We start from the raw sequence: 53,478 nt of genomic DNA on the forward strand, positions 1-53,478 counted from the left end.
CCTGAGACGGACAACGACTGCATCACGTATCAGGACTACAAGCTCACCGGCACGACGCCGGACGCCTGCCCGTCCGGCGTCGTGCCGGTGAGCTTGTAGTCCTGATACGTGATGCAGTCGTTGTCCGTCTCAGGCGTCGGCGCCTGACCGCTGATCATCGAGATGTAGTTGTCGAGGCTCACGTGCCCCGTGCCGTAGTACTGCTGCACCATCGCACCCTGCGAGGCGAGCGTCTGCGAAAGATACGGTGCCTTGCTGTTGGCGCCGAAGGTGGTCGTGTAGTTTTCGTTTTCGAGCGTGATGACGAAAACGTGTCTGATCTGCTGCTGTCCGGTCAGTTTCACCGACGAGGACGACGAGCCGCATGCTGCGACGATCAGACCGAGTAGGGCCGCGCAAACGACCATGAGAATTGCACGCAACCCGCTGCGTTGTGACATGAAAAGCCCCTATGTATTGGCGTTTTTAATGGGGCCGAACTCTATGCAGCGCGTATGACGTCGCCGTGAATGACGCCACATTCCGACAATATATCGGTCATCCCACACGGCATATAAGACCATCCGCAGCGGACAACCTCGCGCCGTTATTCGGTATAGCGGCGATGCAGGGCAGCTGCCACTTCCGACATGCGAGTACGCAACTCGGGCGGCGCCAGTACTTCCGCCTCGGTACCGAAACGCAGTAATTCCGCGCAAGCCTGCCGCACCGAACCGACTGGCAACACCACCGTGCGCCAGCCGTCCACGGGATCCGGCTCGCCGATGCGCGCCGCCGAGCGCGCGAACGGCGACGTGAAGGCCTCGAGCATCTGCATGCCCCACGGCGAGAGACGCAGCGTCGCTTCGTTCGCGTGCATCTCCTCGGACAGACGCTGCGTGCTGTCCTCCCAGTACGCGGCAAGGTCGAATGCAGGTGGCCGTTCAAACGTTTCGTCGAGCAGGCTCAATTCGAGAATGCGCGAAATGCGGTAGATGCGAACGTCGGGGCACACGCGCCCGACTACGTACCAAGCCCCGCTTTTCAGCACGATGCCGAGCGGCTCGATGCGGCGAAACTTCTCCGCCTTCCAGCTCTGATAGCGAATCTGCAGCGGATGCTGCTCCCACACGGCTCGGGCGATCAGCGGCAGATGCTCAGGCTGATCCGCTTCGGAAAACCACGCCGGCGCGTCCAGATGGAAACGCGAGCGCATACGCTCCGCGGTCGCGCGCAACTCGACCGGCAGCGCGGCCAGCAACTTGGTCTGCGCACCGGCCATGACCGCGCCTAAACCGAGCGCCTGCATCGGCCCTGGCAGGCCGCCGAGAAACAGCGCTTCCGCCTCCTGTGAGGACAGCCCATTCAGCCGCGTGCGATAGCCGTCGAGCAGACGATAGCCGCCGTCCGCACCGCGCTCGCTATGAACCGGGACGCCGGCGGCGCTCAAGGCGTCGATGTCGCGATAAATGGTACGCAACGACACCGCGCATTCGTCGGCCAGCAGCTGCGCGGTCACCCGGCCGCGTGCCTGCAGCGTCATCAGGATGGAAAGAAGGCGGCTCGCTCTCATGCCGACAAGTGTAGTCATACCTGACACAAACTGACAGGTATGCAGGCATAGGATGAACGTGTCTCCGGCGCGCTGCTCACCGCCGCCGGTTCTCTTCCACCATGCTCTTTCCGGAAGGTTTCAGCCATGTCGACAGACCGCACGATCACGCTGTTCCACTCGCCCCAATGCCGCTCCGTCAGTGTCCTCACGTTGCTCGAAGAACTCGGCGCGCCGTATGAGTTGAAAGTGCTGAACATGAAGGCGGGCGAGCAGCGCAAGGCCCCCTATCTCGCCATCAATCCGCTTGGCAAGGTGCCGGCGATTCTTCATGGCGATGCGCTGGTGACCGAACAGGTCGCCATCTTCATCTATCTCGCGGACCTGTTTCCCGAGGCGCGCCTCGCTCCTGCGCTCGGCGACGCGTCGCGTGGGCCGTATCTGCGGTGGCTGGTGTACTACGCGGCGTGTTACGAGCCGGCGCTGGTCGACAAGGCGATGAAGCGCGATCCGGCGCCGCCCTCCACTTCACCCTACGGCGACTTCGATTCAATGATCGGGACGTTGACGAGCCAGTTGCAGCCCGCGCCTTACCTGCTCGGAGCGACGATGTCGGCGGCGGACGTGTTGTGGGGCATCGCCCTGCATTGGGGGATGATGTTCAAGCTGGTGCCCGAGACCCCTATCCTGTGCCAGTACGCCGAACGCATTTGCTCGCGGCCGAGCTTCGTGAATGTGAGCGAGCGCGACGTCGCGCTGGCGGCGGAGCACGCAGCGGCGCTCAAAGGCGCTTGACGATTCCGACGGCCGCCGGTTGCATCGCCGTCAGGGTCGCCGGCCGAATCCACGCAGATTTGAGACAATGGACGCCGCCCGCGCATGTCTTCGCAGGACGCGATCAGGCGTAGGCTTTCCCTTTCGTGCCGCTGGCGACTTATTGAACAAGAGATGCTTCAGGTATGAGCAAGACCGTATTTATTCCGAGCGTCCCCGCGACGTCGGAAGACGATTTTGAAATTTCGGCCGGCTCGAAACTCGCCGGCTACCGGCGTTTCTTCGGGCTGTTGAAAGTGGTTCGCACCACCGACGGCCGCGTGCTGTTTCCGTTCGACGGCGCACCGGAACTCGGGCCGTATGCGACCAAGCTGGAAGCAATCGCGGCCGCGCAGGTGTATGGCGAACATATTGTCACCAGCGACCTCGCGCGGCCTGCATAGCAGAATTAGATGCGTTTACAGAACCCGGGTTTCAGGCCACATCGACAAAACACGATGTGCAATCAACACCTTACGGAAAGCGTAAACGCTTCTGGACACATGCAAGTCGCCCGAATTCGCACGAGAATGATGTCAAGCTGATTTCTCCCGGCACCAGAGTTAGAAGCGTTTGCGCGCCGTCCCGCTTGGCTTCGGCGCTTTTCTGTACAACGTCGGGCAGTCACGGACCATCTCTCTCAACTGCGCAGCGGTACGTGGCAATTTTCTCGAGGTCGGGAACACCGATAGCGGGCGCGTGTGAACAAGCCACTCGTCGAATTTCGCACAGAAGTCGTCCAAGCCGTCGTTCGTCGGTGCGTGCTGACGCCGCGACGGCTGCAAAGCATCAAGGATGGCCATCGCGCGATTCACCGATATATGCAGAGCGGCAACGACTGGACCAATCTGCATGTCCATTCGCTCGCTGAACGTATCCGGGTCAAGTTCATCGTCCCAAACCGTGACGGTAATCCGGTCATTCATCAAGTTATCGTCGAGGTCGTCCCAGTCTCCGTAGCCGCACAACTGGGCGAAGACGTTTCTAGCGCGAATCCTTGACAATCGTCGTGCGCCCGCAATCATCCTGAGCCGTAGTGCCATCTCGTGGGCGTAGCGTTTTGATGGGGGAAAGAAAACAGCGTCCCAACCGTTCATAATTTGCTCCTAAAAGAGCCGGCAATACCCGTGCGGGCGAGCCGGCCCATGACCTTTCCTCGCGAGTGCTAGTGGAGATGAGTCTCACCGACGCCCCGGCTACGCGCTAGCTTCTTTTCACGAATTCTTGCCGCGTATGCTTGGTCAGCCGCAGTTGACTTCGATGTTTCCGTAGGCATGGGCGCGACAAGCTGCTTGGTGTCAATGCCAGCAGCAGCGGCCTCCTTATCGCCCCATTTGCGGTCAAACTGTGCCGTGGCCCGCGCCTTGGCGTCAGATATCGAGGTCCCCTCGAGCTCAATAACGTCGCCGTTTGCCTGCAAGACCTGCTCGCGCGCTGTAATCAGTTCATCTTGCTCAACCGTCACGCGGTCACGGCTCGCTCGCCTTCTACTATCGGCCGTAGGTTTCAGCATGGAGGTAGCTTCTAGCGTCATGTCGAGCTCTGCCCAAGACATTTGGCGGATACGCATCGCATCCGCCTCAATTAACTTCAGGAGGCCTTCCTCCCGATTGGGCATCTTCCAGATAAGGCAGTGAGGACTTCCTTCCAAACGCTTGACGGAAACGATAAGTGGACGACGCTGCTCTTTTGGAATCTTCACGTGGTTGTTCCAGAGTGTCACCAGGTCCGCTGACGTATACCGAACCTTGCGCTTGAAATAGACCAATCCTCGGCGGACCTTATATTTCTTCCAAGGCACGAACCTGGCGAGTACGTCCCTTTCCGTCCATTCCCTCCGTGCGTCACCTCGCCGCTTCAACTGCGATGCCTCAAAGTTTTGCGCCGGTGTGCCTTCCCAACCCTCTTTCATAGCGGCGTAGCCACGCAGATACGACCTGTCCGCGGTAAGGTTGTGGTGCTGCATGGCCTTGTAAATTAGCGTTTCGAGCTGCCGTATCGATACACCGCGCGCTCTTCTGGCGCGTCTGCGCTCTTCCTGTTGGACCTTGTCATGCTTCCGGTTATGGCCGCTGGCTTCCTCCTCGCAGAACTGCACCATCAGCGAGTTCAAGTTCTCTCCTACCGGTTTGTAATCTCCTCGTCCTGGTGGCGCCAGTTCGTACGAGAGCCTCATCTCCCCGCAGGCGACCTGAACGTTTTCCTTCGCTGGTCCCGCGCCATTGTCGACAAACACTCCATCGATGTTTCCGTGTACGAGCCCATCACTCGACTCAAGCCCCAACTCCTTTGCCCGCTCAGCCTTGCTTAAAAAACATGAGGCGATGCATCTGCGATAAGCAACCGCGCTCTCACCTCTCAACACAATTTCCGCGGCTAGTACTGCATGAGTATTGCGGGACACCGCAAATATCACCTTCACTTGAGTGGTCTTCCACTTGTTCCTGACTTTCACTCTGATGAAAATTTTTGGGGTGAAGCCGTCAACGTCGACAATCTCAATTTTTCCTTGAGTGTAGTCAGTGGCCGTACCCACTCGAGCACCGTAATATTGTTCATGAATCACTGTCCGATTTCGAACTGCCACCAGGTCATGCTCTACTATCAAGCGCCTCGAGTGGTAACGGAAAGTGTCAACCGTCGGAATCTCGCGCTCGTCAACGTCCGCGTAGTGCTCAAGACAAAGCTTGGCGTAAGTCCTCCCTAGGCTGAAGCGCTTGTTGGCCCAGTAGCGTGTCAGCACATCGACGAACTTCTTCTCGTCATCGAGATTCGTTGGCGGACGCCTGTATTTGACGGGCTTCCCAGTGACTTCGCTTCGTCTTTTGGCTCGTTCCTCCTCATCAGATAGTCGGCCCGGTTTGATTTTCAACGTCCCCACCCGCGTCCTTATGCGCCCACCTTTCTCGTTGTGTTGCGCCAACATGGCGCCGTTTGCACCTCCGAAATGGCAAAACTGATGGAAGAGCTTCCTTATGTGCGACTCCCAACCGTGCGGTTTACCGAGCGAATCCCGGACAAAGCGCTGCGCTTCGAGTCGCGCCTGAGTGTTCACGACCACATCGTCGTTGAACATCATGTCCTCTTCCTGGCCCTTTCCCCCAACGTCCAGGGAGCAAAATGCTTGCACGATTCGCCGGCGCCGTGCGTGGCCGTTAAGCCCCTTCTTTAGTTCTTTTGGGAGTTCAGTGAGCGGCTTCGTCATGTATTCGGGCACTACGGATTCGTCCGCGCGCCTGATGTCCTTCAAGGGCGAGTCAGGCGCGTCGGCGGACCACACATACCACTCTCCCGGCCCCATCGGGGCGCCATTGGGGACGAGCTTAAGCACATGAAGCTGTCTGTCGACCGCATTCCAGCAAATTGCCCGATAACGCACATTCTCGCCATCGCGAAACCGCTTCAGCATCGCAAATCGAAACAGACCTTTGGGCCACTCTTCCTGCGGTTGCTGAAGTCGTACTATCGTCGCAGCGTCCGCCGCACGCGGCTTCAACCTAGATACCGGCGTGAGCTTTTCAGCTTTGGACTGGCTCATGCTCCTGACCTCGCTTTAGCGGTGGCCCTCGTACGCCAGCCGCTACGAACGAGATGCAGCCTCAAGTCCGTATCTAGCTCGTAGTTGTGGTCAAGCTGGAGGAAGCCATATGCAACCGAGGCTGCGAACCTGTGATACGCCTCGTCGAGACCAATGCACATTGTGCGCGAGACACGTTCCATGACCGCGTCCAGGCTACCTCGGCTGCTGCTACGAATGACAATTGGCGCAAACTCTTGCGCGGCAACGTAGAGGGACGGAAGGTTTTGCTCGCGCGCGAAAATGAGGACGAGCCTCAGGTTTCCAAATTCCGTCATCGATATTGCATCACCTCGAATGAGCTCCCAGGTCCATCCTCTTTCTGCCATCGCAGCACGTTCACGCTCCTCGCGGCTGAGTTGCTCGTCTGTTGGCAGATAGCTGCCATGCTTTATGGAGATGGCGTGATACTTCAGCTTAAAGTCTGGCGGCTGGACATACGTGACGATGACATCGATTGTCATCAGGTCCGAACGGCGCATGCGTTCACCTTTCGCCTCAGCGCGCCAATACGCTTGGCGGTTGTAGATGCCGTACTGCTCGCGAAAGTCCCAGACGGCGGGATGCAGTGCGAGCTTCACCATCACACGAAACTCGGACATCGACAGCGCCTGGTGCAGTCGGTCCAGCTTGAAACCTGGAATAATCGCGCGCGTGCTTATCAGTGGCGTACGCGCCTTGAGCAGTGGTGTGTATGCGTCTCCGTGTGGCCATCCAAACGGGTCGTGCGCCGGCAGGACGATTTGGGACGGCGACACGAAAGGCGGCGCCAAATCAAAGATATGAAATCCTTCCTTCGCTTTGACCGGCACTTCGGGAACGACGCCATCGTCGTACTCGAAGTCAGGATGTCGCCAACGTTGAGCCGCGACGTCGAAAGGTGAGATGTAAGTATGTGAGTGGCGACCGCGCTCACCCGGGCGGCCAGTTTGACGCAAGACCATTTGAATTTCCTTAGCTGTTCGCGACGTCGGAAGTCGACTTGGTTGGCGACCGATGAAAGTGTTGTATGGACCGGGCCCTTGCTGGCCTCTCATACGACGCAATTCGTTCTCTCCACTCCGCAGCGGTCTCCGCATTTCGCTTCAGGGCCTCAGGCACACCCACCAGCTTCTCAGCCATACCCTTTCCACTCAGCGCCTTCGGGCGGACGAATCCCCGCTGTAGTACGCGCTGGTCGATGCGCCCGGGATACCGAGTCCCACGCAAAAATTCCGCCCGCGTATCGATGTACTCGACAAGCATCTCAGCGAGCGCCCGATTTCGAACACCATTCTTAAGAACCATCGGCACGTCGTAGCCGGCTGCCGCAAGCGAGTCCTCTGTCAAGACGTCATTAGCCGTGGTCGGCAGAAGTCGCATCAGTTGGACGTGGCTCAACTCGGGACGCTCGCGCCGAAGTTCGTCGTACTGGGAAGCGTAGCGACTGAACAAGCTCTTGAAGTTCCGGTTGATGTAGCTCTGGTGATACTTCGTCCAGTCCTTCCGCGGTGCCGTTTTGACAGGATTGCATTGCTCTTCAATGGTTACCAGATTAGGTTTGTTCATAAAGATTTTCTCCACGTGGTCCCAGCTGGCGTTCAGGGCCCTGAGCATGCTGATTGCTTCAATTGGGTGACGAAGAAACTGTCGACCCTTCAGGATGTTCCCAAACGCTTGACTACGTTCAATTGCGATTCCAGTGCGCTCGACAACCGGTCGAAGCGAATGTTGCGCGAAGTACTCCTTAGTGGTATTCCAGAAAAACCTACCGCCACGTATGAGTCCATGCCTCATTGCCGCCTCCGCAATTGCCTGAGCGACGCTGGCATGGTTGAGATGAGGGAGGTAGTCCGGCTCTAGCAGCTTCGATGCGATTCGAGCGACCTCCATTTCTGTTTCGGCCTGTCTGTCTGAGAGTGATGTGGCCTCGGCAATGGGCTTGAGGCCACAACCGCAGTGATAGCCGGCGTGCAGGACCCGCTCGGGATGCTTCTCGTAGTCCATACATAGTTCGCACGCTTCATACAGCGGGAGACCGTGAAGTCCGCAAAACAAGTTTCCCGGCAGCAGATGGTCTCGGCGCCAAAATGGGCGACCGCAGCAACCAATATCCTCTTCGAGACACCGCACGCATCGCAGCAGCCGGTGCCGGGCCCAGCCCGACCGTGGTCCTGCCATTCCCTGTTTGGCTTGTAAGCCACTGACCGGGTCATCGAGGAAATGCGCCTCGACACAGCGGAAATCTTCTGGCGGGATGAAGCGCGAGGCGAGAGGGGAAAGAGTGTTGTTGGTAAGAACATCATCGACAGACCCGACAGTAGTCTCAAGGATTTCTATCACCGGACGCATGCGACTCGGGAGCATCCATGCGCGATTCGGAGAGAGGTTGTGCTTCGCCACTGTTCGGAGGCGTCGAAGGTACAGCGTGAGCATCTCCCCCTTTGAGATAGAAAGACCCAAGCCGGGCCGATGTAGTCGCCTTAATTTCATGTGTTGTCAGCGAGACCTTGAAGCCAAATTTTGAAACAGTTGCAATGCGCAACCTTGCAGCGCGAGACACTGTTGCGATGTCCAGCGGCTTGCCATCACGAGCGAGTTGTTCAACGGCAATGCCTACGCGTCGGCTAACGAAGAGCTCTTTCAAGCCTGGAAGTTGCGCCTGGCGACCCACCGCTGGCGGCATCGTGGGCAGTCGATTGAAGAGATACTCATTCATGCCGTACGCGAGACGGGTTTGGTATGCCGACGGGAGTGGCTCCCGACCACCGTGATGTTCGCGGAGGTCGACGTCATCGTGGTTGATGGCGACGTTAATGAATGCCGGAATCTCGTGGAATCGCCGTCCGCCTGCCGGCGTACCGGTTGGGTGTTGGTGCTCTTGCAGCCACGGGCGGTCATTCCGGTACAGCCAACTCCAAACGTCGGATAGAGAGTGCCGCATCTGTGTTCGTGTCATCTCCTGGTGCGAGATGCTCTGTTCGAGCCACCTTGCGCGTTTCGATGTTCGCAAGGCCGCATCGACGTCTACCGGCGTCGACCGAGAGGGATACCGCTGATGCAACGAACATGCGGCATCGATGTCGCGAGCAGCGTAATGGAGCAGGACCAGAAACGGTGCGGGCGCCGCCCGGTCGGCCCTTCGCACCGCTCTGATGCAGCAATCGAAAAAGCTCGTATCGTGCACGAAATGACAGAGACGTTCGTCCTCAAAACCGGCGGAGAACAGCTTGCGATACGAGTCGTGCAGTTCCGCCATTCGCAGTTTCCCGTGCTCGGTGACGTAACCCTTCTCATAAAGGATGCTATGAATGCGAGGCCAGAGAGGCTCATGCGGAGCATCGTCGCTGATGGAGCAGGCGAGCTGTGCATATCGAAGTGAATTTTTAGCGCGAGCCTTGTCTCCCTCGCTTGACAGAAGCATTTCCAGCCTGCTGCATTCAAGGTCGCAAACGAGCCTGCAAGCGTGCCGCGGACATCTGGTCACGTACGGGATGCAGTGCACGCAATAGGAGACTCTGCGCCCGGCTGTCACGGTCGCCTGGAGAGCGCACTCTGGGCACTGCAGCCCGTATCGGTTGCCGGATTCGAGCCCCGGCAACATGCGTGGAAACATAGTCCGACTCGTCGTGTGATACGCAATACAGCGCGTCGCTTTCTCCGCCATGTCTGCGGACATCCCGCACGTCGCGAAAGAAAGCAGACTGTACTTTGACAGTACATGCAGTGCATCACCATATGCCAGGCGGGTTGCTTCGCAGAGGCCGGCCGACCTGCACGGCAGGGTGCTGTAAAGGAGTAAGTCGCCTCGAAGTGCACATCGGAACATGCTTCTGACAGCCTCGTCGCCGGTAGTTCTGGCCACCATATCCGCGATGCTTGTGAGCGACTCTCCGGGTTCTGCGGGGATGTAGGTCGGCCCGTTCACGACGCCTCCCCAATCAGCGGCAGCAAAAGAGAGCCAGAATAGCTCTCGTTGACCGCCGGAATTGCCGCGATGGACGTATCAAGTGGAAGCCAGTCAGCGTAACGCAGAGCGCCATCCCGTGCGGTCGGACGATTCGCCCGGACGTGCGCGACTGCTCGGAGTGGGGCACGCTCGAGTTTCAGCGCCTGTTCCGCGAAGGAGGACAGCAGTTCCGGGGTGAGCTCTTCGCCGGCAGTCAGCTCACGGCGTTCATAAATGTGTCGGACGAGTTTGGTGGCAACCTCGGTGTGACCACGCGAGTGCTTCCACAGCTCTTTGTGCAGCCAGTCAGGCATGACGTGGTTGAAGACGAATCGGAGATAGTTGTCCCATAGATACTCCGTCCACAGCCCCCATTGGGCCTCCTCAAGTTCGAGCGCTGCGATACTGACGCCTCCCTTGCTGTAGAGCGGTGAGGCTGTGGCTCCAAGTTCGACGAGACGAGAGGCCGCTCCCGTGGACCCAAGGCAGACAAGCGGCACGCCTGAGAGCTTCGCAAATTGAGAAAGCTCGCCGAGGAGGACCGAGGCGCCACTTTGCTCGAGTGCTTTCGCAGTGATGTCCGGAACGAGTATCACGCCAATGTTGTGCTGGATGCATAGGGCACACATCGCGAATGCGCACTCATCTGGGAGTCGGTGAAACGGACCGGTCGTTTCATTTGCATAGCCCGTTTGCGCCGCACTGTCGATTGCGTGCAGCAGAGTTTTCACGAAGCGCTTCGGAGAGCCATTTGGCGGAAACCGGACCGTGAGCGACTTGACCTTGTTGACTTCGATTGGACCTCTGTGCGGAGTGTTCACGTAGAACCACTTGCTCTGCGTGCCAACATAGTCTTCGATAGCTTTCACCAGTGTGTCCTGGCCCATCTCGGCGGGCATGAACACGAAAATGCCTCGAGCTCCACCATTGCGGACGGATATAGCTTTTGTAGGGATGGCGTGCCCGTGACAGTCCTCGGTCTCAGCTAGGACTGCTGACGCGTTAAACATCAGGCGCTGGTACTCAAAATCCGCCGGATTACGCTCAAACGTGCTGAAAAACATCGCCTCAACGATTGCTCGAATCAGATGCGCTTGAACTGAAGTGGGGAAGTTGGCAACACCGTCGGACTCCATGCGGCCATTGCCAAGCCGGGTAGGCTCCACGGTTAGCCTGTCCATCGCATCGTCGAAACCATTCCAAACCGGCAGGTAGTCCAGGCAAGGGTTGTTTGGAACTGGAGATGGCTGAAGCACCTCAATTACGCCATCAGCGCCGCTCTCTGTGGTCGTCATCACGCGGACTCCCGATTCGGGAACACGGCCCCGCGCAAATGTCGAGATGCAATTCGCGGCCGGAAGAAGCCGATTCCTTCGCCGGCTGCCGCGAACCAACGCAGACCCGGGGCAAATGCGCTTCCGCGCTGGCGCGAAGGAAATCGAACTGCGTTTCGTCCGCCGATAGACGCATCAGCGCGCCTGAGACACGATTTTCCGCTGCTATGAAGGTTGGCAGGCGCCACATCGGGCGTTGAGTCTAACTTACTGAAATACAACACTTTTTTGCCTCTCGCGAAGACGCATTTGGGACGAGTAGGCCCCTGCCTTCCGGGCGAAGGCATAGGCGCGAGTTGACGCCGGCTCGCGCTCGTGAGAGACTGCAGTTGTCTGAACTGCGGTGTGTCCCTTTCGAGGGTGCGCCACGACAAAAGGGGACGGTTGCCGCTGTCCCTTTTTTCGTTTACCGGTCGTCTTTAGTCGATTGAATCCGTCGACCAAGCGGTGGGTCATCGGTTTCTTACATTTCTTACTCCTCGCGCGGTTCCGCGCTGGTTCGATTCACCGCGATGATTGCCGTCATCGCGATGCCTTACATCAAGTGCCTCAGGTAGGTGTTCGATGACTACCGTGCCAACCCGTTTTCCCGATACGCTCGCTCATCAGAGTTACACGCCCTGCTGAGACAAAATTCGTTGGCCCCTGCCTTGGCGCCGCGCCGCTTAGAGGTTCGCGATGCGGTCCGAGTCGGGCACAACTGCAGTATGCTCATCTGGACATCGGGCTCAACAAACTTTAGCCTCGAACGTTTTAGATAACTTTAGAAGCGGCCTCCCTTCCGTATCTTTTCTTCCGCGGCATGTCTCTAGGACCCATGTGATTCAAAGTGGAGGGGATAATTTCACGCTGAGCGGTTCGTTGCAAGAGGTCATGTTTGATTCTCAATGCCGTTCGTGGCAGTGTCGAGGCGTTTTCCCTTTCTGAACAAAGAATTGGCAGTCTCAAAAAAATTCAAATCTTTTTTGAGTCAGCGGGACTTAACGCGTTTCCGACGCAGAGAAAGTTTGGATGCACAATTCCCGCCGACCGTCAATAACCCCTCCAGATTTCTAAAAAAAGGCCGGTATTTCTTAAAATTTATAATTTTTATAAATTACTTACAAATCATATGGTTATGATGTTAGATATCCTCATCATATACACAGTGTATGTGCTGGTGAACACAATGCTGACACCTAAAGTCGAGTACGAAAGGCTTATTTCATCGGGCTTCCGTGCGCACGCCCCGAAAAATCTAAAATAAATTTACTGCGCAATCGCGGCCAAATCGCACCAGCACGTTCGGGCTATCACTTTATATAATCTCGTATGCATCTTCATACGGGCCGCTATAACGGCTGAATGCAAGTCGGCTATAAAATGAAGCCCAATCCTGGTCACACGCCCCTCCGCTTTAAATGAGCGACTACACGCGTGTTCCAGTGCCAGCCACGTTGGCGCAAAATCTCCGCCCTCCGCGTAACGACACGGATTGCTATCGGAGGTCCGGTGCATTACGGTAGGCGAGGCGCACGCACCGTTAAGTTGCGCAAAGAACCCCGCGGTTTGCAAACGTTTATTTGAGTTGCCTGATATGCACCCTGCAGGCCGGCAAATGAGATAGTCGTCGGATGCACCGTGGGCGCCGTCAGCGAAATCAACCGGACGATATCGCTGGCGTCACCCGGCGTGAGGCAAAGGGGCGACGGTGAAAGCTGGTGGTCGCCTGCCCATCCATCTAGAATCGACTGCTGGCCGTCAGTTCTGCGTACCCCCGGTGCGGTGGGTACTCGCATGTGCTGTTTTTTTATCTTGCCAAAGTGAGATTTATCTCTCACTTGCAGTCTAGGACAAACGCGGTAGAAAACAAGGAAATCTGACGTGAGCGAGGTCGATTCGGTTTGGCAAAGTCTCGCATCTAGAGTTATCCGCGTTGCGCTCGCGCGCAAGGATAAGACCTATGCCGAGCTCATCGAGGAGCTTGCCGAAAGCGGTTCGCCGGAGTCGGTACGTGCGCTGACGAACCGAATTTCACGCGGCACAATGAGGCTGAGCCTCCTTCTCCAGGTAATCTCCGTAACGGGAGCTACTGCGCCAGCCCTCTGGCAGGCTGCCATCCACGCAAGCGGTGATTGGGACGACAGGGCGAGCGCCGTGGTCGCAGCAGAGCTCGCACGTCAGCCATGGGTGACGCCGGCCGAGTTAACTCGGCGTCTAGGACAGATGGGCACGGACATCTCCCAGCGCACGCTCACCGGTCACCTAACTTCCGGCTCCGTCGCACTCTCCCTATTTCTTCAATGCATAGCCGCGCTCGGTAGCAGTAGCCTCGAACACTACCTGGACTTCGCCGATTTGCATGCGGCCGCGAATTTCGACCGCGAACCTCTGGAAGGCAACGAGAGCGCCTGACCCCAAGAAGATGGACTGCGCGCCGTTCTACAAGTGAACTGAGCGCTGCCGCCCCATTTCGCGGAGCTTGTGTTCTCTCGCAAACGACCTAGAATGAAAATGAGATATTTATCTCACTTTTGAAGCGTCGCCAAACGAAAATCAGACATGACTCTTTCCTCCCCTTGAGCCTTACCTTAGTAGGCTCGCACCGCCTGCATGCTTTAGAAAAGCGCGACCCAGCGCCCTTAAATGGCCTGCGAGGTTTGTGGACAGTACCGGCCCAACCACCGATTCGCGCCCACGTCAGATTGCGGAGTCGAGTATGCCCATATGGATGGCAGCTTCGGTGAGTGAGCAACCGGTCATCGAACTACTACAGTGGCGAATTTTCGAGATTGTTCCAGATGGCGAGCGCCACTTTGTCGGGAGGAACGCCCAGAGCTACAACGGCCGCGTCAGTTCTTCCATTCAACTCCTCGACGCTGACAGGCGACAAGGCATCACGTTGTCTGGACGGGTGTATGTGTTGATTGGACCTCCGGGGTTCGCCAGCGTCTGTCAATACGTCTGGGACCAATGGTGCGAACGCAACCAAGTCTCGAGTTACCACGACGTTACGGACGAGCTATCCGAGGAAAATTGGCAATGACAACCTCTGACGAAAGAACGCGGGCTGTCGTCGACACTCGGCAGTTGCTTCAGACGCTAGCCGCTGGGGAGGAGATTGCCATGGCCAATCTGGTGAGCGCTGTCACCATCGGCTTGCTCCTGCACTACCCCCTCGACGTCGACCTAGCCAAATCCGCCGCCGCTTTGCCGGGAATCTGGGGTACACCTAAGAGCAAGCGGACATGAATCAGGACTCGCCGCGAGAAACGGGCAACGCCCTTGGCGACGGGACGCGCACTCCGAATTCCCTGACGGCTGCCTCGGCCGTGCTCTACACGGACCTCGACCACACCTTGCATCGCAGCGACGCGTACCGAACGAAGCACGGAATCATACCAGGGTCGCCTGACACCCCATTCTTCGAGTTCGCCAACGTGCTTGAGCAACTTCTCGCTCCGTTCAAAGAAGTCGTTATCGTGCTGAGCACATCGTGGGTGCAGGAGCTGGGATTCGAGGAGACACGGTCCCGCTTCCCGACTGCCTCGCTACGGGCCCGAATCGTTGACTCAACCTATCACCCGGGAGACGAGCTCGCGCCTGTATGGGGCTACATCACAAGGGGCGCCCAAGTCCTTCGGCACGTGAGGCATCACAGGCTCACCCGCTGGCTTGCAGTCGACGACGACCGGCAAGGCTTTGACGGCTACGAGTCTCACCTGATTCACTGCCAACGAAGCGTCGGCCTCGGGGACAAAGACGTGCAGGAACTGTTTGCTCGCCGTCTCGAGCTAATGTTCGGCACTCCGGATTCGCTCTCTTCCGACGTCTCTCCGAAACCGGAGTGCCCGAGGTGAAGGCCAAACGACCGAGAGTGCGGAACGCATTCAGTCACGGGACAACTCGCGTTCTTTCCTATGCGCTTAGCGGGGTCGCGAAAGAGTTGGCGCGTCTGCTGAGACTACATCAGACGCGGCGCCGGCGTGCGCTCACCCGGCGCGGTGAGCACGGAATGTCGAAACAGCTGGTCTTTCGCCTTCTGTGCCGCGCGTTTCACAACGCGATGCTTAGCCCCCGTAGTGACAAGGTGTGCGCGGCAAAACAACGGAGCGCGCTGCTATATGTGCTGGCCGCTGCTGACGTGCCATCGACGCTACATGTGCCGGGCGTACCAACGGAACTGCGCCGCGCGCGCAAACGGAGGAGGCGATGACGACAATTGAGCATCTCAATGAGTTGGCCTCCGATGCCCCAACGCTCTATCTCAGCTACGGGGGTGTATTGAACATCGGACACGGACTGATGGACGACAGCGGCGTTGTGACTTTGGACTCAGGCCGGATGCTGTTCGAGTTCGCGCCCTATCTTGTGGAGGTCCTCGCACCTTGGCCTCAAGTTCAGATAATCGTCACCACCTCTTGGCTGCAAAGCTTAGGCGCAGGTAAGACCATCGCGCTGCTACCAGACCAGTTGCGTCACAGACTGGTCGCGACGACGCTCCACACGCCGCCTCGTCTAAGCGAAATCAGCAATGGCTCTGCCAAAGCCATGACCGTCATTCGCCATGCCGTGAAGCATGGCCTGACAACTTGGCTAGCGCTTGATGACGAGGCTTGGGGCGTGCCATCGGACTTTGAGCAGCATTTTTTGCACACAGACCCGGAAACGGCACTCGGCGCACCAGAAGCACGCAAACAACTTCGGGAATGGCTTGCTGTCAATGGCAGCATGCAGTGATGCCGGAGAGACGTACGAGTCTCCTTGCTGGCCGGAAGCCGACGCACGATGGATGCGAAATCATGAACAAAAGTGAGAGTTGGCGTATGGCTGCAAGTCGCGAATATCTGCGTGATGCAAAGCATGGCGAACTGTCACCGGCGACGCGCCTCAAATGCGCCTGGGAAAGCCTTTATTATTGTTGCTGCGAAGTCGCCGAGAGACGAGGTGGGAGCATTGATGGCCTTGACCATCCTGATGCAGATGTCGTCGAGCATCTGCTGGTGGCCCTCTCTGCGTCCGCGGACGAGCGACTTCAGGTCGACGCGTTTTTTCGCTGGACTTCGAACATGGAGACATGGACGCTTGCCCCATGTTCTCCCGCGGAGGCGTACGACCTCGCCGAAGCTCTTCATCTACGAACCGCCGCATTTCTATCGGCAGCGTAATGTTTCAAGGTCCTCTCCAGATTGCGTCGGACTTCCCTTCAAGAAACAGAGGCAGCCATGAAAGTGCGAGATTTGCTGCGAAACCTGGAGGCGGCCGACGTGGATGCCGTCGTTCTATATCTCGCGCCATACGCCGATGAAAGCGAGGCCGATGAGATTGTTCAGGTCAGGGTCTCGAACGAACTCTGGACCTGCGAGCGCCACCGCTCCAAGGATGGTCGGATTGACAAGATTTATCACCCCGTGGTCGGCGGACTATCGCTTGCCTGGAACGAAACGACGGACCAGCATCGGCCCGAGCGCGCGGTCATCTTGTCTTCAACCCTAGGAGCTCAGTATGGCTAGCGGCGGCTGGGATATCGCGATGCGCCGCATCGACCAGCAGTACGACCTCCCTCAATTTTTAGCCTCATCGCTTGTGCGCAAAATCGCAGCCAATGGCTTCCGGTTGCCGCCGACGGACCGCGTCACGTTCCAAAAACTACCGGATGAGGTGATTGAGCGCATAGAGCAAATTGTCCGCGACGCCTACATCGAAGCCGGCGGAGATGTTGGCGGCGAAGTATTGAGCGAGCATCTCCGGCAGCAGTCATTAACTGCGCGGCGTGAAATGATTGCAAATGGAGAACTGCTGGCACCGAGTGACTTTAGGAAGCGCATCGGCGTGACTGAAAAGCGACTCGCGCTCCTTCTCGAAGATGGCAGCGTGTTCACCGTCGAGGTCGACGAAGCCTCATACATTCCTGCTCTGCTTGCAGCCCCGGCACATAATCGAAGGCGCCTGCATGCAATTTGCCGAATCATCGTTCCTGCTCCGCCATTGAGCCGACTTGATTTCCTCTCGTCGCAGCGAGGTAGTTTGGGTGGGCGCCGTCCCCTCGATATGCTCGACAGCGACGTTGATTTCAAAGCGGTCAAAAGGATAGCTGCGGCGTGGGCAGCAGAGTGGTCGCGCACCGTCGTTAAGTTGTATGCGGGTGACCACCAACTCGAACCGAGCGATGTTGAACCGCTGTACACAGCGACAACGGAAATTGACCCTAGGAAACCGCTGTGGACACGAGCATCCGAAGCGCTTCACTTGCACGGACACGAATGGCCGCTAGACCCACATCGAGTGATTCCGATATTTACCCTATTCGTTTCGCGACAAGCGGTTGGGGATTCCACGCCAACACCGGAAGCTTGCGTGCAAGTTCTTGTCGTCGGTGAGCGCATTCGAATCCGAATAGTCGCTGCCGCGGGCACTGTGCTCGGCTCGCAAATAATAACGGCCGGCAAGTACAAGACGTTTGTTGACATAGCGAAGCAAGTCGTCGCTTATCTGCTCAAGCACTGACCATCGGCTGTGAGCCTGAGAAAATGATAGACCCCAACCCACCGATAGCAATCAGAGTAACCGTAAATGACAAGGACTTCACCGTCTCGTTGAGGGACGGACGCATATTTCGGATTCCATTGCGATGGTTTCCCCGATTGCTAGCAGCGACGCCCGACCAGCGAAACGATGTTCGGGTCTCCGCGTCCGGCGCAGAGCTGCATTGGGACCAACTTCACGAGGACATCCGCGTCAGCGGACTAATGCGTGACTACGAACCGCTTCTTCTTGACGAGACGTTGAGTTCACAGGTTCCCAACGACTTTCCTTGGGACACGACACCCGCATCACTCGCCGGCGCACAGCCCAAGCTCGCCGGGCGGAAAATTGCAGGACGTTTTGTGGTCGGTCTCACGGCGCCAGAACGCTATCAGCGATGGGATGTATGCGAGGACCTCGCGCAGCAGTTGATGCCAAAGGCACTCAAAGACGCGGCGAAGTTTCCCCAAAATTCGCGTGATGTGACGCTGCGGCGCATCAGACGGGCCATTGAAGGCAAAGGGTGGACGAGTGTTGTGGAGACGGATTGGCTGATAGAACGGCTTCGCGTCCTGCTTGAGCGGTAGCATGCGACTGCACGAAGGCCCACATGTGCGTCGACCTGCTGCAAGTGTGGCGCGAAAACTAGTTGCTGCCGGCGGTGCCTACCCTGCGCAGCGACAACCGGCTGCGCACGTCGCTTTTGTCCGTGCGGCGAGAAAATCACGCAGAAGTGACTATCGTGACCATTGAAGAAGCAGCGAAATTTCTCTTCGTCAGCCGGGCGCACATTCGCCATCTTCTTGAGCGTGGAGAATTGGTCGGGGTCAAACGAGAGTATTCGGGCGGTCACGTCGATGTCGATACGACTTCGATTCAAGCGTATCGGGAAAAGCGCAGGGCAGCTCAGCGAGCCTATATGGATTCGCAGACCGAAGACAACGACCCGCCTGGGCTTTAGTACCCTCCATGAGCCCGCGATGGCCGTTCTGATAGAACCGCAACCATAGCTGACTACCCGCGTTTCAGCGCAAGCGTGTGGGACCTCGTAGCTCAAGGGGGGCGCCACGGCGTTGAGGACATCAGCGCGACGGGGTTGTTGCGCAATGCGGAGTATCACGTCGTTCCTGAACGGCTGAAATCAGTAGAACGTGCCGTCAAATTCGACCTCGATGACCTGTAGCTACCCAACTTCAGCCTCCGTGTCCGTATCAATCGACGAGAAGCCAGGTGTCCCATTTCCGGGCGTCTCCGAGAGCAAGTTCGATGTTTTGTCACGGAAGCGCTGCTTGACCCGCTGGGGCGAACGAAGGCAGTATCAGAGACGCGGTGCCATACCGGCGAACTGGCAGTGGACATGTGCCTGCCGGAACCCAACTCCATCGGTGAGGAGACGTCCATGATAGAGGTGACGAATACGTACGACCTGCAGCCAGGCGTGAATCTGGAGTCTTACGCCGAATGGGCTAGGAAGGCGGCGGAAGCTATTGTGCTGCAGCCAGGTCTGGTCGAACTTCGCGCAAATCGGAATATGCTCGGCGCCCCGCAGATTCGAACGACCACCTGCTGGAGGTCTACAATCGACTGGGCGACGTTCGCAGACGGGCCATGGCGCGCGCTGGAGCAGGAATTACGGACCTTCGCGACGAATCTGAAGGTTGAGATGTGGGGACCGTCGCAGCTCCTGCCAATACCACTTCGTCCGGACCCAACCGGCGGTGCCGGTGCATGAGCAAACCCACGCGCGTCGTCAGCATCGAAACCGGTCGCGACAGTCCTTCCGAACGAGCTATTTTTCTGGTCGTCAGGCTCACCTGACCCAGATGCTCGCGTGCTGTGGTCGCGAATTGCAGTCGGGCAGACACCGACTGTTTTCGTCAGAGGCGCGGTAACCATCATGCGCCACGGGACTGTGCGACGTGCGAATTGCACACTGCTTATGGTTCTCATCGCTCCTCAGTCGCCGCCATGGCAGAGAAGATGGCGTCGAACTCAGAACCAAAACATTGGACGTACTTCAGTCCGCGCCAGCGCCGCGACGATATAGCCTGATGCGTTCCTGTTTGACGACGAGCTGCGAGATTGTGCTATCTGACAATCGCATTGCACCAGATGCCAGAATCGCGCGCAGAATCGACTAAATCGAATCCATCGCGAGCTCGGCAATAAGCCCTTTCAGTCCTGCACTGCACCTGGCGAGCTGTGCCAATTCGACATACTCGTTTTCGGCCGCAATCAACCGCGGTTGACCCGGTCCCCAAGAGAGGCTTAAGTGCTCTTCGCTGGAGGCGTCAGAACTGTCCAATCTTGTGCCTCCAGTGTTGTTTCCTGATAACGCGAGTGTCTTGCTCAACGCGTCGAACGCGTTGGCCCCTTGATGACAGGGACCTTTGATAGCGACGGAACCAATGTCGTTCGAGACCGAGCAAACCCCGGCGCCAGCTTGACGAACAACGGTACTCAAATCCATGCTACGAGCACGAGGCGGTGAAGTTATCTCGTCAAGCGCTGAAGTGGGTGCAGGCACTGCGACCAGCTGAGTTTCCAGGCGCGCAAATGCGCGAAGCGCCGCGGCTTTTGACGCCGCATCAATGCCCAACTGGCCTCCGGTGGAGACATGGAACGGACGGGTATTGGGACCCGTCTGCCTCCATTTGTGGCCCACTACGACTTGCATGTTCGTTGGACGGCCCGATATTGAAGCAACAGGACGCACGTCATCGATGAATTCCGAAACGGCATTGTCAATTGCAGATGCCCGACCGTTGGTTGTTCGCGGGCTGTAGCAGAGTGCAATGTGTATCGGACAGGACAGCGTCGCGGAAGCCATCACCGGCACTAACCCCAATAGCAAACCGACGAACCCTTTCATGCTGCAGGCTCCTCTGCCATAGAGACGACCGTTCCGAATCACCGGGCGGAACGGATTCGAGTCCCAAGTTTGCCCCGCTACCGAGGCAACGTCGCAGTTGGCGGCAAACACGATGCCACCTAGGATGTCGCCGGACGCGTCGGGAACACTTGCAAATAGCGTCCCAGAACCGGTCATCGGTCTTGCGACAGTCGTAACACGCACTCGTCTCATGGACAGGTATTCTTTGACGACACTGACGAGCGCCAGGTTACCGCTACATGCGGTCGTATCGATTCGGATTAGTTTCTCGACCCAATCTAACGAGTCAACCTCGGCTCGCACCGGGGACAAGGCAATGTCGGTCATTTGATTCGTTATCTGATGGCATTGCTTGTGGCCGGCAGCATTCTCCAGCCGCCAGCACACGCAATCAAGTTGTTCGTCATGACGCAGTCGCTGCTCACGAGTCGCGACTGCGCCATGAAGCTTATGGGGACTAGTGCTGCACGCCGACGCTGTCTCGCTTGCCGTCTGCATACGTGTACAACGTGAGCGTTGCGTCCTTCACATCGCCCTTCGAATCGAAACGAGTTTCGCCGATGACACCCTTGTAGTCGGTCTTCTTGAGAAAGGACAAATACTTGGCCGGGTCGGAAGAGTTCGCCCGCTTCATCGCGTCGACCAGAATCATTACCGCGTCGTAGGCATACGGCGCGTAGATGACTACTTCCTGGCCATTTTTCTGTTTGAAGCGTTCTTTAAACTTGTCCATCCCCGCCTGATATTCGGAAGTGATGCCGCCGGCTTCCGCGCAGACAACTTGTCTGCTTTGCAACGAAGTACCTGCGAGCGCTGGAAGTTCTCCCGTGCAAATGCCGTCACCCCCATGAACTTCGATGCCATGTTCAGTTGCTGCATCTGCTTGAGCATCGGGCCGCCTTGCGCGTCCATGCCACCATAGAACACAACATCGGGTGCGGTTCCCTTGACCGCCGTCAGGACGCCACGAAAATCGGTTGCCTTGTCGGTCGTAAATTGACGGGTCGAGAGCTTCGCACCTGCAGCTGTAGCGGCCGCAAGAAACTCGTCCGCGATACCTTGACCGCATGCGCATTACGTGGCTTCCCTGCTGGTCATCTGTGTCGGGCTCGAGCTACACCACGGCTAAAGTCCTCGCAGATTTGAACGCCTCTCTTAGTTCCGCAGCCGATACCATCGCTATCTGCCGTTCGAAGGTAGAAATGAGACTGCACATCGCCGGGATGTCCCGGTCTTCGATTAGCCAGCGGCCGGCATCGAGCCCCGACCGAACGGCCCGTTTCATTGCGTCCTCGGCCGCTCCTGCCCTCCGTTGTGTCAGGTCACCGTGTCCCCGCCGCGCGAGGATGCCGGCAACGACCGTGACTTCAAATAACGTTTTTGCGGTCGACGCTGTGCCGCGGGAAGAGTACGTGGCTTGCAGCGCAAGGTGGCAGCGGACGGCGAGGAAAGTGACGGCTTCTGCCGACAACCTTCCGGAACACACTTTCATGCAGGGAAGTCCTCATACTGCTTAACGATTGGGCGCGACCGCAATCGTCTCGACATGTCGGCTTTTCGTCGACGACGAACGTCCGGTCAGGCCCTACTCAATGTGCACCCCATGTCGGCAAGCGTTTTTCTAGGAATGCATTAATACCTTCTGACGCGTCGTCTTCCATCATGTTTTGCGCCATGACTTCGCCAGCGAACGCGTACGCCTCGGTAAGAGGCATCTCGAGCTGACGATAGAACATGTACTTCCCATGGCGAATTGCGGCCGGACTTTTCGAGACAATCTCGCACACTTTGCCGGCTATCACCGAATCGAGAGACTCGTCAGGAACGACCGCGTTCACGAGACCGGACTCGGCTGCAACTGACGCATCCACGAATCGACCGGTGACTAGCATCTCGAACGCCCTCTTTCTCGACACATTGCGTGACAGTGCGACTGCCGGCGTTGAGCAGAACAGGCCCACGTTGATACCCGAAACCGCAAACCTCGCTGACTGTGCGGCGAAGGCCAAATCGCAACTCGCGACAAGCTGGCAGCCAGCGGCTGTCGCCAATCCGTGAACGCGAGCGATAACCGGCACATCAAGACTTTGAATCGATTGCATGACGCCGCAGCACTTTGTGAAGAGTGCGCGATAGTAGTCCAGCGACGGCTTGCTTCGCATCTCCCTAAGGTCGTGTCCGGCACAAAACGCCTTTCCCGCAGCGCCCAGAATTACGCAACGCACGCTCGTATCTGTCCGCACATGGTTCAAGGCATTCGCCAGCGCGCCGAGCAGTTCTTCTGACAGTGCGTTGAACTGATTGGGTCGGTTTAGTGTGATGGTCACCACGTCGGCCTGCCGTTCCACGAGAACCATTGCGCCACCTGAGTTTTCATCGCTCTCCACGACTGCCTCCGATATTGAAGTGCGTCACGCCGAAATCAGGTTGAGGTCCATTCGATGAACCGTCACGGTCGCCGTAATCGAATTCGCGATAAAACAGCGCTTGTGAGCTGCGTTGTGGAGCCTTTCCAGTGCGACTGCATCCGGCTTCTTATCGCCTCCAAACCTTACCTCAGGGCAGAGGTCGATGGTGTTGACCGCCATCCCGCCATTCGCATCTTTACCGAGCCGACCAATCGGGTGGTCCTCATAGGATTCGATGAGATAACCCTGCGCGTCGGCAATGGCGAGAAAAAATAGCATGTGGCAACTTGCCAGTGATGCAACCAGCAATTGTTCAGGGTCCGCTGCGTTTGCATCACCCATGTAATCGACGGACGCCGACACGGTGACGTGCTGATTGCCGCCGAGCACTGCAGAGTGATTGCGCGAGTATGAATCTGCTTTTTCCGGGTGCGCCGCGCGCTGCCACCGTAACGCCGTCTTGTGCTCAGACATTCTGCACCTCAATGGTTGATTTCGTCTCGCGCCGAGCTTGCTTCGTCACGAGAATGAGGAAATGCTACTGAGAATGAGCTGGACGGTAAAACGATGAATACTAGCCCGCAGGCATAGACAGGCTTAATCAAGAGCCTCGGGAACAGAGCTTGCCTCGGCGCGAGCAAGGCAACGAAATCGTTGGTAGGTCATCTTCATCAGTTAACCAAGCCGTTTGCTTGCACTAGTTTCACGCGACTGGCGCCTTCAGCAGCGGGCGCATTCCCAATAACCCTAGAATCGGTCCGGGCACCAGGAGCCACGCTACATGGACGCCCCAGGAACTGACCAGCGGGGCTGTCAGGCTGATGGAAACGACCGTCATCGCGAAGCCGATAGCGTTCTGGATGGCAAGCGCACCGCCGACCAGTTCGGGCGGACACGCCTGGGAGGAGATTGCGGAAAATTGTGGAGAATCCGCAATGACGGTTGCGCCCCAAACCAGGAGCAGCGCAAATAGCCACATTGCGTCCAGTTTTCCGGCTGTTAGAGCGAACACCACGCAGCACAGGCCGGAGGTAAGCAAACTGATTGCGGCGACCCGCGCACTGTCGAGTAATCGGCTCGCCATGCCACCGCCAATACAACCGAGCGCTCCGATTCCGATGATGACGAATGCGATGAGAGAAGGTGCGCTCACACCAAGCCGGTCGGCCAGATGAGTTTGTGCAATAAGTGCAGGCACGAGTGCCCAGAAGGCATACAACTCCCACATGTGACCGAAATACCCGAATGTCCCTGCGCGAAATGCCCTGAGTTTGAAAACCCGCAGAATGCTAGTCTGGACTTCCTGATTGCGACTAGGCGCCGAAAGATAGGGTCCATCACCCAGCCATGAAATCAATGCGGCAGCTAGAAAAGCAAGCACCGACGCTGCGGTCATCACTGCTGTCCATGGCAACGCACGGCTCGCGAGATGAAGCGCTTGAGGCAAGGCGGTGCCGAGCGTGAGCATCGCAACCAGTAGCGACAATGCGGCCCCGCGTTGCTGCGGAGCCCAGCTCACAACCAGTTTCATGCCGACGGGATAGATACCGGCCAGACAGATACCCACGCAGTAACGGAGCATGATTGCCGTCAACAGTCCAGTGGACAGATAGGCGAAAGCCAGATTGAAAAGCGCGCCGAGTATCGCGCTCACTACGAACAGCCGGCTTGCCTTGAACCGGTCGGCGAGCCCTCCTAAGGCTAGCGTTAGCGTTCCAGTGATGAATCCCAGTTGCACGGCGCTGGTTAACCATCCGATTTCGGTCGCACCGATACCCCACGCCCGCTTCAGGTCGTCGGCTGCCGCATTCGCGCTAAACCAGAGCGACGTTCCGAAAAGCTGGGCCAGGGCGACGATGAGTACAGGCGACACACGGCGGCGTGCATCCTCGGATTTGAGGGGAATTGAAGAACTCATACGAAGACCAAGGAAGAATTAGAGCTTGCAAAGCCAGGAGCGACGGCGGTCCGCCGTCGCTCCTCTCGTCAGTTTCGGTGCAGCCCGTCTTTAAATGTTTCGCGAGCGAAGGCCGTCGCGACAATACTGATGACACCGAGTCCTATGACGTAGAGAGAGATACCCCACGTCTTTCCATCATTCACTGCCAGCAGATATGTAGCAATCATCGGCGCGAGACCACCAGATAGCACGGCGCCAATTGCGTACCCAATGTTGGCGCCGCTTAGCCGGACCTTGGTGCCAAAGAGTTCCGAGAAGTACACGGCCTGTGGGCCGTACATGGAATCGTGAAGGATGTTGAGGCCGATGATGATTGCGATGGTAATCAGATAAACATTGCGGGTCTCGACCATCATGAAGAACGGAATGATAAAAATGGTCGAGAGGATGGTTCCCGTCAGATACACCTTTTTCCGTCCAATCAGGTCGGAAAGATACGACCACAACGGAATCGTGGCAATGCCGATGCAGGAGGAAATCAGGATGGCATTTAGGCCGACAGACCGTTCGACCTTCAACGAGCCCACGATGAAACTCAGCATGAACACGCTATAGAGGTAGAACACTGCGTTCTGCAGCATCTTCATGCCGATAGTGATGAGCAGCGTTTTCCGGTGCGCCTTCACCACTTCCAGCGCCGGTGCGCTGACGGCTTCCTGTTTGCGTTTAATCTCCTCAAACACCGGAGATTCATGGACATTCATCCGGATGAACATGCCGATAGCAATCATGGCTGTGCTTGCCAGGAAGGGAATTCGCCAGCCCCACGCCAGAAGTGTGGCTTCATCCAGGCTCGACGAGACCAGAGCGAAAACGCCAGTCGATAGAAGCAACCCTAGCGGCGTGCCAATCTGCGGAAAGCTGCCAAATAGGCCACGTCGGTTCTCCGGTGCATGCTCGACGGCCATCACTACGGCTGACCCCCATTCGCCGCCGACAGCAAAGCCCTGGATGATGCGCAGCAGGCATAGCAGGATTGGGGCGAGGAGGCCGGCCGTCGCGAAAGTTGGCAGCACCCCGATAGCGACCGTGCTGCCGCCCATCATGAGAAGCGACACAACCAACATTGATTTTCTCCCGATTCGGTCACCATAATGGCCGAACACTGCGGCACCAATCGGTCGGGCAGCAAAGCCGACGGCATATGTTGCGAATGCTGCGATAGTGCCAATCAGCGGGCTGACACTTGGGAAGAAAAGTTTAGGAAAGAGCAGTGCTGCGCAGACGCCATAGATGTAATAGTCGTACCATTCAACCGCAGTGCCGATGAGGCTTGCAAGCGCCACGCGTCGGTGACTTGCGCCAGCCTTCTTCGTTGATTCCATGCCATAAGTTCTTGCGACTTCAGTCATGATTGTCTCCTGCATGCTTCATGTTTTAGGCGCGAGCGTGGGCCGGCCAGTGGCTCGGGGCAACAGGACCAAATCAACGCGTCGCTGAACTGCCTACATCGTCATGCGATTGCCGCGAGGAAGCGGCCGCAAACGCAGGTCTAACTGACGTTTAAAGGCATGGTGTAAGTGGTCGCCTTGCCAGAAAGGCAGACGTCCCCTTTTTCGTTGATTACCTCAACGTCCATGGTGCAGATAGGTTTGTCCTCGCGAACAGTCGTGATAGTGACTTTCGCGGTGACCGTTTCGCCGATATAGACGCCTTTTGAGAACTTCAGGTCCATGCCCAGGAATACTGTGCCTGGACCTGGCAGGTCTTCAGCAAGTAGAGCGTTCAGCATTCCCGAGGTCACTCCGCCTTGCACAATCAGTCCGCCGAAGGCAGACGCCCGTGCGAGCTTTTCGTCGTAATGCAGTGGGTTCCGGTCGCCAGTGATTTCGGTGTACAGCTCGACATCCCGGGTGCTCATGGTTTTGACACGCGTGGCACTCGCACCGTTTGCTGGCATGCCGCGAACCGTTCCTTCCCATCCGTTCTTGCTCATGAGTTTCACTCCTTCAGGTATCTCGGTTATTGAACGTTTTCAATCAGCACGGCGAGACCTTGGCCGCCCCCGCCACAGAGAGCAGCGATTCCGCGCCTTGCGTGCCGCCGCTGCATTTCGAGAGCCAGCGTCAAAAGCAGTCGGAATCCAGTTGCGCCCAAGGGGTGTCCCAACGCAATCGCTCCGCCATTGACGTTCACGACATCGTGGGCAAGGCTCAGTGCACGAGTGGAGGCGATGGCGACGCTCGCGAACGCTTCGTTGATTTCATAGAGGTCGATGTCACTCGCACGAAGCTTCTGTTTTTCGAGCAGGCCGCGGATGGCGTCGGAAGGCTTCAGGTGCAGGGATGGGTCCGGGCCGGCCACCCAATGCCAGTCGACAATCCTAGCAAGCGGGCGTTGGCCCCGTTTATCCAGCATCTGGTCATCGACAATCAGGCCTGCGCTCCCGCCGTCCGCACGCTGCGAGGCATTTCCCGCAGTGATAGACCCGGTTTCTGAGAACGCCGGACGTAGTTCTGACAAAGCGTGCAAGTTGACACCGGGGCGGATGCAACCATCTTTGCTGACGGGACCTTCGACTGTCTCGAACGTGAACATCTCATCGCGCTCGGTGTTTTCTGATGCGGCTGAAGCGCGTGCCTGTGACGAATATGCCCACGCGTCTTGTGCTTCCCGGTCGATTCCGAGTTGCTTGTTGACGTCATCTGACAGTGCGCCCATAGAAGCGCCTGCAAATGCGCAAGTGAGACCGTCGTGCATGACGGCACTAACGCCATGAGCGAGGTCCGTAACTCCCGGCTGCATGATGCGTGCGGCGCACGACATGGAATCGAACCCGCCGACGAGATAGTGCGCCCCCTCGCGCAGGCGTATCCGGCGCGTCGCATCGCAAACCGCTTCGAGGCTTGCCAGGCAGACGTTGTTGAGAGTCAGCGCCGGTGTAGTCGGCGCCGCGCCTCCACGCAGCGCCGCAATACGAGCCGGATTCTGGCCAAGCCCTGCCTGAACGACGATGCCGAGCAGCGCGGCGTCTGGAGTTGTCGCCCATGGGTTGCGCCTCAACAACTCCTGAACCGTCTTTTCGCCCAGGTCTAGCGTCGTCTGGTTATTGAGTGCTCCATTGAATTTCCCAATGGGCGTACGGATTCCATCAAGCAGGTACGCGTTTCTAGTGTTGTTTGTGTTCATCTCTACCTCACTTCCTGGTTAGGGCGCGGAACATCGGCAACACGAACTCTCCGACCTTTACGTATGCCGCCTTGACAGGTTGTCCGACCGTCAGCAGTTCGCGAGGCGTGTCGATGACGGTGCTAAGCATCGTCGGCCCTTCATCGAGACGGATGAGGGCAACGGTGTATGGTGTGACGGCTTCCCATGCAGGATGGCCGGGGCGGTGGATGTCCGTGAAAGATTTGACTTTCCCGAGGCCAGAGGCCTCTTTCCATGAGAGGCTGCGACTCCAGCAGTGAGGGCAATGGCTACGCGGATAAAAGACCCAGTGGCTACAGTCGTCGCAGTGCTGGAGCATGAACTGCTCCTTTGCTGTGCCATCCCAGAACGGTTGGGTGTACCGGTTGGGAATGGGGCCCGGCACTTTCAGTTGTTCCAGTGCTTGATTCATTCGTCCGCTCCGAGAACAAGCGCTACTGCCTCACTGATGGTGGCGCCGTTGCCAGTGATGAGGGATAGCCTGGCATTCTCAATCTGCCGGCCAATCGCTTCGTGCCGCAATTGGCGTACGGCTTCCACGATGTGCGTCATTCCGCCGGCGAGGTCAGGTTGCCCGAAGCCAAGCTGGCCGCCATGTGTGTTCAGTGGAAAGTCGCCACGGTGACTGAGGTTGCGCTCAGAGAGCCAGTTACCAAACTGGCCGGGTTCGCACAGCCCTGCGTCCTCGATGGTCATCGCGACCATCACGGTGTAGCAGTCGTAGAAAGAAAGCAGGCTCATCTGGTCAACTGTGACGCCAGCCTGAGCCATTGCTTGCGCCATCGCGAATTTCAGCGGGCCCGACGTGAGCGAGGGCGCCTGGCTGATTGCTCGATGCGTGAGCTTCTCACCCGCACCGAGGAGATGAACGGGCGCGTGCTTGAGTGTGCGCGCGCGTTCGGGGCTGACGACGACAACGGCCTCGCCGCCGGCGACGGGCATGACAATCTCGTACAGATGCAGCGGGCTGGTGATGATGGGTGAGGCCAGCACGTCTTCTACGGTCGCCGGCTTTCCGTAAAAGATTGCATTCGGATTCAGCTGGGCGTTTTGGCGAGCCCATGCCGCGATGCTCGCAAACTGCTCCGGCGTGCTGCCGTACTCAGCCATGTGTCGCTGCATAGGCAGCGCATAGGAAATGTTGGCCCCCGATGCACCGAACGGCACGTCAAATTCACGAATAGGATTGCGATTCGGCGACCGCGGCAACTGCTCCTCACGATGGTTTGCCAGTACGCACACGACCGCGTCGCACATCCCCATCTGAATCGCAGCTGCAGCGCGCCAGACCATACCCGCGCCGCTGGCGCCGCCCAGGTCGACCACGTTTGACATGCGCGGCGCGATGCCCAAGTATTCAGTGACCGTAGCGGGAACGTGCTGCGGTGTCTCTCCAACTTGCGGGCCAACGAGCAGACCGTCGATGTCGTCCTTCTCCAGCCCGGCGTCTTCGACGGCGAGCCGCACGGTTTCGGCGATAAGCTCAAGGGTGGTTGCACCAAACGTACGCCGTTCCGGCTTCAGTTCGCCGATACCGGCTATGGCAGCAAGAGAGCGACGATTCACAGCGTCCCCCGTTGCATCAGGTCGGCGTACTGTGCGAGCGACTCCGGATTGATGATTGAGCCTAGGTTTTTAACGGCTTGCCCAGTTGCTGTGGCTTTCGCGGCGCCTTCCACGCGTTTGTGATTCAGCGTATAGGGAATCGAACTTACCTGGAAAACGTGGCGTGGCACATGGCGGGGCGAGGCACGTTTCCGGATTTCGTCACGCAACCCTGCAGCGAATTCGGACGTCAGTTCATTGCCGTCCTTCGCTACGACGCACAGGACGATTTCTTCGTCGCCACCCACTGGGACGCCAAACACGATGGCATCTTCGACTGATGGTTGTGACTCAACAACCCGATAAATTTCAGCAGTTCCGATGCGCACACCGCCCGGCTTGAGCGTGGTGTCGCTGCGGCCGTAAATGACGACGGCGTTGTCAACGGTCTGCTCGGCAAGGTCACCGTGTGTCCAGATACCGGGGCGAGCCTCGAAGTACGCCGCGCGATAGCGAGCGTCCCCGTTATCGCCCCAGAACGTGAGAGGGGCGCTCGGGAACGGCTCGGTGCAGACCAGGTCGCCCTTGCGACCGATGACTGAGGCGCCGCGCTCGTCGAGCACATCAACGGCCAAACCAAGACCTTTGCACGGAATCTCTCCGCGGCGAATCGCGTGAAGCGGCGAGCCCATTACGAAGCAACCAATGATTTCAGTTCCTCCTGAGATGGAGGCAAAAATCATGTCCTGCTTGACCGACTGATAGAGCCAGTCGAACTGCTCGGGTTGCACTGGTGCACCTGCGGAGAGGACGCTCCGCAGTGCACGGAGGTCGTGCTGGCGACCGGGCAGGTAGCCACTTTCCTGGAGGGTGGCAAGGTACCGGGGGCTGGTGCCGAAGTGGGTCACGCCGGCGGCTTCCGCCATCCGCCAGAGCATGCCAAGGTCCAGGCCGTCCGCGGTTTTGACAATCGGTGCGCCGTCATAAAGCACCACTGCGGCGTGGCTCGCAAGGCCAGAGATGACCCAGTGGTACATCATCCAGGCTGTGTTGGTGTACCAGCTCATGACATCGCCAGGTCTGACGTCACAGTGCAGCATGTGCTCCTTGCGATGTTCGAGCAGCACGCCTCCGGCTGTATGCACGATTCCCTTCGGCAGCCCTGTGGTGCCTGACGTGAACATCACATAAAGCGGATGCCTGAACGACAGTTGTTCGAATTGAAGCGCGCGCGGCTCAGCGGAATTGAACTCACTCCATGACATGCACGGCGTGGTGCCAGTGGCAATGGAGCCAGCGTCCCCAACCAGAACGACATGTTGCAGGCCATGCAGACCGCGCAAAACTTCGGCGAGATTCTCCCCGAGGTGAAAGCGTCGACCGTTGTACTGATACTCGCTTACCGCGAAAAGGACCTTGGGGTTCACCTGGCCGATGCGGTCGATGATGCCTGGAGCGCCGAAGTCCGGCGAACATGACGACCAGATTGCACCAATTGATGCGCACGCGAGAAGCACTACAAGAGCATCTGCATTGTTGGGCAGGATGCCGCCAACGGTGTCTCCTGCTGTCACTCCGAGCTTGCGCAGGCCCTGCTGTGCGCGCGAGACCTGCGCGCGAAGCTCACCCATGGTCACTCGGCGGAGGTCGCCCCGCTCGTTCGCCTCAATGACCGCGAGACGACCGTCATCGCCGCAAAGAAGGTTTTCGGCGAAATTCAGCGTGCCGTTCGGATACCAGCGCGCTCCGAACATTGCCTCGCCGCTGCTGCGTTCGAGTGTGACGTCACCGCGGCTGCCGATGACCTGGGTGAAGTCCCACAATTCGTTCCAAAAAGCCTCCGACTGGCTCGTTGACCACCGGTGAAGTGCATCGTAGTCGGAAGGCTCGAAGCCACATCGCGCGGCAAAACGCGCAAGGCTGGAATCTTTGAATTCGCGCGTCCCCGGCTGCCAGAGTGGTGACGGGGCGGTTGATTGAGTGAGCATTTGTCTCCTTCGTTTCCTCAGGTGGAATATGGGCAACTAAAACGTGCGCTTATTTTTGGTATGTGTATTGACTGGTCGGTACAAAATAGAATTTAGACCAAGTCACACTACACGTCGAGGCTAGTTTCTTGTTCTGTGCGGGCTTCGCTAAGCAGGAGCCGAGTTGGGAACTCAGCCTGAAACCTTGTCGCGTTACGAGATAATGTATAGTTGGACCGAATGGTACAATCCAGGGATGTCCCGGGGGTGCATAATTTTTGCCATCCGATACCCGACTAGGCCCGTCTTAACTGCGCTATAACGCCGGCGCGGTGGCGCGCCGACGTTGACTGGTCGGTCCAGTCGGTGCAAGAATGTGTTGAACAGTCGAAATTACGGAGCAGTCTTGGACAGCGTCAAACGAAGTGACGAATCGCAACGCACGCGGATACTGCGTATTGCCGCGCAGCTCTTTGCTCAGCGCGGGTATCACGGCGTTGGAATGACGGACCTGCAGGACGCGGTTCAACTGGGTCGCGGCGCGCTGTATCACCACATCAAGAGCAAAGAGGACCTCCTTTACGACATTTCCAAGGAATACATCCTTGACCTTGTGAATGTCGCGCAGGACCTCTCCCGAATCAGCGAACCTGGTGAGCGGCTTCGTCAGATGGGGCGCCACCTTGTTATGAAAATCGCATCGCACCAAGCTGAGCTGACCGTTTGCTTTCGCGAAGTGCAGTCGCTCACGGACGCGCGCCACAGCGAAGTGCTCGACCTGCACTCCCGGTATGAGAAGCTTTGGCGGGAAGTCTTGGTGGAAGGCGCGGAGCAGGGGCTCTTTCGACCATATGACCCGATTGTCCTTAAAGGGATGCTGGGAATGTATTTCTACAGCTACCTATGGATGCGCCCGGAAGGTCCGTTGGGGCCCGAGATGATTGCTGAGCGTTTCAACGAGCTTGCTCTGCGGATGGTCGTGATTGGCGCACCTGCCAGCATCAATGTGCCACCGCTGCCTTCCGTGACGGTCTGAACGCAGCAGTTGCGGACCGTTACGATGCGCCATTTCAAATAGGAAAGCTGGGGGAGCGCTTAATCTCTTTCAGCGAAAAGCCGGTATATATTTCCTTTACGTTCCCAAGCTCGCGAATTTGCCGGATTCCGATGCGGTGGAAGCTCTCCATGTCGGGGACGATTATCTGGAGCAGGTAGTCGTACTTGCCAGAAATGTTGTGACAGCAAAGGACGTTGGGCATTGCAGTCACCGAGGCTTCAAACGCCTGCATGGCCTTCTCTGAGTGGTTGTCGAGCATGACATTCACAAAGGCGAAGATTCCGAGGCCGAGCGCCTGCGGGTCCAAGGCCGCGTTATAGCTTCGGACAACAGTCGCTTCGAGGCGTTTAAGTCGTTTCCAGCATGCGGGCTGCGACAGGCCGATGCGGGTCGCTATCTCGGCATTTGTCAGGCGTCCATCCTCCTGAATCAGTCGCAAAATCTTCCGGTCCGTCCCGTCAATCTCCAAGAGCTGGGAGCCCATGTACTTTCTCCGTTATAACTTGTGATGCGGACACTTCCAGCGACCGCCATCGACGCATGAAGCGTATGAATGCCGACGAGCGAATACCGTGTCGACGACAGCAGCGCACGGGTCCCAGCGTACGAACTATCCGGTCAAAACGTGCAGCCGCCGCTGCCGCACGTTACACCCTGCTCACCTTCAATGGTTTCGGGAGCTGAATCAACTGCCCGGTCCAACGCCTCCATGAATTTTTCGACAGGTTGCGCACCCGACACATAGAAGTTGGAGTTAAAGACGAATAGCGGGACACCGGATGCAATTTGATTGGCAGTACGCTCGTCCCTCGCTACGTCGTCTGCCACGAAGTTGCAGGTCTCGACGACGTCGCGGGAAATCCCTGCCTTGATGGCAATGTCTTTCAGTACTGCCCGGTCGAATATGTCTTGACCGTTGGTGATGCTTGCCTCCATCAATTTCTCGATGAGCAATTGCTTCTCACTCTCCGACCGGAGGCTCTTCACGAGCGCATGCGCGTCAGTCGTATCACCGAAACGCATGGTCGGAAAATTGTAGGTCAAACCTTCGAGTGCACCGTTATGTGCAACGGCATTCATCATCTGCCGACCTGAGGCTTCGTTGCCAAACTTCTGCGTCAGTGCTTGCGCAAAGTCCATTGGAAGTATGCCCTTGGCGATTCGGTAGGCCTTGTTGACAACTTGGATTTCGACACCGACAGATTGCGCCGCAATCGCTTTCTCGAGCCGGCGCTTCGCAATCCAGCACCACGGACATACGAAGTCCGACCAGACCTCAATTTTCACCTTTTTCATGGAAGCTCTCTTTTGCATAAACCTGAGCGACGCATGTCCCATGCTCACGACATGGACATGCGCACTAAGCTAACTACGTTCAACGGCAGGGACTGTTCACAGAAGGGCGGTTGCCTGCTTGTCGATAACTGGAAGAAGTCAACGACGCGATGTCGGTCCACAGGATAATTGCCGGCCGCGCCCGGCCGGCAATTGAATTGGATTAAGCGCCTTCAACAACCAGCGTCGGCACCATGCGAATAGCCGAAGCGAAGTTCGAGAAGTTCGGCGACGTCTTCATCACGAGTCGGTGCAGTTCTTCGACCTTCTCCTTCGGAGCCGACGTGCGAAGGGTGACCGTGTAGCGGACTTCTTCGTAACCAGGCTTGACGTTTTCGTCCAGACCGAGAAACCCGCGCAGGTCCAATTGGCCTTCCGTCTGGATTTCCAGCTTGTCGACCTTGATGCCCATCGCTGCAGCATTGGCGATGTAGCCCACGGACATGCAGGCGTTCAACGCAGCCATCAGCACTTCTTGCGGGTTCGGCGCCGAATTCTTGCCGAGAAGCTCACCAGGTTCGTCCGCGGCGATTTCGAAATGACGTTGATGCTTCTCGCCACCGATGCTGTATTCCGATGCCGTCGCTACAGTGCGCGTCTGACCTTCCCAGTTCGTTTTCACATTGAACTGGACGATGCCCTTCTTCGGGTCCTTCTGCACTGCGCCCGCGAACTCGTGCAGGGCAGCGACGTCAATACCATTCAGATTTGTGCTCATGATTGTCGAAAGAATAGAGGTTGAATTTGGAGGCGCACCGCATGTGCGACAGCACCGCAACAATTTAATGCAACTCCCATGCCACTTATATTCTATATAAAAATCAGTACCTTACAGGTGGTGTAGCGCAAAATTGTAAACAAAAGTGTACGGGACAGCGCAATAGATGTAACCTACTGTCAACTTTTGTGTACACGGTTTACAGCGATGCGTATTGAGGTAATTGGCGCGGGTCGTCCAGGTCTCGCATCTGATGTTCTGGCGGTCCTGGAGGGCTGGAATCTGTCGGTTCGCGGTGTCGAAGTCGCAGGGCACCGCACGTACCTTGACCTGCCTGAGCTTCCCCGAGGCAAATTGACAGACCTCACGAGCGAACTGCTAGCACTGCGCGGGGTGTGTTCGGTACGGGAGATTGACCTGCTCCCGGGCGAATGCCAGCGGATGCAGTTCGAGGCCCTGCTTAATGCATTGTCCGAGCCGCTCATCGCGGTCGATATGCGCGGGAATGTCATTTCGATAAACGATGCTGCATCGGCTACTTTCAACATTCCGATGGAACGTCTTGTCGACCAGCCAAGCGTCTTCGATTTGCTCGGTACGGATACGGGCACCTGTCTCGATTCGCGATTGAAGAGTTGCGCTGGCGGCGAGGTCATGGTCAACGACAGGCCATACCTCGTCGACGTGCTGCCAGTGCTCGCGAAGCCAACGGACTCCCCCGACGACGCGCATGGCGCCGTGTTCATTTTCCGTTCTGCACTCAGCCTCGGCCGAGGCATATACGCCATTGAGAAGCGGGAGTCGCCGCTGGATACGGGGTTGGTGGGATGCTCGCCGGCAATCCAGAAGGTCGAAGCACTGCTCTCACGCTTTGCACATGTCAATGCGCCGCTGCTCATCACTGGAGAGACGGGTACCGGTAAAGAACTGGTCGCACGAGCGTGCCATCGTCTGTCGCCTCGGTCACAAAAGCCGTTTCTGGCGCTGAACTGCGCTGCACTCCCGGAAAGCCTCGCGGAGAGCGAACTGTTTGGCTATGCCGCTGGCGCATTTAGCGGAGCGCAGCGGAACGGGAAACCGGGATTGTTTGAGCTTGCCGAAGGAGGCACGGTCTTCCTCGATGAAATCGGTGAAATGTCCGCTTATCTCCAAGCCAAGCTGCTTCGTTTCCTGCAGGATGGGACGTTCGTACGAATCGGTGGCAAGTCCGAGACGACTGTCGACATCCGGGTAGTCGCGGCGACCCACCGCGACCTGCCCGCCATGGTCAGAGAGGGAACGTTCCGCGAGGACCTGTTCTACCGGCTGAATGTCCTGTCCATCCACATACCGCCGCTGCGGGAGCGAAAGTCCGACATCCCTGACCTTGTAACGCACTTCAGCCAGCGCGCAGCGGCTCAGGTGGGCAAGAAAATGACTGAAGTGGCGACGGAGACGCTAGACCGCTTGTGCAGTTATCCGTGGCCAGGGAACGCGCGTCAAATGGAGAACGTCATTTTCCGGGCGGTAACGCTGTCGGATTCTCACGTACTTACAGTGGAAAGCCTTCCGGATGACGTTCGCACTCGCGATGCATCGCAGGCGACGTTGGCGGCGCCACCGGCGGTTCCCGAAAATTCCGGCGAGCACGCAGCAGCAGGACCCTATGCCTCGCGCATGAAGGAAACTGAGAAAACGCTGCTTGAACAGCTCTATCAGCAATATCCAAGCACTCGCAAACTTGCTGCCCAACTGGGCCTGTCGCATACAGCGGTTGCGAAGAAACTGAAGAAATTTGGCATCGAGCGAAGCTAACGAGGCTGCGCTCGATGCGTAGCGGCTAGCGCTTGCCTCAGGCTTCGTCGAGCGCTGATGCACTTGCGTGCGCAGTTGATGACGCGCTCTTTGCGCCGGGCTTCGTGCGACGCCAGCCGATGGCAAGTGCGATTGCAATCACTGGAATCAACGCGATTGTCATCGTTCCATCAGGGTAGTCGAATGCCATCAGGACGAGCACGCCGAAAAGGAACGCCAGCGTAAGCCACGAAGTGAATGGAGCGCCTGGCATGCGAAACGACACGTCGCTGAGTTCGCCGCGTTTCACCGCACGGCGGTACGCAATCTGACAGAGCACGATGAATCCCCACGTAGCAATGATGCCGAGCGCAGAAGCATTCAGCACAATCTCAAATGCCCGGGCGGGAACGATGTAATTCAGCGGTACGCCGATAGCGTTGATACCCACCGTAATCAGGATGCCGCCATAGGGCACGCCGCGGGAATTCATCTTGCCGAGGAACGCAGGTGCAGAGCCCCCCATTGCCAGAGAGCGCAGTACGCGGCCCGTGCTATACAACCCAGAGTTCAGGCTCGACAATGCTGCGGTCAACACGACAAAGTTCATGATGTCGCTCATGTACGGCACGCCAAGCTTGCCGAAGAACGTCACAAACGGACTTTCGTGGCTGCTGTAAGCGCTCCATGGTAGCAGTGTGACCAGGAGGACGACCGAGCCCACGTAGAACAAGGCAATACGCCACATCACGCTGTTGATGACTTTCGGCAGTATCTTGCGCGGATTTTCGGTTTCGCCAGCGGCCACGCCGACAAGCTCGATGCTGGCATAGGCGAAAACGACACCTTGGACAATCAGCACGGCCGGAAGTAAGCCATGCGGGAAAAATCCGCCGTTGCTCGCGACGAGGTTGAAGCCTGGGGTATGGCCCGCAATATGATGCCCGCTGGCGAGAAAGATGGTGCCAACGATGAGAAAGAGCGTCAGCGCTCCGACCTTGATGAGCGAAAACCAGAACTCCATTTCGCCAAACCACTTTACGCCAATCATGTTGAGCGTCGAGACAAACGCGAGAGCGCACAGGGCAATCGCCCACTGTGGAACGTCGGAGAACAACGCCCAATACTTCATATAGATGGCGATGGCCGTAATGTCGACGATGCCAGCTGCTGCCCAGATGAGGTAGTACATCCAGCCGGCGACATACGACGCTGGCTCACCGAGAAACTCACGAGCGTACGAGACGAAGCTTCCGCTCGTTGGTCGGTGCATGACCAGCTCACCCAGTGCTCGCATGATGAAGAATGCGAAGATGCCGCAGACGAGATATGTAATCGCGAGCGACGGCCCGGCCAGTTGCAGTCGGCCACCGGCACCGAGGAACAGCCCCGTTCCGATTGCGCCGCCGATGGCAATCATCTGTACATGTCTCGGCTTCAGCCGCTTCTCGTATCCGGTCTCGTGCGATTGAAGCCATTCGTCTTTGTTTTGACGGGCCTGACTGCTCGTATTCGCGGCTTTCCCGCCACTCTCGTTGTTGCTTTCCAAGGCAAGTCTCCTGTTGTATTCGCTGGGCCGCGGGAGCGAAAAGCCGTCGCGAGCCGGTTGACGGATTCTGCTCGTCAGCCCGGTTAAGAAGATTTCAACTTCGCCTAGGCAAAACGCTAGCTTTGAGAATTTTCTTATCCTTAAGGCGTGGTGCTACCGCCGCGCTCTTCGAAGCGAGCGGACGCGGTTGCGGTTAAAGGGAGGGTTGGTCGTTTCGGCATGTTTGCGCTGGTCAAGGAGAGCGGCGTGAACATTTGGGGAGGCCAAGTGCAAAGGGGCGGCCCCGAGGGACCGCCCCTTGTTTTGTCGCTGCAACGCTTTGAACCCTTAGCGCTTACGCAGCAGGCGTGCTGGCATGCCGGCCAGCAAAACGACAGCACCGACGGTCAGCACAGTGGAAAAAGTATAGAGACCGTAGGTAAGACTGCCTGTGACAGTTTTGAGCCAACCAATCACGGACGGGCTGACGAACCCGCCGAGCAATCCGATTGAGTTAATCAATGCCACCCCACCCGCCGCCGCGGTGCCCGACAGATAGGACGTCGGAATTGTCCAGAACACAGGCATTGTTGTGAGAATGCAGGTGGTGGCCAGCGAGAGGGCGCAGAGCGCAAGCGTCAGATTCCCGGGGACGAAGGTCGCGGCCACCAGTCCTACGCCGCCGCCCAACATGCACAGCGCGGTGTGCCACCTGCGCTCGCCAGTCTTGTCGGAATTCTTGCTGATGAGCACCATTCCGACGGCTCCGACGATATATGGGATAGCGGTGAGGATGCCAATCTGGACTGGGTCGTTCACGCCGTAGTTGCGAATCATTGTTGGCAGCCAAAAGCTAATGACGTAAATTCCAGCCGCGATAGTGAAGTAGACGAACGACATGACGTAGAGACGTGGGTCACGCAACGCCATGGTGAACGAATGCTCTGCGTCAGCACTTGTCGTTGCAATCGACTCGATTACCATCTGCTGCTCTCGATGCGTCAGCCACTTCGCGTGTTGCGGCTTGTCAGCCAGTGCGACGATGGTCAACAGGCCAAGCACGACTGACGGGACAGCCTCAATCGCGAACATCCACTGCCAACCTTCCCAACCGTAGACTCCGTTCATGTGCCCCATGACCCAACCCGAGAGTGGGCCGCCGATGATGCCGGCAACAGCAATAGCGGACATGAATATCGCGATAATCTTTCCGCGCATGGCCCCGGGATACCAGTAAGTCAGATACAGAACCACGCCTGGGAAGAAGCCAGCCTCAAACGCGCCGAGCAGGAACCGCGCGATATAAAACTGCACAGGTGTGTGGATGAACGGGAAGCTCCCTGAAATTAACCCCCAAACGACCATGATGCGCATGAGTGTCTTGCGTGCGCCAATCTTCTCCAGCAAGAGGTTGCTGGGCACTTCGAACAGGAAGTAGCCCACAAAGAACATGCCGGCGCCTAGTCCATATACGGCGTCGGAAAAGTTCAGGTCCTGCTTCATCTGCAACGCGGCGAAGCCGATATTGACGCGGTCGAGGTAGGCGAACACGTAGCAGATGAATAGAAACGGAATGATGCGCCACGTCACTTTCCTGTAGACGCTGCTTAGCTCGTCCCGCGTGAATCGCTCCGACACACTAGTCGTCGATGTGGTTGCAATTGGCATGCGTGTCTCCTCCAAACCATTTTTACGCCTTCGGAATCGAAGGCATGAGGCGATGCAGGGGACCTGTGCGGCCGTCGGTTGTTTTTGAATCCCCGCATCTAGGTTGCCTTGTCGTCGGGCTTACAGACCTAGGTAGCCTCCGGGTTTCCGAGCGGGGCGGGCGCGCAGCGCTTCCTCGATAGGGTCGCAGCCCCAACCCGGTGTATCTGGAACCGCGATAGCGCCGTTCTTCACCACCGGAACGTGCGTGAAAAGTTCGGCATCCCACGGGAGCCGGTCTATGTCGTGTTCCATGACGCGCAGATTGGGCGTTGCGGCCGCGAAGTGCACGTTCATCATGGTTGCCTGGTGGCTGTAGAAGTTATGCGGCGCGATATTCACGTCGAACGCCTCCGCGGCTGCCGCAACCTTCATGGATTGCCACACGCCATTCCACACTGCGTCGATGATGCCGACATCCATGGACTGCGCCTGAAGGTACGGGAGAAACTGGCGCACACCGAACAGCGTCTCGCACGCGGCGAGCGGTGCATGACTGCGCTGACGAATGTATGCCAGCGCTTCGGGGTTGTAGCTGTCCAGCTCAATCCAGAAGAAATCGAAGTCCTTTAGCGCTTGGATGATGTTGACGTAACCTTCAGTGCGCGCATTGAAATTCAGGTCAACGAGCAACTGGACGTCCGGGCCGGCGCCGTCGCGCAAGGCTTCAAGATGAGCCCGAACGTTGCGGATAAGCGGCTTGTCAATGTTCAACGACGGCGCGTAGGGCGCGCCAAAACCCGCCATCCACTGGCGCGGCTTGCCGTCGCCATGGATAAACAGATTGGTCTTGGCTGCGGATACACCCAATTCACGCGCATCCTCGCCAGCCTTCTTCACGCCGTCGAGGTCGACAATCGCCGGCTTGTAGAAGTCCGGATGGTTAATACGCCACGTTGCGCAATGCGACCAGTACACGGGCACGCTGTCACGATGCTTTCCGCCAAGGAGCTGGTAGCAAGGAACCCCCAAGGTCTTCGCCTTGGCGTCGAGACACGCGTTTTCGAATGCGCCCAGAGCCTCGGCGCTCAAGCCATACGGCGCGGGACGCAGCGTCGAAGCCAACTGGCTGAAGATAACTTCGTGGTCCGCTACGGACTTGCCGATAAGGCGCGGAGCAAGCTTCTCAATCACGCCGGTCAACCCGGGCGGCCCGAATGCCTCGTCATACTCGGCCCACCCTACGACACCGTCTTCAGTCGTCAGTTTCAGGAAGTGATAATTGCGCCAGCCCGCGTCGCAGGCGAGTGTCTCGATGTGCTTGATACGCATCCTAGTCTCCGGTCAATTGATAAAGTTAATTGTTAACAATTAAGTGTTGTGAGTGTCGGCTGCCCCCATAAGGGTAGTCAAGACATGGTTTACCCATCCAACGCCAGCTATGGAGCTCGCGATAAAATCGTGTTAATTGTTAATCATTGACCGCTACGTGCTCGTCCGTAGCCGGCGGCAACGGGCCCGACCTATGAAAAACACAACCACAATTGATAAACGCAGCCTCGACCGTCAGGCCGCTGACTGGATTCGAGGCGCGATTGTTGCGGGGGACCTGTCACCGGGAGCCCGACTCACAGAAATAGCCTTAGCGGAGCAGATTGGTCTGTCCCGGTCCACCGTGCGGTCTGCGATGCAGCGGCTGGCAGGTGAAGGGCTACTGGTCCAGCACGCCTACACCGGCTGGGAAGTGGTGACCCTCACGCCGGAAGATGCCTGGGAGCTTTACACGTTGCGTTGCAGCTTGGAGGGACTCGCTGCTCGCCTCGCTGCGGAACGGATTGACGATGCAGGGCGCGCCGTCCTGACGGCAGCCCTCAACGAGCTGAAGGACTCAATTGCGGTAATGGACCGACGTCGGGTGGCGCTCGCTGACCTGACGGTCCACAGAACCATCGTTACGCTGGCAAAGCATCGGCGACTCTCGATGCAATACGGTCTCGTGATTGAACCCGTGCACCTCTACATCCTGTCGACCAACAGCATGACAGAGCCACTCGAGGCCATCGTGCCCGAGCACGAGGAATTGGTCGATAGCATTCTTCGAGGCGATGTACAGACGGCGGAACGCCTCGCCAGCGAGCACGTGAGCAAACATGGCTTGCGACTTGTTGAACTCCTGCGTGCCCAGGAAGCGAACGGATAGTCGCGCTACTCCAGCTGCCTCCTGGGTGGTCGAGCGCCCTGAGCAGCGCTCGACTTGCATACATCAGGAATCAGCACGTCACTACGTATCGCGGCTCACCTCGCACGAAGGCTTCGATATTGTTCGCAATCGTGTTGACGAAGGCTTCAATGGCCTGCGCGCTCGACCACGCAACATGGGGTGTCACGACGAAGTTTGGCAGTTTGATGAGTTCGTTAAACGGATGTCCGTCACCGGGAGGCTCCTGGGTCATCACGTCGAAGCCAGCGCCGGCAATCTGACCTGATTTCAGCGCGTCGAGAAGCGCGTGTTCGTCCACAATTCCACCGCGCGCAGTGTTTAACAGTATCGGCTTGCGCCGCATGAGCTGAAACTGTTCTTGTCCGATAAGATTCCGGGTAGACGCCAGCAACGGGCAATGCACCGTAATTACATCGCTTTCGGACAGAATGGTGTTCAAGGGAAGATAGTCCAGCGATGAATCCAGGGGGCCATCGTGTGCCGCGAACCGGACCTCCATCCCGAATGCCCGCCCTATTCCGGCGACGGCGCGTCCCAGTGCGCCATCGCCGATAACGCCAAGCGATGTGCCATGCAAATCGCGAATCGGGAAGTCGAACAGGCAGAACGTTCCGGCCTCCTGCCATCGGCCATTGCGAAGAGCATGGTCGTACTCCATCAGGCTTCGGCGTAGCGCGAGCATGAGTGCAAAGGTGTGTTCAGGTACGGAGTGCGTGGCGTAGTCTCGGACGTTCGAAACGGTCACACCCATCTCGGAGCAGGCCTCGAGGTCGACCGCGTCGGCTCCCGTCGCGGCAATTGCAACGAACTTAAGTCGGTGAGTACCAGCCAGTATTTTTCTGTCGAGGCGGACTTTGCAGGTGATGACGATGTCCGCATCCGCGATGCGCTCCTCTGTCTGGTCCGCTCGGGTCGCCTCAAATACTTTCAGTTGATGGTCGAAGCGAAGCGCCGGTAGGGTATTGCCCGGCGGCAATGCACTGCTATCAAGGAAAACGACTTTCATTGGTTTGTCAGAAAAAGAAAATTAAAGAGGAAATAGCCGACAGTAGAGGAACCCGGGACCCTCCGACTGTTGGTACATCCCAGGCAAGTAGCCCTGTCTGAGAACATCGGGTCCGAAAATCAGACTTGAGTTGGCTAATGGAGAATGAGCAACGTGCCACCCATCACCGCAAACATGACTGTGAAGATAATGAGAGTGAACCCCATCACGCGGCCCATACCGACGCCGGCGATGGCCAGCAGAGGAATCACCCACATTGGCTGAATCATGTTGGCAACACCCTCACCGAGCGCGACGGCAATAGCGACCGAACTTTGGGAGACGCCAAGGTGCTGCGCGGCCGGCACTACAAACGGCGCCTGGACAATCCAGTGACCGCCAGCGCTAGGCACAAAGAGACTAATGATTGTAGAAGACACGAAAGTCCAGAACGGCAGCGTGGTCGCGCTCGAGAATTTGATGAACACCCCTGCAAGAACGTCGGCTAGGCCAGTGGCGCTCATGATTCCCATGATGCCGCCGTAGAAAGGAAATTGCAGGAGCACGGGGCCAGCAATCCTGGACGCGTTATTGATTGCCTTCAGATAGGACTTCGGTGTCCAGTGCATCGCCATGCCCGCCAGCAGGAACGCGATAACGAGCGTGTTCAGGTCCAGAGTGAGCTTGTGCTCGACAAGCTTGATTCCGAAATAGCCGCATCCCAGCATCACAATCGCCACGTTCAGAATCCATGCGTTGTCGAGACGGCTTGCGAGTGTTCGCGGTCCTTCAGCCTCCGGCCGCACCTCATCCTCCGCCATCAGCTTTTTCGAATCGGCCGCAATTACCTCGCCGCAGCGCGGCTTCACGAAGTGGAGCACCAGCGGAAGAATCACGGCGAGCGCGAAGACGGGAACCAGATTGAGTGGGGACAGGAGGAACTGCGGCATTGGCAGCACATGTCCAGTGACTTTCTCGATGACATTCAGTGGCGAACCAGACATCGCACTGAGCACCGCAATCGAACTGGAGATTCCGCAGACGTAGAACGTCCAGCCGGCGTAGGCCGCAGCAACCAGCCATGCAAAGTCGGCCTCGACACGCTTCGCGATTTCCCGAGCAAAAATCGCTGAAACCACCAGGCCAACGGCCCAATTCATCAGGCCCGCAATTAGCGATACCAGAAAGGTCAGCACCATCGCACCTGTCGCGGAGCGCGGGATTGCCGCAATACGACGAAGAAGCCCGGACACAGGTTTAGAAGTCGCGAGTGCATGACCCGAGACGAGCGTCAAAGCAATCATGAACGCAAACGCGGCAATCTTGAAAACGCCGTCGTACCAGGAGGTGAGTATGTCGGATGGGGACGACTTCGGCGCGACTGCCATGGCAAGGGCGCAGGTGAGCAGCGTCAGCATGATTGCGATGACAAACGGGTCCGGCATAACGCGCTCGGCCAGAAGCACGCACAGCTTCGTCACGCGCCTCAAACCATTTGAAAACACTCCGGACGAGGCTATTGACGGCATTTCGGCGTTGATTTCTTTCATTGATTGTCTCCTTCTCGATGCCGCATGTTGCGGTCAGGGTTTGTTATTGACTGTCGACTTCTGATTCCTTTGATTGCCACCGCTCGTCACCGGCCACCGTGGTGGGTCAGTACCGCGCGCATTCAGCCTGCCGACCAATACGTGAGGTGGCTCTTACGCGTCTAGTGCATTGCCATGGTTAACAAATAATTGTTAACAATTGATGGGCGCAGTCTGACCCGGGTACTGTTGGAACGTCAACTTAGCGTTAACCCCCTGCTTCGCCTCAGCTTAGGCAAACGACGAAGCGGGGTTATCTTGCAGTGTTCGACGGTGCCGAAACCATTGATGGAACGTGATTTGCCGGCCGTCGTACCCTGCCGTGCGCCCACCTCTGCATTAGGTTCCCTATCGCAATGACGTAGAACTCGTTGCTTTACCAAGGTCGCTGTTGTTACTACGCTTTATCCCTCAGACCCTCGGGATGAAAGCCACTCGTCAAGTTTGGGCAGGGGGACGGCGTGAGAATTGATAGATTGACTGAAGGAGCATGGGTGAACTTAGACCGCATCATTCGGGCTCGGCGGAGCTTTATCTTCGCGCCAGGAAACCGTCCGGACATGTTTTCCAAGGCGTTGGCCTGCGGGACCGACATCGTCTGTGTGGACCTTGAGGATGCCATTGCGCCTCATGAGAAAGAAGTGGCGCGCGCCAATGCGTTCGAGCATCTGCCAAAAGCTGACGGGCCCGCTACCGTTGAGCGAGTTATTCGGATAAATTGCCTGCGCACTGTCGATGGCATGAAGGACGTCCAGCGCTTGCTGGATGTTGAGGCCAGTGTTGACGCAATCATGCTGCCGAAGGTGAAGGGTCCCGAAGAAGTGCGCAATCTGAGCGACTTGATGGACGAGTTCAAGGCCACTGCGCGATTGCATGTAATTATCGAGACGAACGAGGGGCTGGAAGCTGCATCGGAGATAGCCCGCTCGAGCGACCGTGTGGAAGCCTTGTTCTTTGGTGGCGTCGACATGGCTGCAGACTTGCGATGCAGGCAAACCTGGAGCGCACTGCTGTATGCCCGCTCGCGCGTTGTCCACGCTGCGGCGATGGCGGGAGTCGACGCCATTGACGTTCCATATCTCGACCTGAGCGACATCGACGGTATGCGGCGTGAAGCCGACTTGTCGGCCGAGCTGGGGTTCACGGGCAAAGGTGCAATTCACCCAAAGCAGATACCTCATATCAACGCGGCATTCATGCCAGACGAATCCACTGTTGCATACGCTCGTCGGGTCCTCGATGCGTTCGAAAAGTGTGGCGCCGGGCTTCTTGTCTTTGAAGGGAAGCTTATAGAGAAGCCGGTAATTCGCAGCTTCGCGCGCATGCTGGCTGTCCACGACGTCGCGTCGCGTCAGTAGCACGGAGGGATGTGATGGATGGTGCTGCGAAGGGGAAAGGGCGAGAAGCGCCAGAGATGGTCTCTGAAGCGACTATCGCTGCGCCAGATTCGTGCTCGACAACCAGGCGCACTTGGCCGCGACGTGCGGGAGCGCGGCGTTTGCCGCCGTTGATATCGCTTGCTTATTTTGAGGCGGCGGCAAGGACTGGCAGCTTCGCCATCGCAGCCAAGGAACTCCATGTAACGCCAGCAGCCATCAGTCAGCAAATCAAAGCGCTGGAAGAATCGCTCGGCATCGAGCTGTTTGTACGCCAGCATCGCAAGGTTTCCATCACACCTGCCGCGAGACGGGTTTTGCCTTTGTTCCAGGAGGGCTTCGGTGCGCTTTCCGAGGCGGTCGAGGAATTGCGCGCCGCAGGGGACGAGAAGTCCGTTGTGACAGTCTGTGCCGAGCCGTTGTTTGCGACCAAATGGTTGGTCCCGCGGCTTCACCGCTTCTATGCCAGATTTCCGGAGGCTGAGGTCCGATTGCAGGCAAGCGTCAACTCGATTGACACATCTGAAGAGGGGCCCATATCGCCGGCTACATTTGCACGGACCGGAGTGGACCTGTCGATACGCTTCGGTTACGGACATTATTCGAATCTCGAAACCACCCTGCTCTTCACTGTTATGTTGGGACCGGTGATGTCGCCCAACAATCGTACGCCACTGCCTACCCTGAAAGAGATTTCGAAACAACCCTTGCTCACCGACAGCGCGACATATCGCTCTCCCGAGCGATTCGGATGGCCGGAGTGGCTACAGCACATGGGTTATCCGGCGCAGGGAAAACTTCGTGAGCAACGCTTTGGAAACGGCCTGCTGTCGCTAGAGGCGACATTGACCGGGCAAGGCGTGCTGCTAACCACAGACCGGCTGGTACGTAGCGAAATTCAGGAAGGCAAACTCGTGGCTCCCTTCGGTTTCACGTATCCGTGCCCATTCTCTTACAACGTCGTCTGCAGTCAAGGCGTGCTCGACAGGGAAATCGTGAAGGCATTCTACGACTGGCTCGTCGAGGAGAGCGTGGCCTAGCGGGCTCGCTGACAAGCTGCGCCTAAGCTGTGGTTAATTTTCTTTCCAGATACTGGCGATTTCACGACCCAAGATTGGAAGCATCTTAACCAGCATAGCGAGGAGAATTGTCGACATCACTTAATGATGCGAAACGACGCGCAACCCGGCCTTGGCGTCGAGCTACCGTTGCGGCCGCACGACCAACAAGTTTATGACTTTCAACTTTGACAAGATTATTTCCCGCCAAGGCACCAACGCGTTGGCGGAGGACGGCTACGAGAACTACCTCTTCGGCGCATCGTCGGCCGAGCCGCTGAACCTTCCATCCGGTGACCTGATTTCCATGTGGGTCGCGGATATGCAGTTCGCAGCGCCTGACGCAGCAATCGATGCTGTCCGGAAGCGCTTGGAGCATCCGATTTTCGGCTACACCATGAACTTCGACGACCAACTGTACGATGCGTTCGGCGCGTGGTGTGAACGGCGGTACGGATGGAGCTTCGAGCGCGAGCAGATGATGGTTTCGCTGGGCGTCATCCCTGCGCTGTTCGCGCTCGTCGAATACATCTGCAATCCAGGTGACAAGGTACTAACCCTGACGCCAGCGTATGGGTATTTCAAGCACGCGGCAGTTCAGCAGGATAGGGAGCTTGTGACGTCGCCAATGCGCGAGTGTGCTAATGGAGATTACGAAATCGACTTCGACGATTTCGAGCGCAAGGTCAGTGACCCGTCTGTAAAGCTGTTTTTCCTGTGTCACCCCCACAATCCGACAGGGCGCGTCTGGACTGAGAATGAACTGCGCAAAATGGCCGAGCTGTGCTTCGCAAACGGCGTCCGCATCGTGTCTGACGAGATTCACTGCGACCTGACGCGCTCGTGTGTGCGGCACGTCCCCCTGGCTAAATTGTTCCCGGAGAGCCAGGACATCATCACCTGCATGGCGGTGAGCAAGACGTTTAACCTGGCAGGCATGATGGTTGCCACGGTCATCATTCCAGACGAGACGTTGAGAACCGTATGGAAGTCGCGTAACTATCCTTTCATCAACCCTCTCAGCCTCGCCGCTGCCGTTGGCGCATACCAGGACGGCGAGGCTTGGCTGGAAGAATTGCGTGTGTACCTCGACAGTAATTTCGAGTTTCTCCGAAAGGAGTTGAGCGCGAAGCTCCCGCTGGCGCGGTTCAAAGTGCCGGAGGCGACGTATCTCGCCTGGGTTGACCTCAGCGCTTACTTCGACAGCTCAATTAACCTGACCAGATTCTTCCTCGAGAACGCGGGCGTCATCCTTGAAGGCGGCGAAATGTTTGTCGATAACGGCGCTCAGCGAATCAGGCTCAATCTCGCCAGCCCGACACATCAGGTCCAGGCTGCACTCGATAAGATTCGCGATGCGATATTGAATCGAGCAGATGCTGGCACCACACAGACATTGATGTCAGCCTGAAGCGAAATGGTCGAGGCGCAGCGCCGGCCATCACTATCCCGTTAGTTCGTGTCGCAAAGAACCAGGACCGCTTCTACTCAATCCGGCAGCGTAGACTGCTGGTCACAAGCGTAATGTAACTACGACTGAATCGCCATAGTCAATACGGACCGTGGCAGTAATGCCATGTGTGCATCACACTCAAGATAAGTGACAAAGCCGGTTTCCAGCATTTCCTCCGCCCGGCGCGCAATCGAAATTGTTGAGGGTTGTCGTGGCGAAGTCCGGCACTTGGCGTAATGCAGTTCGACCCGAAAAGTTGTCTTGCAGCATTCGACTTCCGGAATCCATCGAGCTCCTCGAACATTTGCTCAATTTGCTATGCAACCGTTCCTTGCTTTGGTGCGCTAGTGCGCATACCCGTACAGAAATGAGCAGAGAGGATGGGACGCGTTGGAACGTAAAAGGTACCTCAACGGAGTAGTCCGGCTGTATGCCGATAGGGGGCGAAAAGTCGCGAAGACGTTAAGGGAGAAGCTCTGCGGCTATGGGGTAGTGGCGGAGATAGTCGAACATATGAGGCGCAGTGGGAGGCCCTGCGAAATATGAGGCAGAATCCGGACTGGTTTAGAACCCCGGCAGCGACTGTTGGCGCGAGGTCGGTATCGCAGCATCGTTCCAAAGCTTCGTCGCGAGGGGATGACGGGCGAGATGGATGAGCCGGTAGAGAGGTCCCTTGTTCATATTGACGAATAGCGGCTTGCTTTGTGCGACTTGCATCTTCGTCAGGTCTGTTACGAGCGTTTCCCAATATTTCAAGTAAGCGCCGACCAGTTCGTGCTTCGGTACTGCGTCGAGTCGCAGATTGTTGCGCCAGCCAGGCGCTGCCGCATCCAGCCTCGAGCTGGCCAAGTTGAAGTCGCCATCGATGTTTCGCTGGACATCCATCACACTAAAGTGAATCAGGATGTCGATATTCGGCCGAGCGGACAGCTTGCGGATAATCTCGAAGTCCAGGTGCTCGATGTTGAACGGGTCGAGGAACGCGAAGTGCAATCCCTTCGGCAGTGCGTCGAGCACCCAGTCGACGGTTACAGATGCTGTGCCTACGCATGCTCGGACATTGGCGCCGGCGGAGCGAAGGCGCGTCGCGCATGCTTCCACGCTGCCCGCGTCAGCATCGCCGATGTAAATCTCGTTGAACGGAGCGCCACCCTTCTCGGATATGCGCCATGCCGCTAACACTCCACCATCCGAGATGGTTTTTGAGTCACGGTTCATGACGCGCCCAGGACCGGAGAAGAGGTCGATGAACGAGGCGTAAGGCCATTTCGCACGCGCCATACGGGCGGAGTCGATGTAGCGCGAAAGTGCCACGTGCTTGTTTTCCGACCACGCGCCAACCTTCATGACCGGCAAACCATCGGCAGGGTCGATGGCAACCTCGTCTTCCTGTTTGCTGTTCACGCTTTGTGTCCCGTTTTTTGGGCTCAATTGGGAGATTAAATAGTATGCCGTGATTTCGAAATATTTACTAAAACCTGATAATCTTTCGAGAGACCAAGGGCCACACCACATAACACAGCGAATGGCAAAGTCAAAAGATAAGTATCTCTGGCAAGTCGGGGAGCCGCCGCCGATTCTCGACCAGCACAGTGCCGTAAAGCACTCGATTGTCGAAAGCTACGTTCAGAGATACATCGAAACGGTGATGTCTCAGGCCATTATTCCGAAGCTGACTTTGTCATTGGTCGATGGTTTTGCGGGCGGAGGGGAGTACATCAGCGAAGCCGGCATATCGGTCGATGGAACGCCACCTTTGATGCTGCGCGCGACGCACGCGGCTCGCGCCAGCATAAATGTTGGTCGCAGAGTTACGGAACGCGAGGTCGACGCCGAGTTCTTCTTCATCGAGAAACGGCGAGAGTCAGCAAAGTATCTGCGCGAACACATTGATAAGCGGCGCGCGGAAGGGAGTATTGCTGACATGGACTATCAGCGAACGACCATCCGGAATGCGAGTTTCGTGGACGAATTGCCTGGAATCGTCGCGCGAATCAAACAGCGTCGCGGTGGCTTTCGCTCCATCTTTCTGCTCGACCAGTACAGCTACAACGCCATACCGATGAGCATGCTTCGATGGCTAATGTCGGAGCTACCAGGCGCCGAGGTCATCATGACCTTCAACGTCGATTCCCTGCTTACGTACATCAGTGACAGAGAAGCGAATCGGAAGGCGGTCCGCGGCGTTGACCTCGAAGGCTACATCCCATGGGAGCACCTCGGACAAATCAAGGCGGAGCATGGCCGGGCATCGCTGCAAAGATACGTCGCGCATGGCATTAAGGAGGAGACGGGCGCACCGTTTATGACGTTGTTCTTTGTCCGCCCCAACGCAGCGAACCCTTGGAGCTACTGGCTCGTGCATCTGTCGCAGCGCTACAAGGCGCACGACGTCATGAAGTCACTACATTGGGACCACTCAAGCGAGTTCGGACATGAGCTTGAACCAGGGCTTTTCATCCTTGGCTATGACCCGAAGCGTGATGAGGAATACAACGGCCAGTCGTCACTTTTGTTCGATAAAAGTGGGGAGCAACGCTGTATTGAGACGCTGACCGACGACCTCGGTCGCGTATTGTCCAGTCAGCAGCGACCTGTCTCGGTCGCGCAACTGTTCACGGGAAATATCTCAAACACAATCGCAGACGAGGCTCGTCTGCAGAAGGTGCTCCGTAGCCTGCACGCCGCAGGCACAATCGCGGTGTCGAACAAAGAAGACCGAGCGCGGCGACCGTCGAAGCTGTATCGCCCGACCGACATCATCGAATACTCCCGGCAACTGCGGTTCACCTGAGCCGACGTGGTCAGGTTAGCAGACCTCGTTCGGGCATATCGTCCCAGGTGCGTCCTTCAAGAAGCCGGCCGTTGGCTGTCTTGGAGCGGCGCACCCCGTCGCTCCCCCAGGTGCCCCATTGCTTGAAGAAGAACTTCACACCTCGCTCCTCGCACTGAACCTTGACGTTCTGCACCCAGTCTTCGTGCATCGGGCGTGCCTTCGGGCCAGATTCCCCGCCGACAATTACCCAATCAATGTTCTCGAGATTCAGGGTGCCCAAGTCCTCGAGCAGCGGCTCGACGGACAAGAACCGAACGCCGCCTTCCACGCGACGCAGCTCGTCGATTCTCGGTAGGCCGTGCCGGCGGTCCTCGACGGTCACGCCAAGCCACGCATTCGCTGGCATCTCTCGGCGGCTGCAATAGGACGCCAGGCGCTCTGCGCGCTTCGTGAGTATCTGAAAGGTGTGCTGAGGGCATGCTCGAATCGAATCGAACACCTGCGTGATGTAGGCGTCCGACACGGAGCGGTGGAACAGGTCCGACATCGAGTTGACGAAGTAGACCGTCGGGCTTTTCCGCTTCAGCGGCTCGTCCAAGCGGTTGGGCAGAAGGGTCAGCTTGAAGCCATTTTCATAGCCTGGAGTCCCCATGGCGTGCAAACGCTTCGCCATACCTTCGGCGTAGCAGTTTTTGCAGCCCTTAGAGATTTTCGTGCAACCCACTGTCGGGTTCCACGTGCGCTCCGTCCACTCAATTTTGCTTTGCCCGCCGCTCATTGTCCGACCTCTCAATTTTAGTTTGCGATTTTATCGAGCTTCCTGCGGCTGCTACGAAATAGCCATACTTTCGTCATGTGGTCGCGTTTGTCCGAATGCTTCCATGCGACAAACGAGAGAAAAATGGACCACGCATCCGCGTCAGGCGCCTTAGCAGTATAGAGACCGAGACTGTATATTTATACAGTGGATGAGTAAATATGATTGAGTGATAGCGGGAAATAGGCGCGGCCTATGCGCCGCCCGGAGAGTTCCAAGAAAGTGCTCCCGGCCAATACCAGCAAGGCTTTTAAAACAGGACAAGGAACGGACATCTCCAGCGAACATCTTGGGCACGGTGCGCTATGACGGCACGCAAAGCAAGAGTCTGAGGGCACCCTGCGAGACGAAATGCGCGAACAGCTGCACCGAGCCATGGACCGGGTTGCTTGTGCGCAATCGGTCTTGGAAACAATGGGGGCAGTGAGACGCCACGGAAACTTTGGCCTTAGTACGGGGCGATGCCCATTACTATGGCGGCAATTACAGGGCGCTTACGACGGTCGAACTGTCGCCAATCGCGTGCCGACGAACGGGTCTCGACTCCAGTCAATCGCTGGACGTCCGCGGCTAATCGACATTGACGGCTTCTCAACAGCAAAGTGCGTAAGTGACTGCCCAGCGCTCGTCGCTTGCCTCAGCCACTGGGGCGTATCGCCCTTGCCATCCCACGTGTCGCCGAAAGCACTGCGATAACGTGCCGAATTTTGGCGGGTCCTTTCCTCGGCGATTGCCGCGGCGACGTCGCCCATCTTGATGCCAACCTTCGCCATCTTGTTGCGTAGGTATGCAATCATACTTTGGCGTCTTTGCTCATCCATGTCGGTTTCCCCTTCGAAGTTCCAGCCTCGTAGCGGTCTCGTGTCGTCTCGCCGACGCGCCCGGCCACTAGATGATTCGGACATACCAAGTATCCTGTCGAGAAAAGCTGCCGTCGATGTGCGATTCCTGAAAACAGTGTTGCAGCCAGAGTGGCAAAACCGGCAGGCTCGCCCGTCTCACTCAGTCTGGGGATGGCGCGCGCCGAGGCCGTGCCGTTTCAGTTTCCTGACAGAACGTACGGTAGCTGACGCCAAACTTCCAGACGGGGTTGCCGCCATCGGTATCGGGGACCTGTTAGCGACACGCCGAGCGGCGATGCTGAGGAACCAGCGAGCCACTCCCGACGCGGCTTTTCCAGAACGGTTTATAGACCGTAAATGTGAAAATGTCAGGCCTGACGGCGTAGCGTTTGTCGCGACAGGCGGGCGGCAATGATGCCACCCATTGCGCCACCGAGATGACTCTGCCACGACACTCCCGGGTAAATGGGCAGCAGGCCGAACAGCAGGCTCAGTCCATAGCCGCTGGTCACGAAGAGGGCGACGAGTATTGAGACAAGGCCGCGCGTGTAGATGCCGCGTGCAACTGTCAAACGCAATCTCAAGTTGATACAGCGTCGGACGCAAACGCAATTTAAATTTGATACACCTGCGCATACGGTTATTAGCTGAGTGCTGCCTCCTTCGAATTGCGTTTGCGTTTGACGTCGTCCG

General features: G+C 57.5%; 51 protein-coding genes and 1 pseudogene. 19 read left to right on the top strand and 33 right to left on the bottom strand.

Features of this window, described 5'->3' with window-relative positions:
• Positions 1–35 precede the first annotated feature (35 nt).
• The gene (locus A6V37_RS26505; RefSeq protein ID WP_425262288.1) at positions 36–440 is read right to left on the bottom strand and encodes a hypothetical protein; all 405 of its coding nucleotides are present in this window, start codon (positions 438–440) and stop codon (positions 36–38) included.
• Between the two features lie 146 nt (positions 441–586).
• Positions 587–1,570 carry a helix-turn-helix transcriptional regulator gene (locus tag A6V37_RS26510; RefSeq protein ID WP_242665814.1) on the bottom strand — a complete coding sequence of 328 codons (984 nt, stop codon included), beginning with the start codon at positions 1,568–1,570 and terminating at the stop codon, positions 587–589.
• A gap of 108 nt (positions 1,571–1,678) precedes the next feature.
• Between A6V37_RS26510 and A6V37_RS26515 the strand changes: the two genes are divergently transcribed.
• Together A6V37_RS26515 and A6V37_RS26520 are read left to right on the top strand one after the other, a co-directional pair.
• Positions 1,679–2,326 carry a glutathione S-transferase family protein gene (locus tag A6V37_RS26515; RefSeq protein WP_064268278.1) on the top strand — a complete coding sequence of 216 codons (648 nt, stop codon included), beginning with the start codon at positions 1,679–1,681 and terminating at the stop codon, positions 2,324–2,326.
• A gap of 164 nt (positions 2,327–2,490) precedes the next feature.
• Positions 2,491–2,748, top strand: a complete 258-nt coding sequence (locus A6V37_RS26520; protein ID WP_064268277.1) for a DUF6723 family protein — start codon at positions 2,491–2,493, stop codon at positions 2,746–2,748.
• Positions 2,749–2,907: 159 nt separating this feature from the next.
• Here the strand turns inward: A6V37_RS26520 and A6V37_RS26525 are convergent, their stop codons facing one another.
• From A6V37_RS26525 to A6V37_RS26555, 7 genes and pseudogenes are all read right to left on the bottom strand, one after another.
• On the bottom strand, positions 2,908–3,441 hold the full coding sequence (locus tag A6V37_RS26525; RefSeq protein WP_064268276.1) for a hypothetical protein: 534 nt from the start codon (positions 3,439–3,441) through the stop codon (positions 2,908–2,910).
• 68 nt (positions 3,442–3,509) lie between these two features.
• Positions 3,510–5,882, bottom strand: coding sequence for a hypothetical protein (locus A6V37_RS26530; RefSeq protein ID WP_064268275.1), 2,373 nt, complete (start codon positions 5,880–5,882; stop codon positions 3,510–3,512).
• A complete protein-coding gene (locus A6V37_RS26535) occupies positions 5,879–6,865 on the bottom strand; it encodes a TnsA endonuclease N-terminal domain-containing protein (RefSeq protein ID WP_064268274.1) in 987 nt (328 codons plus the stop codon). The genes A6V37_RS26530 and A6V37_RS26535 overlap by 4 nt, the downstream gene beginning before the upstream one ends.
• A 10-nt stretch (positions 6,866–6,875) precedes the next feature.
• Positions 6,876–7,907: a hypothetical protein gene (locus A6V37_RS26540; protein ID WP_064268273.1), complete on the bottom strand. Its 1,032-nt coding sequence runs from the start codon at positions 7,905–7,907 to the stop codon at positions 6,876–6,878.
• Positions 7,908–7,988: 81 nt separating this feature from the next.
• Positions 7,989–8,336: pseudogene (locus tag A6V37_RS43225) on the bottom strand (hypothetical protein); the annotation flags it as partial.
• Positions 8,227–9,324, bottom strand: a complete 1,098-nt coding sequence (locus A6V37_RS40975; RefSeq protein ID WP_165614445.1) for a TnsD family Tn7-like transposition protein — start codon at positions 9,322–9,324, stop codon at positions 8,227–8,229. The gene A6V37_RS40975 and the pseudogene A6V37_RS43225, both read right to left, overlap by 110 nt.
• Positions 9,325–9,824: 500 nt before the next feature.
• On the bottom strand, positions 9,825–11,144 hold the full coding sequence (locus A6V37_RS26555) for a hypothetical protein (RefSeq protein WP_064268270.1): 1,320 nt from the start codon (positions 11,142–11,144) through the stop codon (positions 9,825–9,827).
• Positions 11,145–13,046: 1,902 nt separating this feature from the next.
• Between A6V37_RS26555 and A6V37_RS26560 the strand changes: the two genes are divergently transcribed.
• The 10 genes from A6V37_RS26560 to A6V37_RS26610 all read left to right on the top strand — a co-directional run bounded on the left by A6V37_RS26560 (position 13,047) and on the right by A6V37_RS26610 (position 19,419).
• Positions 13,047–13,577 carry a DUF6471 domain-containing protein gene (locus tag A6V37_RS26560; protein ID WP_064268269.1) on the top strand — a complete coding sequence of 177 codons (531 nt, stop codon included), beginning with the start codon at positions 13,047–13,049 and terminating at the stop codon, positions 13,575–13,577.
• 627 nt (positions 13,578–14,204) lie between these two features.
• Positions 14,205–14,414 carry a BPSL0761 family protein gene (locus A6V37_RS43060; protein WP_064268267.1) on the top strand — a complete coding sequence of 70 codons (210 nt, stop codon included), beginning with the start codon at positions 14,205–14,207 and terminating at the stop codon, positions 14,412–14,414.
• Entirely contained in the window at positions 14,411–15,022 is a 612-nt protein-coding gene (locus A6V37_RS26575) for an HAD domain-containing protein (RefSeq protein WP_082902733.1), read from the top strand. Before A6V37_RS43060 ends, A6V37_RS26575 begins: the two co-directional genes overlap by 4 nt.
• 352 nt (positions 15,023–15,374) lie before the next feature.
• Positions 15,375–15,902 (top strand): HAD domain-containing protein, encoded by a 528-nt coding sequence (locus A6V37_RS26580; protein ID WP_064268266.1) that lies wholly within the window; start codon positions 15,375–15,377, stop codon positions 15,900–15,902.
• Positions 15,903–15,964: 62 nt separating this feature from the next.
• Complete coding sequence (locus A6V37_RS40980) at positions 15,965–16,330, top strand: hypothetical protein (RefSeq protein ID WP_131799881.1); 366 nt, start codon at positions 15,965–15,967, stop codon at positions 16,328–16,330.
• Between the two features lie 57 nt (positions 16,331–16,387).
• On the top strand, positions 16,388–16,675 hold the full coding sequence (locus A6V37_RS26590) for a hypothetical protein (RefSeq protein ID WP_064268264.1): 288 nt from the start codon (positions 16,388–16,390) through the stop codon (positions 16,673–16,675).
• The gene (locus A6V37_RS26595; RefSeq protein ID WP_064268263.1) at positions 16,668–17,669 is read left to right on the top strand and encodes a hypothetical protein; all 1,002 of its coding nucleotides are present in this window, start codon (positions 16,668–16,670) and stop codon (positions 17,667–17,669) included. Before A6V37_RS26590 ends, A6V37_RS26595 begins: the two co-directional genes overlap by 8 nt.
• A gap of 23 nt (positions 17,670–17,692) precedes the next feature.
• Positions 17,693–18,274: a DUF2442 domain-containing protein gene (locus A6V37_RS42565; RefSeq protein ID WP_075643565.1), complete on the top strand. Its 582-nt coding sequence runs from the start codon at positions 17,693–17,695 to the stop codon at positions 18,272–18,274.
• A gap of 62 nt (positions 18,275–18,336) precedes the next feature.
• The gene (locus A6V37_RS26605) at positions 18,337–18,648 is read left to right on the top strand and encodes a helix-turn-helix domain-containing protein (RefSeq protein ID WP_242665813.1); all 312 of its coding nucleotides are present in this window, start codon (positions 18,337–18,339) and stop codon (positions 18,646–18,648) included.
• A gap of 438 nt (positions 18,649–19,086) precedes the next feature.
• Entirely contained in the window at positions 19,087–19,419 is a 333-nt protein-coding gene (locus A6V37_RS26610) for a hypothetical protein (protein WP_064268316.1), read from the top strand.
• Positions 19,420–19,824: 405 nt separating this feature from the next.
• Here the strand turns inward: A6V37_RS26610 and A6V37_RS26615 are convergent, their stop codons facing one another.
• The 12 genes from A6V37_RS26615 to A6V37_RS26670 form a co-directional block, all read right to left on the bottom strand.
• Positions 19,825–20,907, bottom strand: coding sequence for a M20/M25/M40 family metallo-hydrolase (locus tag A6V37_RS26615; protein ID WP_064268262.1), 1,083 nt, complete (start codon positions 20,905–20,907; stop codon positions 19,825–19,827).
• Between the two features lie 130 nt (positions 20,908–21,037).
• Positions 21,038–21,313 (bottom strand): ABC transporter substrate-binding protein, encoded by a 276-nt coding sequence (locus A6V37_RS42570; RefSeq protein ID WP_064268261.1) that lies wholly within the window; start codon positions 21,311–21,313, stop codon positions 21,038–21,040.
• Positions 21,314–21,694: 381 nt separating this feature from the next.
• Positions 21,695–22,072: a hypothetical protein gene (locus A6V37_RS26625; RefSeq protein WP_064268260.1), complete on the bottom strand. Its 378-nt coding sequence runs from the start codon at positions 22,070–22,072 to the stop codon at positions 21,695–21,697.
• 97 nt (positions 22,073–22,169) lie between these two features.
• Positions 22,170–22,967, bottom strand: coding sequence for an enoyl-CoA hydratase (locus tag A6V37_RS26630; RefSeq protein ID WP_064268259.1), 798 nt, complete (start codon positions 22,965–22,967; stop codon positions 22,170–22,172).
• A 24-nt stretch (positions 22,968–22,991) separates the two neighbouring features.
• Positions 22,992–23,462, bottom strand: coding sequence for an OsmC family protein (locus A6V37_RS26635; RefSeq protein WP_064268258.1), 471 nt, complete (start codon positions 23,460–23,462; stop codon positions 22,992–22,994).
• Positions 23,463–23,691: 229 nt separating this feature from the next.
• Complete coding sequence (locus tag A6V37_RS26640) at positions 23,692–24,906, bottom strand: MFS transporter (protein WP_064268257.1); 1,215 nt, start codon at positions 24,904–24,906, stop codon at positions 23,692–23,694.
• 68 nt (positions 24,907–24,974) lie between these two features.
• Positions 24,975–26,300: an MFS transporter gene (locus A6V37_RS26645; protein ID WP_064268256.1), complete on the bottom strand. Its 1,326-nt coding sequence runs from the start codon at positions 26,298–26,300 to the stop codon at positions 24,975–24,977.
• Between the two features lie 140 nt (positions 26,301–26,440).
• Positions 26,441–26,884, bottom strand: coding sequence for a MaoC family dehydratase (locus A6V37_RS26650; RefSeq protein WP_064268255.1), 444 nt, complete (start codon positions 26,882–26,884; stop codon positions 26,441–26,443).
• 26 nt (positions 26,885–26,910) lie between these two features.
• Positions 26,911–28,077 (bottom strand): thiolase family protein, encoded by a 1,167-nt coding sequence (locus tag A6V37_RS26655; RefSeq protein ID WP_064268254.1) that lies wholly within the window; start codon positions 28,075–28,077, stop codon positions 26,911–26,913.
• A gap of 7 nt (positions 28,078–28,084) precedes the next feature.
• Positions 28,085–28,510: a Zn-ribbon domain-containing OB-fold protein gene (locus tag A6V37_RS26660; protein WP_064268253.1), complete on the bottom strand. Its 426-nt coding sequence runs from the start codon at positions 28,508–28,510 to the stop codon at positions 28,085–28,087.
• Positions 28,507–29,664 carry a thiolase family protein gene (locus A6V37_RS26665; protein WP_064268252.1) on the bottom strand — a complete coding sequence of 386 codons (1,158 nt, stop codon included), beginning with the start codon at positions 29,662–29,664 and terminating at the stop codon, positions 28,507–28,509. Before A6V37_RS26665 ends, A6V37_RS26660 begins: the two co-directional genes overlap by 4 nt.
• On the bottom strand, positions 29,661–31,631 hold the full coding sequence (locus A6V37_RS26670; protein ID WP_064268251.1) for an acetoacetate--CoA ligase: 1,971 nt from the start codon (positions 31,629–31,631) through the stop codon (positions 29,661–29,663). The genes A6V37_RS26665 and A6V37_RS26670 overlap by 4 nt, the downstream gene beginning before the upstream one ends.
• 385 nt (positions 31,632–32,016) lie before the next feature.
• Between A6V37_RS26670 and A6V37_RS26675 the strand changes: the two genes are divergently transcribed.
• Positions 32,017–32,646 carry a TetR/AcrR family transcriptional regulator gene (locus A6V37_RS26675; protein ID WP_064268250.1) on the top strand — a complete coding sequence of 210 codons (630 nt, stop codon included), beginning with the start codon at positions 32,017–32,019 and terminating at the stop codon, positions 32,644–32,646.
• Positions 32,647–32,680: 34 nt separating this feature from the next.
• Here A6V37_RS26675 and A6V37_RS26680 read toward each other — a convergent pair whose 3' ends face one another.
• From A6V37_RS26680 to A6V37_RS26690, 3 genes are all read right to left on the bottom strand, one after another.
• A complete protein-coding gene (locus A6V37_RS26680) occupies positions 32,681–33,151 on the bottom strand; it encodes an Lrp/AsnC family transcriptional regulator (protein ID WP_082902729.1) in 471 nt (156 codons plus the stop codon).
• A gap of 134 nt (positions 33,152–33,285) precedes the next feature.
• Entirely contained in the window at positions 33,286–33,963 is a 678-nt protein-coding gene (locus tag A6V37_RS26685; protein WP_064268249.1) for a DsbA family oxidoreductase, read from the bottom strand.
• 202 nt (positions 33,964–34,165) lie between these two features.
• Positions 34,166–34,720 carry an OsmC family protein gene (locus A6V37_RS26690; protein ID WP_064268248.1) on the bottom strand — a complete coding sequence of 185 codons (555 nt, stop codon included), beginning with the start codon at positions 34,718–34,720 and terminating at the stop codon, positions 34,166–34,168.
• Positions 34,721–34,927: 207 nt separating this feature from the next.
• On the opposite strand from A6V37_RS26690, the gene A6V37_RS26695 reads away from it, so the two are divergent.
• Entirely contained in the window at positions 34,928–36,514 is a 1,587-nt protein-coding gene (locus tag A6V37_RS26695) for a sigma 54-interacting transcriptional regulator (RefSeq protein WP_064268247.1), read from the top strand.
• A gap of 37 nt (positions 36,515–36,551) precedes the next feature.
• Here A6V37_RS26695 and A6V37_RS26700 read toward each other — a convergent pair whose 3' ends face one another.
• The 3 genes from A6V37_RS26700 to A6V37_RS26710 all read right to left on the bottom strand — a co-directional run bounded on the left by A6V37_RS26700 (position 36,552) and on the right by A6V37_RS26710 (position 41,000).
• Complete coding sequence (locus tag A6V37_RS26700; RefSeq protein ID WP_064268246.1) at positions 36,552–38,042, bottom strand: amino acid permease; 1,491 nt, start codon at positions 38,040–38,042, stop codon at positions 36,552–36,554.
• Between the two features lie 327 nt (positions 38,043–38,369).
• Positions 38,370–39,689: an MFS transporter gene (locus A6V37_RS26705; protein ID WP_082902728.1), complete on the bottom strand. Its 1,320-nt coding sequence runs from the start codon at positions 39,687–39,689 to the stop codon at positions 38,370–38,372.
• A 120-nt stretch (positions 39,690–39,809) separates the two neighbouring features.
• Entirely contained in the window at positions 39,810–41,000 is a 1,191-nt protein-coding gene (locus A6V37_RS26710) for a mandelate racemase/muconate lactonizing enzyme family protein (RefSeq protein WP_064268245.1), read from the bottom strand.
• A gap of 193 nt (positions 41,001–41,193) precedes the next feature.
• Here A6V37_RS26710 and A6V37_RS26715 point away from each other — a divergent pair, with 193 nt between their 5' ends.
• The gene (locus A6V37_RS26715) at positions 41,194–41,868 is read left to right on the top strand and encodes a GntR family transcriptional regulator (RefSeq protein ID WP_064268313.1); all 675 of its coding nucleotides are present in this window, start codon (positions 41,194–41,196) and stop codon (positions 41,866–41,868) included.
• A 70-nt stretch (positions 41,869–41,938) separates the two neighbouring features.
• On the opposite strand, the gene A6V37_RS26720 is transcribed toward A6V37_RS26715, so the two are convergent.
• Both A6V37_RS26720 and A6V37_RS26725 read right to left on the bottom strand, forming a co-directional pair.
• The gene (locus A6V37_RS26720) at positions 41,939–42,895 is read right to left on the bottom strand and encodes a D-2-hydroxyacid dehydrogenase (protein WP_064268244.1); all 957 of its coding nucleotides are present in this window, start codon (positions 42,893–42,895) and stop codon (positions 41,939–41,941) included.
• A 134-nt stretch (positions 42,896–43,029) separates the two neighbouring features.
• Positions 43,030–44,424, bottom strand: coding sequence for a short-chain fatty acid transporter (locus tag A6V37_RS26725; protein WP_082902727.1), 1,395 nt, complete (start codon positions 44,422–44,424; stop codon positions 43,030–43,032).
• Positions 44,425–44,957: 533 nt separating this feature from the next.
• Here A6V37_RS26725 and A6V37_RS26730 point away from each other — a divergent pair.
• The 3 genes from A6V37_RS26730 to A6V37_RS26740 all read left to right on the top strand — a co-directional run bounded on the left by A6V37_RS26730 (position 44,958) and on the right by A6V37_RS26740 (position 48,308).
• A complete protein-coding gene (locus tag A6V37_RS26730) occupies positions 44,958–45,821 on the top strand; it encodes an HpcH/HpaI aldolase/citrate lyase family protein (RefSeq protein ID WP_064268243.1) in 864 nt (287 codons plus the stop codon).
• 140 nt (positions 45,822–45,961) lie between these two features.
• On the top strand, positions 45,962–46,879 hold the full coding sequence (locus A6V37_RS26735; protein WP_064268311.1) for a LysR family transcriptional regulator: 918 nt from the start codon (positions 45,962–45,964) through the stop codon (positions 46,877–46,879).
• 193 nt (positions 46,880–47,072) lie between these two features.
• Complete coding sequence (locus A6V37_RS26740; protein WP_064268242.1) at positions 47,073–48,308, top strand: MalY/PatB family protein; 1,236 nt, start codon at positions 47,073–47,075, stop codon at positions 48,306–48,308.
• Positions 48,309–48,914: 606 nt separating this feature from the next.
• On the opposite strand, the gene tcmP is transcribed toward A6V37_RS26740, so the two are convergent.
• Positions 48,915–49,754 carry a three-Cys-motif partner protein TcmP gene (gene tcmP / locus A6V37_RS26745; protein WP_242665812.1) on the bottom strand — a complete coding sequence of 280 codons (840 nt, stop codon included), beginning with the start codon at positions 49,752–49,754 and terminating at the stop codon, positions 48,915–48,917.
• Between the two features lie 121 nt (positions 49,755–49,875).
• On the opposite strand from tcmP, the gene A6V37_RS26750 reads away from it, so the two are divergent.
• On the top strand, positions 49,876–51,144 hold the full coding sequence (locus A6V37_RS26750) for a three-Cys-motif partner protein TcmP (RefSeq protein WP_064268241.1): 1,269 nt from the start codon (positions 49,876–49,878) through the stop codon (positions 51,142–51,144).
• Between the two features lie 10 nt (positions 51,145–51,154).
• Here the strand turns inward: A6V37_RS26750 and A6V37_RS26755 are convergent, their stop codons facing one another.
• The 3 genes from A6V37_RS26755 to A6V37_RS42575 form a co-directional block, all read right to left on the bottom strand.
• Positions 51,155–51,904 (bottom strand): DUF5131 family protein, encoded by a 750-nt coding sequence (locus A6V37_RS26755; RefSeq protein ID WP_064268240.1) that lies wholly within the window; start codon positions 51,902–51,904, stop codon positions 51,155–51,157.
• Between the two features lie 533 nt (positions 51,905–52,437).
• Positions 52,438–52,848, bottom strand: coding sequence for an H-NS family nucleoid-associated regulatory protein (locus A6V37_RS26760; protein ID WP_341845766.1), 411 nt, complete (start codon positions 52,846–52,848; stop codon positions 52,438–52,440).
• Positions 52,849–53,153: 305 nt separating this feature from the next.
• Entirely contained in the window at positions 53,154–53,357 is a 204-nt protein-coding gene (locus A6V37_RS42575; RefSeq protein WP_064268238.1) for a rhomboid family intramembrane serine protease, read from the bottom strand.
• Between the last annotated feature and the right edge of the window lie 121 nt (positions 53,358–53,478).

The sequence above is a fragment of the Paraburkholderia ginsengiterrae genome (assembly GCF_001645125.1).
GTDB classification, from domain to species: domain Bacteria; phylum Pseudomonadota; class Gammaproteobacteria; order Burkholderiales; family Burkholderiaceae; genus Paraburkholderia; species Paraburkholderia ginsengiterrae.

Coding starts and splice junctions, on each gene's coding strand:
- A6V37_RS26505 (WP_425262288.1), bottom strand. CDS start 440: ATGTCACAACGCAGCGGGTTGCGTGCAATTCTCATGGTCGTTTGCGCG.
- A6V37_RS26510 (WP_242665814.1), bottom strand. CDS start 1,570: ATGACTACACTTGTCGGCATGAGAGCGAGCCGCCTTCTTTCCATCCTG.
- A6V37_RS26515 (WP_064268278.1), top strand. CDS start 1,679: ATGTCGACAGACCGCACGATCACGCTGTTCCACTCGCCCCAATGCCGC.
- A6V37_RS26520 (WP_064268277.1), top strand. CDS start 2,491: ATGAGCAAGACCGTATTTATTCCGAGCGTCCCCGCGACGTCGGAAGAC.
- A6V37_RS26525 (WP_064268276.1), bottom strand. CDS start 3,441: ATGAACGGTTGGGACGCTGTTTTCTTTCCCCCATCAAAACGCTACGCC.
- A6V37_RS26530 (WP_064268275.1), bottom strand. CDS start 5,882: ATGAGCCAGTCCAAAGCTGAAAAGCTCACGCCGGTATCTAGGTTGAAG.
- A6V37_RS26535 (WP_064268274.1), bottom strand. CDS start 6,865: ATGGTCTTGCGTCAAACTGGCCGCCCGGGTGAGCGCGGTCGCCACTCA.
- A6V37_RS26540 (WP_064268273.1), bottom strand. CDS start 7,907: ATGGACTACGAGAAGCATCCCGAGCGGGTCCTGCACGCCGGCTATCAC.
- A6V37_RS40975 (WP_165614445.1), bottom strand. CDS start 9,324: ATGCTTCTGTCAAGCGAGGGAGACAAGGCTCGCGCTAAAAATTCACTT.
- A6V37_RS26555 (WP_064268270.1), bottom strand. CDS start 11,144: ATGACGACCACAGAGAGCGGCGCTGATGGCGTAATTGAGGTGCTTCAG.
- A6V37_RS43060 (WP_064268267.1), top strand. CDS start 14,205: ATGACAACCTCTGACGAAAGAACGCGGGCTGTCGTCGACACTCGGCAG.
- A6V37_RS26575 (WP_082902733.1), top strand. CDS start 14,411: ATGAATCAGGACTCGCCGCGAGAAACGGGCAACGCCCTTGGCGACGGG.
- A6V37_RS26580 (WP_064268266.1), top strand. CDS start 15,375: ATGACGACAATTGAGCATCTCAATGAGTTGGCCTCCGATGCCCCAACG.
- A6V37_RS40980 (WP_131799881.1), top strand. CDS start 15,965: ATGAACAAAAGTGAGAGTTGGCGTATGGCTGCAAGTCGCGAATATCTG.
- A6V37_RS26590 (WP_064268264.1), top strand. CDS start 16,388: ATGAAAGTGCGAGATTTGCTGCGAAACCTGGAGGCGGCCGACGTGGAT.
- A6V37_RS26595 (WP_064268263.1), top strand. CDS start 16,668: ATGGCTAGCGGCGGCTGGGATATCGCGATGCGCCGCATCGACCAGCAG.
- A6V37_RS42565 (WP_075643565.1), top strand. CDS start 17,693: ATGATAGACCCCAACCCACCGATAGCAATCAGAGTAACCGTAAATGAC.
- A6V37_RS26610 (WP_064268316.1), top strand. CDS start 19,087: ATGATAGAGGTGACGAATACGTACGACCTGCAGCCAGGCGTGAATCTG.
- A6V37_RS26615 (WP_064268262.1), bottom strand. CDS start 20,907: ATGACCGACATTGCCTTGTCCCCGGTGCGAGCCGAGGTTGACTCGTTA.
- A6V37_RS42570 (WP_064268261.1), bottom strand. CDS start 21,313: ATGGACAAGTTTAAAGAACGCTTCAAACAGAAAAATGGCCAGGAAGTA.
- A6V37_RS26625 (WP_064268260.1), bottom strand. CDS start 22,072: ATGAAAGTGTGTTCCGGAAGGTTGTCGGCAGAAGCCGTCACTTTCCTC.
- A6V37_RS26635 (WP_064268258.1), bottom strand. CDS start 23,462: ATGTCTGAGCACAAGACGGCGTTACGGTGGCAGCGCGCGGCGCACCCG.
- A6V37_RS26640 (WP_064268257.1), bottom strand. CDS start 24,906: ATGAGTTCTTCAATTCCCCTCAAATCCGAGGATGCACGCCGCCGTGTG.
- A6V37_RS26645 (WP_064268256.1), bottom strand. CDS start 26,300: ATGACTGAAGTCGCAAGAACTTATGGCATGGAATCAACGAAGAAGGCT.
- A6V37_RS26650 (WP_064268255.1), bottom strand. CDS start 26,884: ATGAGCAAGAACGGATGGGAAGGAACGGTTCGCGGCATGCCAGCAAAC.
- A6V37_RS26655 (WP_064268254.1), bottom strand. CDS start 28,077: ATGAACACAAACAACACTAGAAACGCGTACCTGCTTGATGGAATCCGT.
- A6V37_RS26660 (WP_064268253.1), bottom strand. CDS start 28,510: ATGAATCAAGCACTGGAACAACTGAAAGTGCCGGGCCCCATTCCCAAC.
- A6V37_RS26670 (WP_064268251.1), bottom strand. CDS start 31,631: ATGCTCACTCAATCAACCGCCCCGTCACCACTCTGGCAGCCGGGGACG.
- A6V37_RS26680 (WP_082902729.1), bottom strand. CDS start 33,151: ATGGGCTCCCAGCTCTTGGAGATTGACGGGACGGACCGGAAGATTTTG.
- A6V37_RS26685 (WP_064268249.1), bottom strand. CDS start 33,963: ATGAAAAAGGTGAAAATTGAGGTCTGGTCGGACTTCGTATGTCCGTGG.
- A6V37_RS26690 (WP_064268248.1), bottom strand. CDS start 34,720: ATGAGCACAAATCTGAATGGTATTGACGTCGCTGCCCTGCACGAGTTC.
- A6V37_RS26695 (WP_064268247.1), top strand. CDS start 34,928: ATGCGTATTGAGGTAATTGGCGCGGGTCGTCCAGGTCTCGCATCTGAT.
- A6V37_RS26705 (WP_082902728.1), bottom strand. CDS start 39,689: ATGCCAATTGCAACCACATCGACGACTAGTGTGTCGGAGCGATTCACG.
- A6V37_RS26710 (WP_064268245.1), bottom strand. CDS start 41,000: ATGCGTATCAAGCACATCGAGACACTCGCCTGCGACGCGGGCTGGCGC.
- A6V37_RS26715 (WP_064268313.1), top strand. CDS start 41,194: ATGAAAAACACAACCACAATTGATAAACGCAGCCTCGACCGTCAGGCC.
- A6V37_RS26720 (WP_064268244.1), bottom strand. CDS start 42,895: ATGAAAGTCGTTTTCCTTGATAGCAGTGCATTGCCGCCGGGCAATACC.
- A6V37_RS26725 (WP_082902727.1), bottom strand. CDS start 44,424: ATGAAAGAAATCAACGCCGAAATGCCGTCAATAGCCTCGTCCGGAGTG.
- A6V37_RS26740 (WP_064268242.1), top strand. CDS start 47,073: ATGACTTTCAACTTTGACAAGATTATTTCCCGCCAAGGCACCAACGCG.
- A6V37_RS26750 (WP_064268241.1), top strand. CDS start 49,876: ATGGCAAAGTCAAAAGATAAGTATCTCTGGCAAGTCGGGGAGCCGCCG.
- A6V37_RS26755 (WP_064268240.1), bottom strand. CDS start 51,904: ATGAGCGGCGGGCAAAGCAAAATTGAGTGGACGGAGCGCACGTGGAAC.
- A6V37_RS26760 (WP_341845766.1), bottom strand. CDS start 52,848: ATGTCCGAATCATCTAGTGGCCGGGCGCGTCGGCGAGACGACACGAGA.